General features: G+C 70.2%; 51 protein-coding genes and 1 pseudogene. 23 read left to right on the plus strand and 29 right to left on the minus strand.

Going from position 1 to position 49,157, the window contains the following annotated elements:
• Positions 1-117 precede the first annotated feature (117 nt).
• Positions 118-1,473: a cytosine permease gene (locus DEI86_RS14865; protein WP_111037435.1), complete on the minus strand. Its 1,356-nt coding sequence runs from the start codon at positions 1,471-1,473 to the stop codon at positions 118-120.
• A 244-nt stretch (positions 1,474-1,717) separates the two neighbouring features.
• Between DEI86_RS14865 and DEI86_RS14870 the strand changes: the two genes are divergently transcribed.
• Genes DEI86_RS14870 through DEI86_RS14885 form a run of 4 tightly spaced genes read left to right on the plus strand, consistent with a single transcriptional unit; the run spans position 1,718 to position 5,404 of the window.
• The gene (locus tag DEI86_RS14870) at positions 1,718-2,650 is read left to right on the plus strand and encodes an ABC transporter ATP-binding protein (RefSeq protein ID WP_111050036.1); all 933 of its coding nucleotides are present in this window, start codon (positions 1,718-1,720) and stop codon (positions 2,648-2,650) included.
• The gene (locus tag DEI86_RS14875; RefSeq protein ID WP_258370242.1) at positions 2,647-3,498 is read left to right on the plus strand and encodes an ABC transporter permease; all 852 of its coding nucleotides are present in this window, start codon (positions 2,647-2,649) and stop codon (positions 3,496-3,498) included. The genes DEI86_RS14870 and DEI86_RS14875 overlap by 4 nt, the downstream gene beginning before the upstream one ends.
• Positions 3,499-3,518: 20 nt before the next feature.
• Complete coding sequence (locus DEI86_RS14880) at positions 3,519-4,739, plus strand: sensor histidine kinase (RefSeq protein WP_111050037.1); 1,221 nt, start codon at positions 3,519-3,521, stop codon at positions 4,737-4,739.
• A gap of 38 nt (positions 4,740-4,777) precedes the next feature.
• The gene (locus DEI86_RS14885; RefSeq protein ID WP_111050066.1) at positions 4,778-5,404 is read left to right on the plus strand and encodes a response regulator transcription factor; all 627 of its coding nucleotides are present in this window, start codon (positions 4,778-4,780) and stop codon (positions 5,402-5,404) included.
• Between the two features lie 27 nt (positions 5,405-5,431).
• Here the strand turns inward: DEI86_RS14885 and DEI86_RS14890 are convergent, their stop codons facing one another.
• A complete protein-coding gene (locus tag DEI86_RS14890; RefSeq protein ID WP_181434989.1) occupies positions 5,432-6,082 on the minus strand; it encodes a LysE/ArgO family amino acid transporter in 651 nt (216 codons plus the stop codon).
• Between the two features lie 201 nt (positions 6,083-6,283).
• Between DEI86_RS14890 and DEI86_RS14895 the strand changes: the two genes are divergently transcribed.
• A complete protein-coding gene (locus tag DEI86_RS14895; protein WP_111050038.1) occupies positions 6,284-7,426 on the plus strand; it encodes a YncE family protein in 1,143 nt (380 codons plus the stop codon).
• A gap of 19 nt (positions 7,427-7,445) precedes the next feature.
• Here the strand turns inward: DEI86_RS14895 and DEI86_RS14900 are convergent, their stop codons facing one another.
• The gene (locus DEI86_RS14900) at positions 7,446-8,195 is read right to left on the minus strand and encodes an ABC transporter permease (protein ID WP_111050039.1); all 750 of its coding nucleotides are present in this window, start codon (positions 8,193-8,195) and stop codon (positions 7,446-7,448) included.
• A gap of 37 nt (positions 8,196-8,232) precedes the next feature.
• A complete protein-coding gene (locus DEI86_RS14905) occupies positions 8,233-9,006 on the minus strand; it encodes a hypothetical protein (protein WP_258368762.1) in 774 nt (257 codons plus the stop codon).
• An 89-nt stretch (positions 9,007-9,095) separates the two neighbouring features.
• Between DEI86_RS14905 and DEI86_RS14910 the strand changes: the two genes are divergently transcribed.
• Positions 9,096-9,722, plus strand: coding sequence for a DedA family protein (locus tag DEI86_RS14910; RefSeq protein WP_111014159.1), 627 nt, complete (start codon positions 9,096-9,098; stop codon positions 9,720-9,722).
• A 22-nt stretch (positions 9,723-9,744) separates the two neighbouring features.
• Positions 9,745-10,410, plus strand: coding sequence for a response regulator transcription factor (locus tag DEI86_RS14915; protein ID WP_111011414.1), 666 nt, complete (start codon positions 9,745-9,747; stop codon positions 10,408-10,410).
• A gap of 52 nt (positions 10,411-10,462) precedes the next feature.
• Here DEI86_RS14915 and DEI86_RS14920 read toward each other — a convergent pair whose 3' ends face one another.
• Both DEI86_RS14920 and DEI86_RS14925 read right to left on the minus strand, forming a co-directional pair.
• Entirely contained in the window at positions 10,463-10,645 is a 183-nt protein-coding gene (locus DEI86_RS14920; protein WP_111050040.1) for an SseB family protein, read from the minus strand.
• 14 nt (positions 10,646-10,659) lie between these two features.
• On the minus strand, positions 10,660-11,232 hold the full coding sequence (locus tag DEI86_RS14925) for a DUF2127 domain-containing protein (protein WP_111011401.1): 573 nt from the start codon (positions 11,230-11,232) through the stop codon (positions 10,660-10,662).
• Positions 11,233-11,356: 124 nt separating this feature from the next.
• Here DEI86_RS14925 and DEI86_RS14930 point away from each other — a divergent pair, with 124 nt between their 5' ends.
• Complete coding sequence (locus DEI86_RS14930; RefSeq protein WP_146244962.1) at positions 11,357-12,916, plus strand: hypothetical protein; 1,560 nt, start codon at positions 11,357-11,359, stop codon at positions 12,914-12,916.
• Here DEI86_RS14930 and DEI86_RS14935 read toward each other — a convergent pair.
• The 10 genes from DEI86_RS14935 to DEI86_RS14975 all read right to left on the minus strand — a co-directional run bounded on the left by DEI86_RS14935 (position 12,895) and on the right by DEI86_RS14975 (position 20,565).
• Positions 12,895-13,986: a sensor histidine kinase KdpD gene (locus DEI86_RS14935; protein WP_111011399.1), complete on the minus strand. Its 1,092-nt coding sequence runs from the start codon at positions 13,984-13,986 to the stop codon at positions 12,895-12,897. The genes DEI86_RS14930 and DEI86_RS14935 overlap by 22 nt on opposite strands.
• 75 nt (positions 13,987-14,061) lie before the next feature.
• Positions 14,062-14,607 (minus strand): YbhB/YbcL family Raf kinase inhibitor-like protein, encoded by a 546-nt coding sequence (locus DEI86_RS14940; RefSeq protein WP_111050042.1) that lies wholly within the window; start codon positions 14,605-14,607, stop codon positions 14,062-14,064.
• Between the two features lie 139 nt (positions 14,608-14,746).
• Positions 14,747-15,001, minus strand: a complete 255-nt coding sequence (locus DEI86_RS14945) for a hypothetical protein (protein ID WP_111027567.1) — start codon at positions 14,999-15,001, stop codon at positions 14,747-14,749.
• 2 nt (positions 15,002-15,003) lie between these two features.
• On the minus strand, positions 15,004-15,600 hold the full coding sequence (locus DEI86_RS14950; RefSeq protein WP_111011396.1) for a transcriptional regulator: 597 nt from the start codon (positions 15,598-15,600) through the stop codon (positions 15,004-15,006).
• 78 nt (positions 15,601-15,678) lie between these two features.
• Positions 15,679-16,878 (minus strand): Bcr/CflA family efflux MFS transporter, encoded by a 1,200-nt coding sequence (locus tag DEI86_RS14955; RefSeq protein WP_111050043.1) that lies wholly within the window; start codon positions 16,876-16,878, stop codon positions 15,679-15,681.
• Positions 16,879-17,025: 147 nt separating this feature from the next.
• Positions 17,026-17,331: a Dabb family protein gene (locus tag DEI86_RS14960; protein ID WP_111050044.1), complete on the minus strand. Its 306-nt coding sequence runs from the start codon at positions 17,329-17,331 to the stop codon at positions 17,026-17,028.
• Between the two features lie 107 nt (positions 17,332-17,438).
• Positions 17,439-18,020 carry a hypothetical protein gene (locus tag DEI86_RS14965; RefSeq protein WP_111011393.1) on the minus strand — a complete coding sequence of 194 codons (582 nt, stop codon included), beginning with the start codon at positions 18,018-18,020 and terminating at the stop codon, positions 17,439-17,441.
• The gene (locus DEI86_RS16640) at positions 18,017-18,169 is read right to left on the minus strand and encodes a hypothetical protein (protein ID WP_181434991.1); all 153 of its coding nucleotides are present in this window, start codon (positions 18,167-18,169) and stop codon (positions 18,017-18,019) included. Before DEI86_RS16640 ends, DEI86_RS14965 begins: the two co-directional genes overlap by 4 nt.
• Positions 18,170-18,253: 84 nt before the next feature.
• Complete coding sequence (locus DEI86_RS14970) at positions 18,254-18,877, minus strand: response regulator transcription factor (RefSeq protein WP_111050045.1); 624 nt, start codon at positions 18,875-18,877, stop codon at positions 18,254-18,256.
• Positions 18,874-20,565 carry a GAF domain-containing protein gene (locus tag DEI86_RS14975; protein WP_111050046.1) on the minus strand — a complete coding sequence of 564 codons (1,692 nt, stop codon included), beginning with the start codon at positions 20,563-20,565 and terminating at the stop codon, positions 18,874-18,876. The genes DEI86_RS14970 and DEI86_RS14975 overlap by 4 nt, the downstream gene beginning before the upstream one ends.
• A gap of 116 nt (positions 20,566-20,681) precedes the next feature.
• Between DEI86_RS14975 and DEI86_RS14980 the strand changes: the two genes are divergently transcribed.
• Genes DEI86_RS14980 through DEI86_RS14990 form a run of 3 tightly spaced genes read left to right on the plus strand, consistent with a single transcriptional unit; the run spans position 20,682 to position 24,510 of the window.
• A complete protein-coding gene (locus tag DEI86_RS14980; RefSeq protein ID WP_111050047.1) occupies positions 20,682-21,518 on the plus strand; it encodes a universal stress protein in 837 nt (278 codons plus the stop codon).
• Entirely contained in the window at positions 21,515-24,043 is a 2,529-nt protein-coding gene (locus tag DEI86_RS14985; RefSeq protein WP_111050048.1) for a phosphoketolase, read from the plus strand. Before DEI86_RS14980 ends, DEI86_RS14985 begins: the two co-directional genes overlap by 4 nt.
• Positions 24,040-24,510 carry a pyridoxamine 5'-phosphate oxidase family protein gene (locus tag DEI86_RS14990; RefSeq protein WP_111037421.1) on the plus strand — a complete coding sequence of 157 codons (471 nt, stop codon included), beginning with the start codon at positions 24,040-24,042 and terminating at the stop codon, positions 24,508-24,510. The genes DEI86_RS14985 and DEI86_RS14990 overlap by 4 nt, the downstream gene beginning before the upstream one ends.
• A 47-nt stretch (positions 24,511-24,557) precedes the next feature.
• Here DEI86_RS14990 and DEI86_RS14995 read toward each other — a convergent pair whose 3' ends face one another.
• The 4 genes from DEI86_RS14995 to DEI86_RS15010 all read right to left on the minus strand — a co-directional run bounded on the left by DEI86_RS14995 (position 24,558) and on the right by DEI86_RS15010 (position 28,811).
• Positions 24,558-25,457, minus strand: a complete 900-nt coding sequence (locus DEI86_RS14995; RefSeq protein WP_111011388.1) for a carbohydrate ABC transporter permease — start codon at positions 25,455-25,457, stop codon at positions 24,558-24,560.
• Positions 25,457-26,356, minus strand: a complete 900-nt coding sequence (locus tag DEI86_RS15000; RefSeq protein WP_111037420.1) for a carbohydrate ABC transporter permease — start codon at positions 26,354-26,356, stop codon at positions 25,457-25,459. Before DEI86_RS15000 ends, DEI86_RS14995 begins: the two co-directional genes overlap by 1 nt.
• A 2-nt stretch (positions 26,357-26,358) precedes the next feature.
• The gene (locus DEI86_RS15005) at positions 26,359-27,687 is read right to left on the minus strand and encodes an extracellular solute-binding protein (protein ID WP_111050049.1); all 1,329 of its coding nucleotides are present in this window, start codon (positions 27,685-27,687) and stop codon (positions 26,359-26,361) included.
• Positions 27,688-27,773: 86 nt separating this feature from the next.
• A complete protein-coding gene (locus DEI86_RS15010; protein WP_111050050.1) occupies positions 27,774-28,811 on the minus strand; it encodes an NAD(P)-dependent alcohol dehydrogenase in 1,038 nt (345 codons plus the stop codon).
• A 331-nt stretch (positions 28,812-29,142) separates the two neighbouring features.
• Here DEI86_RS15010 and DEI86_RS15015 point away from each other — a divergent pair, with 331 nt between their 5' ends.
• The 3 genes from DEI86_RS15015 to DEI86_RS15025 are packed head-to-tail and all read left to right on the plus strand — an operon-like array spanning position 29,143 to position 33,409.
• A complete protein-coding gene (locus tag DEI86_RS15015) occupies positions 29,143-30,189 on the plus strand; it encodes a LacI family DNA-binding transcriptional regulator (RefSeq protein WP_111011384.1) in 1,047 nt (348 codons plus the stop codon).
• Between the two features lie 21 nt (positions 30,190-30,210).
• Positions 30,211-32,334 (plus strand): hypothetical protein, encoded by a 2,124-nt coding sequence (locus DEI86_RS15020; RefSeq protein WP_181439805.1) that lies wholly within the window; start codon positions 30,211-30,213, stop codon positions 32,332-32,334.
• Complete coding sequence (locus DEI86_RS15025; RefSeq protein WP_111050052.1) at positions 32,327-33,409, plus strand: class I mannose-6-phosphate isomerase; 1,083 nt, start codon at positions 32,327-32,329, stop codon at positions 33,407-33,409. Before DEI86_RS15020 ends, DEI86_RS15025 begins: the two co-directional genes overlap by 8 nt.
• 31 nt (positions 33,410-33,440) lie before the next feature.
• On the opposite strand, the gene DEI86_RS15030 is transcribed toward DEI86_RS15025, so the two are convergent.
• Positions 33,441-33,926, minus strand: a complete 486-nt coding sequence (locus tag DEI86_RS15030) for an NAD(P)/FAD-dependent oxidoreductase (protein ID WP_181439806.1) — start codon at positions 33,924-33,926, stop codon at positions 33,441-33,443.
• Between the two features lie 485 nt (positions 33,927-34,411).
• Here DEI86_RS15030 and DEI86_RS15035 point away from each other — a divergent pair, with 485 nt between their 5' ends.
• On the plus strand, positions 34,412-34,666 hold the full coding sequence (locus DEI86_RS15035) for a hypothetical protein (RefSeq protein ID WP_111027578.1): 255 nt from the start codon (positions 34,412-34,414) through the stop codon (positions 34,664-34,666).
• A gap of 790 nt (positions 34,667-35,456) precedes the next feature.
• Here the strand turns inward: DEI86_RS15035 and DEI86_RS15045 are convergent.
• From DEI86_RS15045 to DEI86_RS15080, 7 genes and pseudogenes are all read right to left on the minus strand, one after another.
• The gene (locus DEI86_RS15045) at positions 35,457-38,027 is read right to left on the minus strand and encodes a hypothetical protein (RefSeq protein ID WP_146244963.1); all 2,571 of its coding nucleotides are present in this window, start codon (positions 38,025-38,027) and stop codon (positions 35,457-35,459) included.
• A gap of 150 nt (positions 38,028-38,177) precedes the next feature.
• Positions 38,178-38,621, minus strand: coding sequence for a GNAT family N-acetyltransferase (locus tag DEI86_RS15055; RefSeq protein ID WP_146244964.1), 444 nt, complete (start codon positions 38,619-38,621; stop codon positions 38,178-38,180).
• Positions 38,622-38,700: 79 nt separating this feature from the next.
• Positions 38,701-39,537 carry an IS3 family transposase gene (locus DEI86_RS15060; protein ID WP_181439807.1) on the minus strand — a complete coding sequence of 279 codons (837 nt, stop codon included), beginning with the start codon at positions 39,535-39,537 and terminating at the stop codon, positions 38,701-38,703.
• 35 nt (positions 39,538-39,572) lie between these two features.
• Positions 39,573-39,860, minus strand: coding sequence for a transposase (locus DEI86_RS15065; RefSeq protein ID WP_181439808.1), 288 nt, complete (start codon positions 39,858-39,860; stop codon positions 39,573-39,575).
• A 69-nt stretch (positions 39,861-39,929) separates the two neighbouring features.
• A pseudogene (locus DEI86_RS15070) lies at positions 39,930-40,439 on the minus strand (aldo/keto reductase); the annotation flags it as partial.
• Positions 40,440-40,529: 90 nt separating this feature from the next.
• The gene (locus DEI86_RS15075) at positions 40,530-41,726 is read right to left on the minus strand and encodes an MFS transporter (RefSeq protein WP_258376574.1); all 1,197 of its coding nucleotides are present in this window, start codon (positions 41,724-41,726) and stop codon (positions 40,530-40,532) included.
• Between the two features lie 121 nt (positions 41,727-41,847).
• Positions 41,848-42,735, minus strand: coding sequence for a helix-turn-helix transcriptional regulator (locus DEI86_RS15080; protein WP_111026234.1), 888 nt, complete (start codon positions 42,733-42,735; stop codon positions 41,848-41,850).
• A 138-nt stretch (positions 42,736-42,873) separates the two neighbouring features.
• On the opposite strand from DEI86_RS15080, the gene DEI86_RS15085 reads away from it, so the two are divergent.
• The 7 genes from DEI86_RS15085 to DEI86_RS15115 all read left to right on the plus strand — a co-directional run bounded on the left by DEI86_RS15085 (position 42,874) and on the right by DEI86_RS15115 (position 47,488).
• Positions 42,874-43,890: a zinc-dependent alcohol dehydrogenase family protein gene (locus tag DEI86_RS15085; protein WP_111050057.1), complete on the plus strand. Its 1,017-nt coding sequence runs from the start codon at positions 42,874-42,876 to the stop codon at positions 43,888-43,890.
• 80 nt (positions 43,891-43,970) lie between these two features.
• Positions 43,971-44,636: an SDR family NAD(P)-dependent oxidoreductase gene (locus tag DEI86_RS15090; protein WP_111050058.1), complete on the plus strand. Its 666-nt coding sequence runs from the start codon at positions 43,971-43,973 to the stop codon at positions 44,634-44,636.
• Between the two features lie 19 nt (positions 44,637-44,655).
• Positions 44,656-45,429 carry an SDR family oxidoreductase gene (locus tag DEI86_RS15095; RefSeq protein WP_111050059.1) on the plus strand — a complete coding sequence of 258 codons (774 nt, stop codon included), beginning with the start codon at positions 44,656-44,658 and terminating at the stop codon, positions 45,427-45,429.
• A gap of 174 nt (positions 45,430-45,603) precedes the next feature.
• Positions 45,604-45,843 (plus strand): cyclophilin-like fold protein, encoded by a 240-nt coding sequence (locus DEI86_RS16645; RefSeq protein WP_258376575.1) that lies wholly within the window; start codon positions 45,604-45,606, stop codon positions 45,841-45,843.
• 63 nt (positions 45,844-45,906) lie between these two features.
• Positions 45,907-46,758 carry an SDR family oxidoreductase gene (locus DEI86_RS15105; protein ID WP_111050061.1) on the plus strand — a complete coding sequence of 284 codons (852 nt, stop codon included), beginning with the start codon at positions 45,907-45,909 and terminating at the stop codon, positions 46,756-46,758.
• Positions 46,755-47,090 (plus strand): carboxymuconolactone decarboxylase family protein, encoded by a 336-nt coding sequence (locus tag DEI86_RS15110; RefSeq protein WP_111050062.1) that lies wholly within the window; start codon positions 46,755-46,757, stop codon positions 47,088-47,090. The genes DEI86_RS15105 and DEI86_RS15110 overlap by 4 nt, the downstream gene beginning before the upstream one ends.
• Positions 47,087-47,488 carry a cupin domain-containing protein gene (locus DEI86_RS15115; protein ID WP_111050063.1) on the plus strand — a complete coding sequence of 134 codons (402 nt, stop codon included), beginning with the start codon at positions 47,087-47,089 and terminating at the stop codon, positions 47,486-47,488. Before DEI86_RS15110 ends, DEI86_RS15115 begins: the two co-directional genes overlap by 4 nt.
• 90 nt (positions 47,489-47,578) lie before the next feature.
• Here the strand turns inward: DEI86_RS15115 and DEI86_RS15120 are convergent, their stop codons facing one another.
• A complete protein-coding gene (locus DEI86_RS15120; protein ID WP_309146572.1) occupies positions 47,579-48,079 on the minus strand; it encodes an AAA family ATPase in 501 nt (166 codons plus the stop codon).
• Between the two features lie 457 nt (positions 48,080-48,536).
• Between DEI86_RS15120 and DEI86_RS15125 the strand changes: the two genes are divergently transcribed.
• Complete coding sequence (locus DEI86_RS15125; RefSeq protein WP_111050065.1) at positions 48,537-48,995, plus strand: hypothetical protein; 459 nt, start codon at positions 48,537-48,539, stop codon at positions 48,993-48,995.
• The last annotated feature ends 162 nt before the right edge of the window (positions 48,996-49,157 follow it).

The following is a 49,157-nucleotide window of genomic DNA, read 5'->3' on the forward strand; positions in this document are numbered from 1 at the left end:
CGTCCTCTACGTGATCGCCGGCACGCCCGGCCTGGTCCGCCGCGTCGGGGTCAGCCACACGGACACGCACCGGTCCCCGCCCGCTGAGCCCGGGCCTCCCGGCCGGGAGGCCCGGGCTCAGCGGGCCGGGACCGGTGCGGTCTCCGTGTGGCTGACCCCGACGCCGCGGACCAGGCCGGCCTTGCCGGCGATCACGTAGAGGACGAACGCGATGACGACCGAGTTGATCGAGGGGATGCCGATCGTGACGAAGTAGCCGATCAGGGCCGCGATGGCCCACACGACGAGCGTCATCGGCACCCACGTCGGCGAGGTCGGCGGGACGTCGGCGGCGGCGCTCAGCTCGCGACGCCAGGTCTTCACCACGAAGTACTCGGCGACCATGATCCCGGCGATCGGGGGGAACACGACGCCGAGGACGGTGAGGAACGGCGTGAACGCGCCCAGGAACCCGACCGCCGCGAGCACCGAGCCGACGACGCCCATGACGAGCGTGACCACGCCGCGGTTGACCTGCCGACCGAACACGGCGTCGATGAAGTTCGTGACGCCGAGGCTCGAGCTGTAGATGTTCCAGTCGTTGATCTTGAACGTGCCGAGCAGGATCACGAGCACGCCGACCCAGCCGACCGACGACGTGATGACGCGCGTGATGTCCGAGGACCCGACCGCGTGGGCGAGCAGGACGCCCGCCAGGCCGATCACGTACTCGCCGAGCGTCACGCCGAGGAGCGTCTGCTTGACGACGTCGCCGGTGCTCTTGTTGAACCGGGTCATGTCGGGGGTGATCACGGCCCCGACGATGAACCCGCCGGCGACGAGCGTCGTGCCCGCCACGAAGCCCATGTGCGGACCGGCCGGGGCCTTGGCGGCGAGCTCCGCGATCGAGTGCTTGCTCAGCTCGACGGTGATCGCCCACCCGACGAGGACCAGGAACAGCGGCACGGTGATGTTCGCCAGCCACTGCATCGAGTGGAACCCGCGGAGCACGATCGCCGTGACGAGCAGGCCGAACACGAGCGACCACGCCCACGCCGGCAGGATCGGCAGGATCGCGACGAGCCCGGACGCCGAGACGCCCGACTGGATCCCGAACCACCCGATGAGGCTCATGCCGATCGCGAGCCCGACGAGCGCGGAGCCGCCCTTGCCGAACCCGGTCCACCGCGCGATCACGGAGGTGTTGAGGCCTTCGCGGACCCCGATCACGCCGACGAAGACCGACACGATCTCGAGGATCACCGCGCCGAGCGTGATCGCCCAGAACGCGGCCCAGAAGCTCATCCCGAAGCCGAGCGTCGCCCCGAGCAGGAACTGCGACAGGGCCGAGATCTGCCCGAACCGCTGCACGGCCACCTGGAACCACCCGTAGCGGGCGGACTGCGGCACACGGCGGAGGGAGTAGTCGTCGACGGCGACCGTCGCCGACGATGACGAGACGGGTGGTGCCGAAGCTGCGGTGTCGCTGGCCATCTGTGGCTCCTCGGGTCGGACGGGCCCGGAACGCGGAGTGCGTCGCCGGCGCGGGGTTGCGCCAACGCTAGGAGTCCGGACACCGGCCGACCATGTGCAACATGTCGTTACCGGGGTGTGAACCGGTGCGAGATGCACACCGCCCCGACCTCGACCCGACCGCCTCCGCACCATGACGAATGTCACGCCGGATCCATGACGGACCGCAGACGTCCCGCGCCCGCGGTTCCGCCACGCTGGCCGCATGAACGAAACGCCGATCATCCAGCTGGCCGGACTGCACAAGCGGTTCGGTGCGGTGACCGCGGTCGACGGTGTCGACCTGACGATCCACCGGGGCGAGGTCGTCGCCCTCCTCGGCCCGAACGGGGCCGGCAAGACGACCACGGTGGACCTCGCGCTCGGGCTCGCCACCCCGACGGCGGGCAGCGTGCGGCTCTTCGGCGGCGCGGCGCGTGACGCGATCGTCGACGGCCGCGTCGGTGCCATGCTCCAGGGCGGTGCGCTCCTGCCCGACCTCACCGTCCGGGACTCCGTCGCCCTGGTCGCGAGCGCCCACCGGGCCCCGATGTCCGTCGACGAGGCACTCCGCCGCGCGCGCTGCACCGAGATCGCGGGCCGCCGCGTGAACAAGCTGTCCGGCGGGCAGCTCCAGCGCGCCCGGTTCGCGGTGACCGTGGTGTCCGACCCGGACCTGCTCGTGCTCGACGAGCCGACCGCGGCGATGGACGTCGAGGCCCGGCACACCTTCTGGTCCTCCATGCGCGAGTTCACGGACACCGGCCGCACGGTCGTGTTCGCGACGCACTACCTCGACGAGGCCGACACGTTCGCCGACCGGATCGTGATCATGCGCGACGGACGGATCGTCGCCGACGGCACCCCCGCCGAGATCAAGGCGATCGCCGCCGCCCGGACGATCCGGTTCACCGGGGTCGGCCCCGCGGACCACGACGCGCTCCGCGGTCTGCCCGGCGTCAGCGGTCTGGAGGAACGGCACGGCACCGTCACGCTCGTCACCGACCGATCCGACACGACCCTGCGCGCCCTGCTCGCGGCGTTCCCCGCCGCGCACGACATCGAGGTGGTGCCGTCCACGATGGACGACGCCTTCCTCGCCCTCACCCGCACCACGGACGAGCCGTCGTCCGCCGAGACGACCGGAGCCCGATCATGAGCACGTCCATCCCCTCCACGCCGGTTCGGGTCACCGACACCGCGGCGACCTCGCCCACCGACGACGCCCTGACCGCTCCCGTCCCGCTCCGGACCCGGGGTCGCCTGCCGATCCGGTACGTCGCCCTCGAGGCCAAGCGGCAGCTCCGCAACGTCCGGTCGCTCGTGTTCACGATCGCGGTGCCCGTGGTGATGCTCCTGGCGTTCGGGTCCGCCTACGGGTCGAGCGGTCAGGTCGACCCCGCGACGAAGCTGCCGTGGCTCGTCGTCACCACGCTGCAGATGGCGTCGTACGGCGCCATGATGGCGGCACTCGGGCAGGCGTTCACGATCGTCACGGAACGGTCCATCGGATGGAACCGGCAGCTGCGGATCACCCCGCTGTCCGGGGTCGGGTTCCTCGTGTCGAAGGTCATCGCCGCGATGGCGGTCGCCGCGCTCGGCATCGTCGTCGTGACGCTCGTGTCCGTGTTCGCGCTGCACGCCGACCTCGCACCCGGCCGCTGGCTCGTCGCCGGCGTCGGCGTGTGGGCCGGGGTGGTGCCGTTCGCCCTCATCGCGATCCTCATCGGGCAGTTCGCCCGCCCCTCGTTCGCACAGCCGCTGTTCATGGTCGTGTTCATGGGGCTCGCGATCCTCGGCGGCCTGTGGGTCCCGCTGTCGATCATGCCGTCGTGGATGAGCACCCTCGCGCACGGGGTCCCGTCGTACTGGCTCGACCGGATGGGCCAGATGGGCGCCGGCGCGGACGGGAGCATGCTCGAACCCGCCCTGGTGCTGGCGGCCTGGGCGTTCGGTCTCGCCGCGGTCGTCGTCTGGCGCTACCGCCGCGACGCCGCACGGCAGTGACCGGACCTACGCTGGATCGCGTGACGGACGCGACCCAGACGATCGAGGCGCGGCGCGCGGAGGACGTGCACCGCACCTCGCGGTCGTTCCCGTGGTCCGGCGCGCCGGGCATGGCGGAGGGCGACCTCCGGACGGCCCGTCGTCGCTGGTACCCGGGGGCGTTCTTCGGGCTGGCGTGGCAGGTGCTCCTCGTCCTCGCGGTGTTCACGGACGGCGGCTCGGTACGCAAGCACGTGGTCGACAGCGTCGTGCTCGCCGTGGTCTACGTGGCGTACCTCGTCGCGCCGGAGCTCATGTGGCGACGACGGCTGCCCGGCCGCATCGTCGTCCTCAGCACGTTCGCCCTGCTGAGCGTCCTGCCCCTCGTGCCGCTCGGCGCCGTCGCCATGTGGACGTGGTTCCTGCTCGCGTCCCTGGTCGGGTTCGTCGCGGTGCGGATGTGGGTGGCCGCGGTGGCCATCCTGGCGATCGCTGCCGCGCAGGTCGTGATCTGCGGCATCGCCGGATGGGACGTGAGCTCGAACGACGGCCTGCTGTTCGCGCCGCTCGTGACCGTGTCCATCGGCGCGTCGATGACCTTCTTCGGGCGCCAGCGGGCCGCCGAGCAGGAACTCGGCGTCGCGCAGGACGAGATCACCCGTCTCGCCGTCGTCGAGGAACGGGCCCGGTTCTCGCGGGACCTCCACGACGTGCTCGGCCACTCCCTCACCGTGGTCGCGATCAAGTCGGAGCTGGCCGGGAGGCTCGTGGACCGCGACCCCGCCGCCGCGCGCGCCGAGATGGCCGACGTCGAACGGCTCGCCCGCGAGGCCCTGCAGGGTCTCCGGCAGGCGGTGAGCGGGTACCGCGAGGCCGACCTCGACGCCGAGCTCGTGTCCGCCCGGGCAGCGCTCCAGGCCGCCGGGATCGACGCCGACCTCCCAACGAACGCCGACGCCGTCGTGGCCGACAGCAGGTCGCTGTTCGCGTGGGTGCTCCGCGAGGGCGTGACGAACGTCGTCCGGCACGCCGCCGCCACGCGCGCTCGGGTCACCCTGACCCGCAGCGCGATCACCGTCGAGGACGACGGCGCCGGTGCGTCGGACGACCTGGCCGACGGGGTCGCGCCCGTCGGTGCACCGCTCGGCGGCAACGGGCTTCGTGGACTCCGCGAGCGTGCGGACGCGGTCGGTGCGACCATGACCACCGGGACGAGCGACCTCGGCGGGTTCCTCCTCCGGGTCGGGCGGGGGCGTCGGTGAGCGCCGCGGAGACGCCCGGCGTGACGGCGTCGGCGGCGATGCCCGGCTCGTCGACGATCCGGGTCCTCCTCGCCGACGACCAGGCCCTGGTCCGCGGCGCGCTCGCGTCCCTGCTGTCGCTCGAGTCGGACATCAGCGTCGTCGCCCAGGTCGGCCGCGGGGACGAGGTCGTCGACGCGGCGCGGGCGTCGGGCGCGGACGTCGCCCTGCTCGACGTCGAGATGCCGGGCGCCGACGGGCTGCGGGCGGCACGCGACCTGGCCACGGCCCTCCCGTCCTGCCGCTCGCTCATCGTCACCACGTTCGGCCGACCGGGCTACCTGCGCCGCGCGCTCGAGGCCGGCGCGTCGGGGTTCGTCGTCAAGGACACGCCCGCGGAACAGCTCGCCGACGCCGTCCGCCGGGTGGCCGCCGGGTTCCGCGTCGTCGATCCGGTGCTCGCGGCGGAGTCGCTCGCCGCCGGCCCCTCGCCGTTGACCGCACGCGAGACGGAGGTCCTCATCGCCTTCCGCACGGCGCCGACCGTCGCGGGCGTGGCCGCGCAGCTGCACCTGTCCGAGGGCACGGTGCGGAACCACCTCAGCGCTGCGATCGGCAAGACCGCGGCGCGGAACGCCACCGAGGCGCTGCGGATCGCGGCGGACAACGGGTGGCTGCTCGGCTGAGCCGTCGTCCGACGCCCGCGCGCCGGATCACGCCCCGAGCAGCAACCGCACCCCGAACGCGACCATCACGACCGCGATGCACGCGTCGAACACGCGCCACGCCCCCGGTCGGGCGAACACCGGGCGGAGCATCCGGGACCCGAACCCGAGCGCCGAGAACCAGCAGCAGCTCGCGGCCACCGCGCCGCCGACCCACCACCACCGTTCGTCGACGCCCTGCTCGTTCGCGACGGACCCGAGGAACACGAGTGTGTCGAGGTACACGTGGGGGTTGAGCCACGTGAACGCCAGCATCGTCAGGACCGCGCGCCGAGCGGTCCCCGCGGTGGTCCCGTCGTCGGTGCCGACCGCGCGGACGTCGAGGGCGTCCCCCGCCGGCCGGATCGCCCGGCGTGCCGCCAGCACCCCGTAGGTCAGGAGGAACGCCGCGCCGACGAACCGCACCACGACGAGAGCGACCGGCGCCCGCTCGACGACCGCGCCGACGCCGAGCACCCCCGCCAGGATGAGGACGGCGTCGGACCCCGCGCAGATCCCCACGGCTGCTGCGACGACGCGTCGGGGTGCGGTCACGGCCAGGCGGAGCAGGAACGCGTTCTGCGCGCCGATGGCGACGATGAGCGCGAGTCCGGTGCCCAACCCGTTCAGCGCCGGGAGGACCGTGGTCGCGATCGTCATGCCCCTCACGGTAGGAGCGGGACCGCCCCGAGTACAGCGCGCTCCGGTGCCCGGGTGCGTCTGGCCCCGTCGGGCTCCCGGCGTGGGCCGCGTGGTCAGACGTGGGCGGGGTCGACGAGCGGTCGTGCGGCCGGCGTGGGACGGCGGTGGCCCGCCGCCCTCGTTCGGCGGACGTGCGGCCGAGGCGGGCAGGGTGGACCGATGGACACCGCGAGCGCCGCCTCGAGCCGACCGTCCGGGCGAACACCGGGGCCCTCGCGCGACCGGCGTCCGCGACGCCGTGGTCGTCGACCCGGCGCCGCGCTGGCCGTGCTCGTCTCGTGCGGACTCGTCGCCGTGCTCGCCGCCTGTTCGGGGCCGACCGCTCCGTCCGCGTCCGCCACGCACGCACGCACCGGCTACCGGGGCCACGTGGTCACGAAGGCGGCGGAACCGGGGGACGCGCCGCCGCCGCCCGTCACGCCGGCCGGCCGGGTCGTCCGACTCCCCGCCACCGCCCATCCCTGGGGCGTCGCGGTGGCCGACTCCGTGCACACCGTGTACCTGGCCGAGCGGAAGCAGGACCGCCTCATCCGCTACGACATGGACACCGGCGCGGTCACGACCAAGGCCGTGCCCGGCTCCGCTCGGATGATCGACCTCGCCGATCCCGACGGCCCCCTGTTGCTCCCCGCGGAGGACCGCGATCGTCTCTACACGCTGGCGCTGCCGTCACTCCACCTCGTCAGCTCGGCGTCGACGGGCCGGCACCCGCACCAGGCGGTGCGGGTGAACAGCACCACGTTCTTGACCGAGGAGTTCGGGCATGGCGTCCGGGCCCTGCGGAACGGACGGACGGTCGCGCACTTCACGCAGCCCGTCCAACCCGGTGGCATCACAGCCGTCGGGAACCGGGTCGCGGTGGTCGACGTCGCGGCGAACCTGCTGTTCGTCTACGACGCGACGACGCTGCGGCTCGTCGCCGCCCTGCCCGCCGGCGCGGGCCCGAGCCACGTCGTGCCGATCGGCGGGGACCGGGTGGCCGTCTGCGACGTGCGCGGCAACGCGGTGCTCACGTACGACATCGGTGGGACACCCCGGGCGCTCGGTCGCGCGGCCGTCCCCGGCCGCGCCTTCTGGATCCGCGCCGACGCCGCGACGGGGACGATCTACACCGCGCTCGCGAACACCGACACGATCGCGCAGCTCCGCGTCCGTGCCGACGGCGCACCGCAGCTCGTGCGGACGGTGCCGACGGTCCGCCAGCCGGTGTCGTTCGATCGGGACCCGGCGACCGGCGACCTGTACGTCGGCGGGTACGCGGACTCGCAGCTGCAGGTCATCCCCGCGTCGGCATTCCGCTGACCCGCGCCGGGCGACCGCGTCAGCGCGGCGCCGTCGGGCGCGTCCGCACGGTCCCGAGCCACCGCACGACGATCGCCGCGGTCACGGCCCCGGTCGCGATGATCGCCGCGAGGACGACGATCTGGAACCGGCCGGCCTCGACCGGCGAGACCCCGCCGAAGATCGCCCCGACGAACGCGCCGGGCAGCGTCACGAGTCCGGTCGTCCGCGTCTGGTCCGTCGACGGGATGAGCGCCGCGTGCACCGCCCGACGGGCGAGGTCCCGGGTGGCCGTCCGGGGCGGTGCACCGAGCGCGAGCCAGCCCTCGACCTCCTCCCACCGGTCGTCGACGAGCTCGAGGAACCGGCGTCCGGCGAGCGTGGCGACGGTCATCGCGTTGCCGACCACGATCCCGCCGATCGCCAGGGCGTACCGCGCGTCGAACGCGATCGCGCCCGTCACGAACACGACGGCGAGGGACAGCAGGATCCCGGCACCCATCGCGGACGCCACCATCGGCGCCGTCCGTCGCAGCGGGCCGAGCCGTCGGGAGGCCGTGCTCACCGCGACCGTGAACATCACGACCAGGGCGGCCGCGACCCACCGGACGTCGTGGATGACCCCGCTCAGGACGACGCTGATGACGGCGAGCTGGAGCGCGCCACGCAGGACGGCGAGCGCCGGCGCGACGGGACTCGGGGCCCGGACGAGGAGCAGCACGACGGTCGCGACGACCACGAGCACCCCGACGCCGAGGAGGCTCGGGCCGATGTCCGAGGACCAGGTCATGACCTGGGACCGTAGCCTGCGTGGTTGCCGACGTGGGTCACGGCGCGAGGCTGTCGGCCGGCCACTCCCGGGTGTCGAGGTCGGCCCGTCGGCTCTGACGCACGCTGAGCACCGCGACGCACACGACGATGAGCACGGCGAGCACCGCGCTGATGGGTCCGGTGCCGAACCCGAGACCGCCGCGCGCGGACGACACGGCGCCCCAGTCGGCGAAGGACGCCCCGACGGGCCGGGTCAGGACGTACGCGACCCAGAAGGCGGGCACGGCGGCGAGCGCCCGCCCGAGGTACAGCGCGATCGGCACGCACATCGCCGCGACGAACACCGCCCCGCCGAGCAGGTACCCGAGGTGGAACCGTGACGCGACGAGGTCGCCAGCGGCGGTCCCGAGGGCGAACGTGGCGACGACCGCCGCCCAGTAGAAGGCCTCGCGGCGGCGGGTGTCGATCGCGTGGACGTCGACGGTGCCCTCGACGACCCGCCACGTGACGAACACGGCGACGAGGAGCACGAGGAACACCGACGTCGACACCAGGTACGGGACGCCGGCGACGACGTGGGTGAAGTCGGCGATCATCGTCCCGAGCACGCCGACGAGCACGACGACGAGCCAGTACAGCCACGGCACGTACCGGCGGACGGTGAACTGGGCCACGATCGCGGCGGCGAACAGGACGGCGGTCGCGAGCACGGCGCCGACGGGGTCGACGTGTCCGACGAGGAAGTCCGACAGGGTCTCCCCCATGCCGGTCGTCAGGATCTTCGTCACCCAGAACAGCAGGGTGATCTCGGGCACCTTGTTCCGCAGCATGCCGTGACGATCACACGCCCGGTCCAAGAAGCCACCAAGGGAGCGTCGGTCTTGGCCGTTCCTGGGAGCCGCACCCGGAGGATGGGCCGGTGCCCCTCGCGATCCACCTGTTCGACGCCGCCTCCATCCTGCACGCGTTCGGGCCGTGGGTGCTCGTCGGCCTCGCGGTGCTCGTGTTCGTGGAGTCGGGGGTGCTGTTCCCGTTCCTCCCGGGCGACTCGCTCATCCTGACCGCGACCATCCTGGCATCGGCGCTCGGCATCACCCCGTGGCAGGTCGCGGTCGTCGGGTCCCTCGCCGCGATCGCGGGCGACCAGGTCGGCTACGTCCTCGGGCGCCGGTTCGGGCGTCGGCTGTTCCGCGAGGACGCGCGGGTGCTCAAGCGTGCGCGCCTGCGCGAGGCCGAGGCGTTCTTCGTCCGGTACGGCGGCCTGTCGCTCGTGCTCGGGCGGTTCGTCCCCGTGGTCCGGACGTACGTGCCGCTCGCCGCCGGCGCCGCGGCCATGCACTACCGACGGTTCATCGTCTGGAACACCATCGGCGGCGTGGGCTGGGTGGCGGTGTTGACGGTCGTCGGGGTGCTCCTCGGCGGCATCCCGTTCGTGGCGCACAACATCGACGCGCTCATGGTCGTGGTGGTGGTCGTCTCGGTCCTCCCCGTCGTCATCGGGGTGCTCCGGAAGCGGAGTGCGGCGCGGCGTGCGGTGCGCCGGTGACGCCGACGGCCAGGATCGGGGCATGACGGAGCCGGCACCGCGCCTCCTGCTCGTGGAGGACGACGCGCGCCTCGGTCCGATCGTCGCCGACGTGCTCGGTGCGGACTGGGACGTCACCCTCGTGACCGACGGCGAGCAGGCGGTCACGGCCGCCGTCGAGCGGTACTTCGACGTCATGGTCGTGGACCGCAGGTTGCCGGGCATGGACGGCGTGGCCGTGGTCGGGGAGATCCGCCGACGCCGCATCAGCACGCCGATCCTCATGCTCACCGCGCTCGGTTCGCTCGACGACCGCGTGTCCGGCCTCGACGCCGGGGCGAACGACTACCTCGTCAAGCCGTTCGAGTTCGCGGAACTCGGAGCCCGGCTCCGCGCCCTCACGCGCGACTACGCGCCCGAGGGCGAGGCGATCGCGATCGGCGGGTGGACCCTCCACCCGGAGACCGGCACCATCACCTCGCCGTACGCCGGGAGGATCGGGCTCACCGAACGCGAGACCGCGCTCGTCCGCCTGCTGGCCCGGGAGCCGACGCGCACGTTCTCGCGGGCGCACATCCTGACGGCCGTGTTCGACAAGGGCGAGCAGCTCGGCACGGTCGACACGTACGTCCACTACGTGCGCCGGAAGACCGACCGGGACCTCATCGCCACCGTTCGTGGGGTGGGGTACCGCATCGGCACACCCTGAGCGTCACCGGGCGGAGCCGGGACCGACAGCCCGGCCGGTCCGAGGGCGGACCTCAGGACAGGGGGAAGCGATCGGCGAAGGCCTGCAGCCGGAGCGGCGCGGGGTCGCCGGCGGGGTTGAGGACGACACCGGCGTGCCCGTCCTCCTGCGCCACGCGCGCGACGTTCGCGAACCCGGTCGGTCGGGCGTCGAGGTCAGGCGCCCAGGCCCAGACCTCCGCCGGCGAGGTGAACACCCGATGGAGCGACGCTAGCGCGCCCGCACCATGGGTTCCACCCCGCTTGCACGGCGACGGGTGCGACGGCGTGCGAGTGCGGGCACGGCTCCGTACAGGGCGTCGCGGAGGGTCCGGTGCTGCCGCCACTCGCGCCAGGTGAGCACGATGATCGCCGCGTCGAACGCCGAGAGCACCCCGACCCCGAGTGACGGGTGCACGACCATCTCGACGAGCTGGGCGACCAGGAACGCGGCGAGCGCAGCGATCGCCCAGGGGTGCACGCGCTCGGAGCCGCGGACCAGCGCGATGACGACGACCACCTTCACGAGGCCGTGCACGACGAGGTAGACGGCGGCGTAGAGGGCAGCGTCGGCGCCGAGTGCCGCGGCACCGTGCAGGATCAGGTGCGCGATGAGGTCGTGCGGGTCCTGTGCGAGCTCGTGCGCGGTGAGCAGGTGGGCGACGGCACTGATCTGTGCCGGGCGGAGGAACAGCAGCGGCAGGCCCAGGAGCAGCTCGGCCGCTCCGTCGATGCCCTTGAGGGCGATCCCGACGAGGAACACCACGTCGAGGATCCGGCCTCGTCCCGTTCGCGTGCTGTCCATGACTCCAGCATCGAGACCCGCTGCCCAGAAAGCGCCAAGAGGGCTCAGGGAACTCCCAGCAGGCGTCCGGCTTGCTGGGTCCTTCCTTGGAGGGCGCGGCGCAGCCTGACGTCCGGAGGTCTTCATGTCCACAGTGCCGCTCCGTGGCGGGTCCATCGACGCCCGCACGATCCGACTCGACCCTCGCCACCGCGCCTGGCTGCCGCCGGTCGTGGTCGGGCTCACCGCCACGGTGATCGCCGTCGCGTTCGACTGGGTCCCGTCCGTCTGGTACGACGAAGCCGCGACCGTGGTGTCCGCGACCCGTCCCTGGCCGGCGCTCGCGCGCGAGGTCCAGCACGTCGACGTCGTGCACGCCACCTTCTACGGCCTCATGCACCTGTGGTTCCTCGTCGCGGGATACGCTCCGTTCACGCTCCGGCTGCCGTCCGCGGTCGCGGTCGGTGCGGCGGCGGCGCTCCTCGTCGTGCTCGGCCGGATGCTCGTCGACCTCAGGACCGGCGTGGTTGCGGGCGCCCTCTTCGCACTCCTCCCGCGGGTCACGTGGATGGGCACCGAGGGGCGCTCGTTCGCCCTCGGCACGCTGCTCGCGGTGGCGGCGACCATCCTGTTCCTCGCCGCGCACCGGCGGAACGTCACGGGCCTCCGTTCCTGGCCGTGGTGGGTCGGGTACGTCGCGGTGTCGCTGCTCGGCGGGGCGGTGTTCCTCTATCTCGTGCTCGTGACCGTCGGGCACGGCGTCACGGCGGCGGTCCCACTGGCGCGTCGGGCCGCCCGGACCCGCGGGGCGCAGCGGGCGCTGCGCTGCTGGCTCCTCGCCGCTGCGGTGACGGTCGTGGCCCTCGTGCCGCTGGCCCGGGCCTCCGCGACGCAGTCGGCGCAGATCGACTGGATCCAGCACATCAGCCGCCACACGGTCGAGGAGGTCGTGGTCACCCAGTGGTTCACACTCAACCCCGCGTTCACGGTGTTCGGCTGGCTGCTGGCGGTGGCCGGCGTCGCGGTCGGGCTGACCTGCGCGCGCGGCCGATCCCTGCTCGCGGTCGCGCTGCCGTGGGCGGCGGTGCCGACGGTCGGGCTCATCGCCGCGTCACTCGTGACGAACCCGCTGTACTCCCCGCGCTACGTGTCCTTCGGCGCTCCGGCGGTGGCGCTGTGCATGGCGCTCCCGGTCGCCGCGCTCCCGGACCGGTTCTTCGCCCGGGTCACCGCGGGCGTCCTCCTCCTCGCGGTCGCGCTGACCGCCCCGACGTGGGTCCAGCAGCGGACGGTCACCGCGAAGGACGACTCGGCGTGGAACCAGGTCGCCCGGCTCGTCCGCTCGGAGCGGGCCCACGAACCGGCCGGGCAGGTCGACGCCGTCGTCTACGGGCCGGTCGATCGACACCCCCTCGCGACGTCGCGGATCATCGCCGAGACGTACCCGAGGGCGTTCCGCGGCCTCCGGGACCCGTTGCTCGTCCGCCCGGCCTCCGCGTCGGCGGGGCTGTGGGAGACGCAGCGTCCGATCAGCGACATCGGCCGGACCGCGGACGGCGCACGGGTGGTCTGGTTGCTGACGGGCACGGCCCACGATGAGCGGAGCACCGTCTCGGCGGCCCTGGCCCCCGAGGGCTACCGCGTCGACGGCACCTGGGTCCGGGCGAGCACCGAGGTCGTCCGCTACGTCCGCGCCGTGCGCTGAGCCAGCGGCAACCGCAGGAGGAACACCGTGCCGTCCGCGCCCGTGTGCTCCACCCGCACCTCGCCGCCCGCCCGGACCGCGATGTCCCGCACGAGCGCGAGGCCGATGCCGTAGCCCGACCGGGTCGTACCCGTCGGCCGCGAGCCGGCCGCACGGGCCGCGTTGCCGTGGGCGAACCGGTCGAAGACCCGCCGCGGGGCGATCCCCGTGATCCCCGGGCCCTCGTCACGGACCCGGATGGCGACCCAGCGCTCGGCGCGCTCCGTCGTGACGGTCACGGTCCCGCCCGTCGGCGTGTGCCCGATCGCGTTGTCGACGAGCGCGACGATGCAGCGCCGGAGCTGCGTCGACGGGAGGGACACGACCGCGTCGCTGTCGCCGACGTCGAGGCGCACACCCCGCGCGTCGGCGAGCACGCCCATGTCGTTCGCGGCACCGGCCAACTCGGGTCCGAGCGGTGTCATCGGGTGTTCCCCGGGCCTCCCGGCCGCGACCTCGAGCAGGTCGTTGACGATGTCGATGAGCACGCGGGTGTCCGCCTGGAGCTCCTCGACGATCCCGTGACGCGGATCGTCCGCGTCCATGCGGAGCTCGAGCTGCTGCACGCGCGCGTTGAGCACGGTCAACGGCGTGCGGAGCTCGTGGCTCGCGTCGGCGACGAACGTGCGCTGCATCCGCGACGCCTCCGTGATGGGACGGACCGCCCGCCGGGCGATGATCCACGTCGCGATCCCGGCGAGCACGACCGCGAACCCGCCGACGCCGACCACCGCGATCGTCAGGTCGATCGTGTCGAGGTAGACGTGCACGTCCTCGGGGCCGTGGTACTCGTGCTGCTGCTGCGGGGTCAGCTGCCAGACCACGTACACGACGACGAGCAGGATGATGGACGCCACGAGCGCCGCCGACACGACGGCGACCTGGAGCCCGATGCGGACGGCGGACCGCCGCGAGGCGAGGCGATCCGGGTCCTGGTCGCGTCGGCCGGACACCCGGCCCCGGACCCCGTCGGTGCCGAGCGTGAGCCGATCGACCAGCACCTCGTGCACCGACGACCACCACACGCCCACGGGACCGCTCCTTCCGTCACCTCGACGGTCGACCCGCCGCCCCCAGGATCCACCAAGACGGCGGCGGGGTCGTGCCTACGCCTCGCCCGGCGTCTCCGCGCTCGCCACGAGCGTCGCCCGGCCGAGGATGTGCGACGACATGGTGAACCCGAGGTAGGCGGGCGTGGCGTCGGCCGGCACTCCGATGTCCGCGACGTCGAGCGCGTGCACGACGATGAAGTACCGGTGCGGACCGTGGCCCGCGGGCGGCGCCGCCCCGACGAACTGGGGCGCCCGGGTGTCATTCTGCAGTTGGATCGCGCCGTCCGGGAGGCCCGCCCCGCCCGCAGCCCCCGCTCCGGTCGGCAACGTGGTCACGTCGGCCGGGATGTTCGCCACGGCCCAGTGCCAGAAGCCGGACATCGTCGGGGCGTCCGGGTCGTACATGGTCACCGCGAAGCTCTTCGTGCCCTCGGGAGCGCCACTCCACGTGAGCTGGGGCGAGACGTCCTCGCCACCGGGGACGCCCATCATCCCCGACCACTGCGGGGGCCGGAACTCCTGGCCGTCCTGCACGTCGTCACTCGTGACGGTGAACGCGGGCACCTCGGGCAGGCGTCGGAACGGGTGGTTGTCGGTCATGCTCGTCCTCCTCGGTGGGCGGTCGGCCCGCCCCGTGATCGATCATGCCGCGCGGGCCCGAGCCGCGTCCGCGTCCGCGGTCGCATCCGCGGTGCCGTCCTGGTCCGCGTGCCGGTCCGCGTCGGCGTCCCGTCCGCGGTCAGCGCAGCCGGGGCTGCGCCGAGGCGAGCCGCTCCCAGGACCGCTCCCGGGCCTCCCGGTCGAGCGACGCGTGGTGCAGGACGGCGGCGCGTTCGTGGAGGACCCGAGGTGCGGGGGTCGTCACGGCGACGCGTGCGAGACGGCGTGCGCGGCGATCCGCGCGGGCGGTGCTCCAGTGGACGAGCCCGAGCCCGATGCGGTGGGCGGCTCGTTCGACCGGGTGGACGGACGTGACGGGCACGGTCGCGTTCATGGTCACTCCTTGGGGACGTCGAGGACGGGGAACAGGTTGTAGTTGACGAACACCCGACGCGCAGCCGGGTCGGGGTGGCGCGAGGCCGGGTCGTTCGCGCGGAGGTACCGACCGATGAGGTCGTTGATCCCCCGGTCGAGCTCGGCGAGTTCGTCCGGGGTCATGAGGAGCCAGGCGGTCGAGAAGTCACTGACCTCGCGCCAGGCCTCGGGCAGGTCGTCCGACGAGGCGAGGGCGTCGCGGATGAACTCGGCCGTCGTGTCCTGGAAGCTCATGCTCGCGAGCACCGTGGCCGTGCGCTCCGCCCGGCTCTGGTCGGTTCCGTGGTCGCCGAACTCGAGCGGGCCGGCGTAGCGCCGCCACCAGCGGTCACGGCCGCTGCCGAGTTCGGGTGCCTCCTCGACGATGCCGTGCTTGGCGAGCTGGCGCAGGTGATAGCTCGTGGACCCGGAGGACTCGCCGATCCGGGCACCGAGCGCGGTGGCCGTGGCCGGGCCGTGCGAGGCGAGCTCGTTGAGCAGCCGGGTCCGCACGGGGTGCGCGAGGGCCTTGAGGGCCTCGACCCGCAGGACGCGGGGCTCGGGGGTGTTCGTCGCCATGACTCCGAAGATACCTTTGCAAAGTGCTCTTTGCAATGGTTTCTTTGCAGTGGCTCCTTTGCGGTGGTGTCGTTGCGGTCAGCCCAGTCGGGTTCCGGATGCTCCGGCACGGGCCGATGCAGCCACCTGCACGACCGCGGCGATGACGATCCCCGTCGCCATCACGGCCCCCATCGCGACCGCCGTCCCCCCGAACCACCCGGCCAGCGGTGTGCCGAGGCCGCCGAGCCCGAAGCTGATGCCACCCTGCAGCGCCGCGGCGGTACCGGGCAAGGCCGCGCCGAGGGCCTGCGTCCGCGTCGTGGACCCGGTGATCACGAAGCCCCAGGCACCCGTCACCACCGCCAGGCAGACCCAGACCGCGATCGGCCCGAGGCCTGCGAGTGCACTGACGAGCACACCGACCGCGCCGAGGGCACCGACCACGAGTCCCGTCGTCAGGAGCGCGTCCTCGCTGCAGCGTCGGACGAGCCGCCGGAACGCCAGGGTGGTGAGGATCATGCAGCTGGCGTCGACGGCGAAGACGACGGTGTACCCGGTCTCGCTGAACCCGAACTCGGACTGGAACACGAACGAGCTCGTGGAGATGTAGGCGAAGAAGCCGATCGTCGCGACGCACGAGGACACGAGGTACCAGTCGAAGCGCGGGATGGCCAGCAACGTCCCCATCCGGCGGAGGTTCGCGCCGAGACCGATTCCCGACGACCGGTCCTGCGGCGCGAGGGTCTCGGGGATGCGGACGAGCACGATCGCGAAGAGGACGAGGCCGAGCACCCCGAGCGCGACGAACATGATCCGCCAGTCACCGACGAGCAGGAGTGCGCCACCGGCCAGGGGCGCGACGACCGGTCCCACGGCGTTGATCGCGGCGAGCGCCGCGTAGATGCGTGGACGGTCGGCAGGAGACGCGGCGTCGGTGACCACCGCGCGCCCCGCGACCGCGCCGGCGGCACCACCCAGGCCCTCGACCACGCGCGCGATCACGAACACGGCGTTGTCCGGGGCGACGGCGCAGGCGAACGACGCCACCGCGAACAGGGCGGTCCCGCCCAGGAGGATGGACCGGCGCCCCACTGAGTCGCTGAGCGGTCCCACGAGGATCTGACCGACCGCGAACGCGACCAGGAACGCCGTGAGCGACACCTGCACGGCACTCGTGGAGGTCCCGAAGTCCCTCGCGAGCGCAGGCAGCGCGGGGATGTACATGTCCGTCGCGAACGGCGAGATGCCGACGATGACGGCCAGGGGCACGATCGGCGGGAGGGGACGGGAAACCATACGGCGGATGGTATTCCGTCGGTGGGGTGCGGTCCGGGCGAGCGGGGCGCGATGGGGACCGGGTCCGCGGCGGGTGCGGCGCGGTCCCGGTGTGTGGCGGGTGCGGCGCGGTCCCGGTATGCGGCGGGTGCGGTGCTCCGGCCGGGGTCAGGACCCCGCTTCGATGTCGAACACGACCAGGTCGGCGCTCGCCCCGCCGAGGAACGCGGCGACCGGCTGGTGGTCGGGGTGCGGCAGGTAGCCGTCGAGCGCGGCGCGGTCCCGGAACCGGACGACGAGCATCCAGTCGAACCGCCCCTCGAGCCCTTCGCTGCTCACGCTGGGCCCGGCATCGACCGACGTCACCCCGTCGATGCCGGGGAGGTGCTGCCGGACGAGCTCCGCGGCGCGCTGTTCGGAGGACGCGTGGTCCCCGCTCCACTGGACGAGGACGACGTGGACGATCTCAGACATGGGTCGAGGCTACGGCGTCGGGGCTCCGACGCCCGGCCGGCACCGCAGCATCCTGTTGTGTGCGAACAGGGGTGTTCGATGCGGCACGCAGCGGAGCCAGCAACCGCTCAGACGGCCGCAGCCCGGCCCTCGGCCGATGGGCGCCTCGCCGCGGCGTCGGCGTACCGGCGGGCGTGACGGAGTCCGAGCAGTGCCAGCACCGCCATCACGACGGCGCCGGCGTACGCGACGACCGCGCCGATGAGCGCGAGCGTGGCCATGGTGTCGAACGCGTACGCGTTGAGGAGCAGGCCGCGGAGGGTCTCGCCGCGGAACACCGTGTCGACCTCGGCGGCGAGTGCGGCGTCCTTCGGGTGCGCCTGCGCCTCGGCGGACAGTTCGGAGTACGTCTTCCCGCCGGTCATCTCCCGCAGGTGGACCGCGATGTAGTGGTCGGCCCAGGCTTTCGCCTGTGCGCCGGTCTCGAGCTGCTGTCCGGCGTAGCGGTTGAGGTACGGACCGATGTCCTTGCTCTTCAGCGCGTCGCTGCCCTTCGCCGGGAACTGGATCTTCTCGGCGACGAGCTGGTCCCGCACCTGGTCGTGCACGTACACGTGCGCCCAGGTCATGAGGACACCCGCCAGGAGCAGGACGAGGGCGATGACCGCGCCGCTCGCGGAGAGGAGTCGGTCGAGTACGGTGCGGTTCACGGTTCTTGCCTTCCGTCGGTGTGCTGCCCGCTGTCACTGCCGCCGCGGCGCTGGGCCGCCAGCCGGTGCTCCGCGCGCTCGCGCGCGTCGCGCTTCAGGCGCTCCCACTCGTCGGTGGGGAGTCGTCGGACCTCGTCGCGCTCGGGCATGGAACCAGGGTCCCGCCAGGACCGGCTGGTGCAGGAGGGCATTTGGTCCCGACCGCGTCGGGACGACCGGGAGGCCCGGGACGGTCAGCCGCGCCGGACGCCGTAGACGGCCGCTTGCGTCCGACTCTCGAGATGCAGCTTGCCGAGCAGGACGGTCACGTTGTTCTTCACGGTCTTCTCGGCGATGTGGAGTCGTTCGCCGATCTGCCGGTTCGTCAGGCCCTCGACGATGAGGTCGAGGATCTGCTGCTCACGCCGGGTGAGTCCCGCGTCGGAGCCGGGGCTCGCGGGGACGACCGCGGAGCGCACGCGCCGTCCCGCGTCGGCCGGGAAGAGGGTCTCACCCGAGGCGGCACGGCGGATCGCCTCGACGAGTTTGTTCCCACGGATGTCCTTGAGAACGGACCCGCTCGCTCCGGCGAGGACCGCGGCCGTCGTCGCCTCGTCGTCGTCGTAGGCGGTGAGCATGAGGCACGGGAGGTCCGGATTGGCCGAGCGCACCGTCCGGCACAGGTCGATGCCGCTGCCGTCCGGCAGGCGGACGTCGAGCACGGCGATGTCCGGCCGGGTCGCGGCGATACGCGGGACGGCCCGGCCGATGCTCTCGGCCTCGCCCACCACCTCGAGGTCGGGCTGCGCGTCGATGATCCGCGCCACGCCCTGCCGGACGAGTTCGTGGTCGTCGACGAGGAACACGCGGATCGTCATGCTGCCTCCCCCTCGATCACCGGGACCCGCCAGGTCATCGTGGTGCCGCCTCCGTCGCGGCCGTCGAGCGCGTAGTGGCCGCCGCGGGCGGCAGCCCGTGCGGCGAGGTTCGCGGTGCCGCTCGCCCGGCCCGGGCGGCCGAGCCCGCGGCCGTCGTCCTCGACGAGCACGGTCAGGTGGTCGTCCTCGAGCAGCACGCGGACGTCGGTCGTGGAGGCGCGCGCGTGGCGCCCGACGTTCGTCAGCGATTCCCGGACGACCGCGACGACGTCGTCGGCGAGTTCGTCCGGGACGAGCGCGTCCACCGGCCCACCGAAGGTGACGCTCGGCGGCCCGGCGAGCATGGGCGTGACCTCGGCGATCGTGTCGAGGACGCGGTGCCGGATGGTGGTCGGGGCCGTGCGGGGCGGTGTCTTCAGCGCGAACACCGCCGTGCGGATCTCGGCGATCGCGGTGTCGATGGCGTCGATCTGGTCCGCGAACTCCTGACGGACGGTCGCGGGGACCGCGGGCTCGAGGCTCTGGAGCGTCAGGCCCGCCGCGAACAGCCGCTGGATGACGTGGTCGTGGAGGTCACGCGCGATCCGACTCCGGTCCTCGATGCGCTGGAGCTCCTGCCGGTCGAGCCGTCCGCGGGCGAGCTCGAGCGCCACGCTGGCCTGCGCCGCGAACTCCGACGCCAGGTCGAGTTCGGAGCTGGCGAACGGCGGGCGTCCTGCTCGACGCGCGAGCAGGAGCGTTCCGTGCGGGGCGGCCGTCGCGGCGAACGGCACCGCGGCGGCCCATCGGAGTCCGTCCGGCCAGTCGACGGAGTCCTCGCGGAGGTCGCCCGTGGTGACGTGCCCGCTCTCGATGGACCGGCCGGCGATCGTGTCGTCGGCGTCCTCGATCACCGCTCCGAGATCGTGTGCGTCGACCCCGCGGGCGCCGTCGACGCGGAAGCCCGTGTTGTCCGGGACCAGCACGCAGGCGAGATCGGCGTCGACCAGCGGGGCGACGCGGTCCACGACGACGCCGAGGCCGTCGACGGCATCGGACGACAGCAGCGCGGTCGTCACGTCGGCGAGCGCCACCGACCACCGCTGGCGGCGTCGGGACTCGTCGAAGAGGCGCGCGTGGTCGATGGCCGCGCCGGCGGTGGCGGCCAGGGAGGCCACGAGTTCCTCGTCCTCCTCGCTGAACACGCCGGACTCCCGCGTCAGGTACAGGTTGCCGAACAGCTCGTCCCGCACGCGGATCGGCACCCCGAGGAACGCCTCCATCGGCGGGTGGTGCTCGGGGAACCCGGCTGCTCGGGGATCCGCTGCGAGGTGCTCGAGCCGGGTCGGGGTCGTGGTGGTCAGGATCGCGCCGAGCAGCCCCCGGCCGCGGGGGAGGTCCCCGATCGCGGCGACCTCCGCGTCGGACATCCCGACGTGGACGAACTGCTCGAGGGTGCCGTCGGGGGCGATCACCCCGAGCGCGCCGTAGCGGGCGCCGGCGAGTTCGACCGCGGCCTCGACGATGCGCCGGAGCACGACGGGCAGGTCGAGCTCCTCGACCACGAGCCGGTTCGCGCGGAGGAGCTGCCGGAGACGCCCCTGGGTCGCGAGGACCTCGTTCGCGCGATCGACGAGGTCGCCGATGGTGCGCTCGAGTGCCGTCCGCGGCGCGTTCGGGAACTCGAGTCGGTCCTGCTCCTGCCCCACGCCGGTCCTCTCGCTCGCCCCCCCTCACCCTACGGGGCGGCGCAGCCGCGGGAGCCGGGACCTTGGTCTCTGGGTCCGGTCCGCCACAGCATGGACCATCGAGGAGGAGGCGGCACATGGGTGAGCGGTACATCGTCGGGTTCGACGACTCGCGGCCGAGTCGACGCGCATTGGACTGGGCGCTCGACCGCGCCGAGCGAGACCACGGGTCCGTCGTGCTCGCCCACGTCCGCACGGTTCCGGACGGCCCACCCTCCGACCCGGACCTGGAGGCCGCGGTCACCCGTGCTCGCACCCGCCGTCGCGACGTCGGGGTGTCGCTGCTGCGGATCGACGGGGACGACGTCGTGGCCGCCCTGCTCGGGGTAGCCGAGGACGAGGACCTCCTCGTGGTGGGCACGCACAAGACGGGTCACCTGCACGGCCGGGCGCTCGGCACGCGGGCGCTCGCCCTCGCGGCTGGCGCGCGCTGTTCGGTCGTCGTCGTCCCGGACACGGACCTGCGGTTCCGTCGCGGTGTCGTCGCGGGCGTCGGCGGCGGTGCAGGGGCGGCGCACGTGTGCGAGACCGCGGCCAGGGAGGCCGAACACCGTGAGGAGGAACTCGTGCTCGTCCGGGCGCTCGAACCCGACGGCTCCGGCGACGACGGCACCCCGCTCGGCACCACCGGCGGACGCGTCCAGGACGCCCACCCGCTCCTCGAGGTGTCCGCGCGCACCGCTTCCCGTCCAGCGGCGCCCATGCTGCTCGATGTCGCGCTGGGGCACGCGCTCCTCGTCATCGGCGCGCGCCATCCGGCCCAGGCGCGGGCCGGGTACGTCGGCGCGGTGCTCCACGACGTGCTCATCAACCTGACCGCACCCGTGCTCGTGACCCGCCACCGCGACCTCGTCGCGACCGCGGCAGCGAGTGGTGCGGCCACTCGACCGGACCCCATCGAGGAGAACGCATGACCGACACGACCATCAGCAGGACCGACACCACGGCGACCGAGGTCGCCTTCCGGCGCGGCAACGGAGCGGAGGTGGACGAGCCCACGATCGACCGCCTCGACGCGTGGTGGCGGACCGCCAACTACCTCTCCGTCGGGCAGATCTACCTGCTCGACAACCCGCTGCTCCGACGGCCGCTCACCCGTGACGACGTCAAACCGCGCCTCCTCGGTCACTGGGGAACCACCCCCGGACTCAACTTCGTCTACGCCCACCTGAACCGGGCCATCCAGGAACGCGATCTCGACACGCTGTACGTCACGGGGCCGGGGCACGGCGGCCCGGGCATGGTGGCGAACGCATACCTCGACGGCACCTACACCGAGGTCTACCCACGGATCGGGCAGGACGAGGACGGCGTCCGGCGCCTGTTCCGTCAGTTCTCCTTCCCCGGCGGCATCCCGAGCCACGCGGCACCCGAGACCCCGGGCTCGATCCACGAGGGCGGGGAACTCGGCTACGCCCTGTCACACGCGTACGGCGCCGCCTTCGACAACCCGGACCTCCTCGTCGCCGCGGTCGTCGGCGACGGCGAGGCCGAGACCGGCCCCCTGGCGACCAGCTGGCACTCCAACAAGTTCATCGACCCGCTGCACGACGGCGTCGTGCTCCCGATCCTGCACCTCAACGGGTACAAGATCGCGAATCCGACCGTGCTCGCCCGGATCCCCGAGGAGGAGCTGCTGTCGCTCATGCGCGGGTACGGCCACACCCCCTACGTCGTGTCCGGCGGGTTCGACGGCGAGGACCCGCGGGCGGTCCACCGCCGGATGGCGGAGACCCTCGACCGGGTCCTCGACCACGTCGCCGAGATCAAGGCCGCAGCCGCCGCGGGCACCCTGGAGGGCCGCCCCGCCTGGCCGATGATCGTCCTGCGCACACCGAAGGGCTGGACGTGCCCCGCCGAGATCGACGGCAAGCCCGCCGAGGGCAGCTGGCGTGCCCACCAGGTGCCGCTCGCGAGCGCCCGGGACACCGAGGAACACCTGCAGGTGCTCGAGGGCTGGCTCCGCTCCTACCGACCCGAGGAGCTGTTCGACGACGAGGGCCGGCCCGTCGCACTCGCGACGGCGCTCGCCCCGACCGGCGACCGGCGGATGAGCGCCAACCCCGTCGCGAACGGCGGGCTGCTCAAGCGGGACCTCGTGTTGCCCGACTTCCGCGACTACGCGGTCGACGTCCCCGCGCACGGCGGCTCCATCGACGAGTCCACCCGGGTCCTCGGTCGGTGGCTCGCCGACGTCGTCCTCGCGAATCCGGACACGTTCCGGATCTTCGGCCCCGACGAGACCGCGTCGAACCGCCTGAACGCCGTGCTCGACGTGACCGACAAGCAGTGGGACGCCGAGGTGGTGCCGTCGGACGAGCACCTGGCGCGCGCGGGCCGCGTCATGGAGATGCTGAGCGAGCACCAGTGCCAGGGGTGGCTCGAGGGCTACCTGCTGACCGGACGGCACGGACTGTTCACCAGCTACGAGGCCTTCATCCACATCGTCGACTCGATGCTCAACCAGCACGCGAAGTGGCTCAAGGTGAGCAAGACCATCCCGTGGCGGCGGCCGATCGCGTCGCTCAACTATCTGCTGTCGTCGCACGTGTGGCGCCAGGACCACAACGGGCTGTCGCACCAGGACCCGGGTTTCATCGACCACGTCGTCAACAAGAAGCCAGACATCGTTCGGGTGTACCTGCCGTTCGACGCCAACACGTTGCTCTCGACGTACGACCACTGCCTCCGGAGCGTCGACTACGTCAACGTCGTCGTGGCGGGCAAGCAGCCGACGTTCAACTGGCTCCCCATGGACGAGGCGATCGCGCACATGACCCGCGGCCTCGGCATCTTCGACTGGGCCGGCACCGAGGTCGACGGCGAGGAGCCCGACGTGGTCCTCGCGTGCGCCGGCGACGTCCCGACGCTCGAGACCCTGGCGGCCGCGTCGATCCTCCGCCGCGAGGTCCCGTCGCTCCGGGTCCGGGTCGTCAACGTCGTCGACCTCATGCGGTTGGTGAGCGAGGGCGAGCACCCGCACGGGTTGTCCGACGCCGAGTTCGACGCCGTGTTCACCCCCGACAAGCCGGTCGTCTTCGCCTACCACGGGTACCCGTGGCTCATCCACCGACTGACGTACCGCCGACACGGCAGCGGCAACCTGCACGTCCGCGGCTACACGGAGGAGGGCACGACGACGACGCCCTTCGACATGGTCATGCTCAACGACATGGACCGGTACCACCTCGTCATCGACGTGCTCGACCGCGTTCCCGGGCTCGCGTCCCGCTCAGCCGGACTCCGTCAGCGCATGCAGGACGCCCGCATGGCTGCCCGCGCCTGGACCCGGGAGCACGGGGAGGACATCCCCGAGGTCGCCGACTGGACCTGGACCGACGACGGTGACGCGCACCACGACGCCGCCGCGGTCCGTTCGGCGAACGTCGGTGTCGACACCGTCTCGGCCACTGCTGCCACGGGTGGTGACAACGAGTGAGCGAGCACCGGAACGACCCCGAGCCCGTCCCGACCCGCACCTCCGACCGGCCCGGCGCCCACGCGTCGACCGCACCGGTCGAGGAGCTCGTCCTGGTCCTCGATCCGGACCAGTGCTGGACCCGACTGCGCGACGCGAGCACCGGGCGGGTGGCGTTCCGCACCGACGAGAGCATCGAGATCCTGCCCGTCAACCACCTCTCCGACGACCGCCAGATCGTCTTCGCGACCTCGAGCCACGCGATCCTCGCCGCCGTGGCCGACCGACGTGAACTCGTCTTCGAGGTCGACCACCACGACGGGTGGACCGCCTGGAGCGTCGTCGTCCGCGGGCCAGCCCACACGACCCAGGCGAACGACGGCACGGCGGGGCGACTCCGGTCGATGCTGCCCACGCCGAAGATCGCGACGGTGGTCATCGAACCGACGACCGTCACCGGGCGCCTGTTCGACCGGGCCGCGCCCTGACGCGGACGCTGCGGTCAGCGCGCGCGGCCACTGCGGTCAGCGCGCGCTCATTTGCCCGCGCCCATGGTGAGCCCGGCGACGAGCTGCCGCCGCGCGAGAAGGTACAGCACCAGGATCGGCAGCGCCGAGAGCACGACCGCCGCGAGCGTCGCCGGCACGTTGATGCTGAACTGCCCCTGGAAGTTCCACAGCGCGAGCGGCAGGACGCGCTTGTCGTCGCTCTGCGTCAGCACGAGGGGCAGCAGGAACCCGTTCCAGACCTGGAGCGCGTCGTAGATCGCGACCGTCGCGATGGACGACCGCGAGAGCGGGAGCACGAGGCGCCACAGGATGGCCCACTGCCCCGCACCGTCGACCCGCATCGCCTCGAACAGCTCCCCCGGGATGTCGCGGATGAAGTTGACGAGGATGAGGACCGTGATCGGGATCGCGAAGGCGATCGACGGCAGGATCACCGCGGCGAGCGTGTCGTACAGGCCGACGCGGCCGAGTACGAAGAACAGCGGGATGACGGTCGCCTGCAGCGGGATCGCCAGGCCCAGGAGGAACAGCGAGTAGGTGCTCCGGACGATCCACCGCCGCGAGCGCACGATCGCGTAGGCCGCGAGCAGGCAGACGGCGGTCGTCACGACGACGGTGACGAGCGAGACGATCACGCTGTTCGCGAAGTAGACGCCGAAGCCGGACTGCAGCACGAGCGCGTAGCTCGCCAGGGTCGGGTGCGTCGGCGGCGCGAGGGGGTTCCGCGTGTAGTACGAGCCCTGCGCGGTGATGCTCGTGATCACGACGTAGTAGATCGGCAGGAGCACGACGGCGAGCCAGACCCAGGCCGCGACCGCGCCGACGACGTTCCGGTTGGCCCGTGTGCGCCGTGGCCGACCGGCGCCGTTCGTGCGGGTCGTGGTGGATCCGCCCACGGCGGTGTCCCGGACGCTTGCGATCGCCATCAGGCGCCTTCCTGCTCGCTGGTCATGCGGTTGAACCCGCTGAACCGGGTGAGTGCGAGCGCGATGACCAATCCGATGACGACGAGGATGACGGCGAGCACGCTCGCGTCGCCGAGGTCGCTGGCGGAGAAGCCGGTCAGGTACATGTCGAGTGGGAGGATCCGGGTCGCGTACCCGGGGCCGCCCTGCGTGAGGACGTACACGATGTCGAAGTAGGTCAGGGACCCGACGATCATGAGCGTCGAGGACGTGATGATCGTGTTCCGGAGCTGCGGCAGCGTGATGCTGAAGAACTGGCGGACCCGTCCGGCCCCGTCGATCTGCGACGCCTCGTAGAGGGACGCCGGGATCTGGCGCGCGCCGGCTTGGTACAGCAGCGAGTGGAACGGGATGAACTGCCACGCGATGACGAAGATCACCACGTACAGCGCCGTGGCGGGGCTGCCGAGCCAGTCCTTCGACAGCGCGGGCAACCCGAACGCGTGACCGACGCCGTAGTTCGGGTCGAGCAGCGCCTTGAACGCGATCGCGATCGCGGCCGACGACAGGATCAGGGGCAGGAAGTACAGCGCGGCGAGGACGGCGCGGTACCGCTGCTTGCCCGACACGAAGACCCCGACGAGGATGCTCATCGGCGTCTGGATCACCCACGAGATCACGATCACCTGCAGCGTGAGCCACAGCGCGTGGTAGGTCAGTGGATCGCCGAGCTGGCTGATCCAGTTGCGGATCCCGTTGAACACGGGAGCGGTGAGGCCGTCCCAACTCGTGAAGCTGAGTCCCAGCGCGATCACCAGCGGGATGATCGCGAACGCCAGGAACATCGCGAGTGCGGGGATGACGAACCAACTGCTCGGGGCCGATCCGTCGATGACGGCCCCACCGTTCCGTGTGCGCATGCCTACTTGCCGATGGTCGTGTTCATGTGGTCGGAGAACTGCTTCGGCGTCTCCGACTGGTTGAAGAGCAGGTCGAGCTGGGTCCAGAACTCCGTCGAGGCGGCGGGGCTGAGCGCGAGGTCCCAGGACTGCTGGAAGTGCGGCGCGTCCGTGATCATCTGCTCCGCCTGCTTGGCGAAGTCGCCCTTGAGCTTCGACGACACCCCGGTGACCGGCGGGATCTGCCCCTGCCCGATCATCGTGTTCACGTACGAGTCGCTCCAGACGCTCTTGGTCACGTACTGCAGCGCGGCCTTCGTCTGGGCGGCGGACGCCTTGGACGACACCGACCAGTAGACCGAGGGGTTGCCCGCGATGTCCTCCGGGTCGCCCTTGCCGCCGGAGACCGCGGGGAACGGTGCGACCTCGAGCTTGCCGCTCTTGACGAAGTTCGGGTCGATCGACGAGATACCCGAGTAGGCCCACGTGCCCTGGAGGAGGAAGCCCGCGCGGCCCGTCACCATGAGCGCGAGGTCGGCGTTCGTGTCGGCGGACACCGACGCGAACCCGTCCGCGAAGCCCCCGGCCTTGATGAGCTGCTGGATCATCGTCGTGGCCTGGATCACGGCGGGGTCGGACCAGGCGTTCGGCTTGTTGTCGAGGATCGCCTGGAACGGAGCAGGGCCGCCGATCCGGTCCACGAGGTACTCGATGTACATGAGGTACGGCCACTTGCTCTGACCACCGAGCGAGATCGGGGCCACCCCGGCCGCGCGGAGCTTCTTGACGTCCTTGAGCAGGTCGTCCCAGGTGGCCGGAGCCTCGCTGATGCCGGCCTTCTGCAGCACGTCCTTGTTCATGTACAGGACCACGGGCGCGGTGGAACTCGCGGGGATCGCGTAGGTCTTGCCGTTCACCTTGCCGGTGTCCGCGATCGAGGGGACGATCTTGTGGGTGAAGGACGTGTCCGACTTGAGGTCGCTGCTGAGGTCCTTGACGAGCCCGGCCTTGACGTACGACTTGAGCGTGCCGCCGCCCCAGTTGTAGACGAGCGTGGGTGCCTGCGGCGAGTTGATCGCGGTGCGGATCTTGTCCTTGAAGTCGTTCGTGCCGAAGTACGAGTCGGTGATCTTCTGGTCGGGGTGCGCCTTGTTCCACGTCGCGATGGACGGCTGGATGTTCGGCTTGTCGGCGGTGGTGCTCCAGGCCGTGATGGCGCTGCTGGACGAGCCGCTGCCGCCGGCGCTGCACGCGGCGAGGGAGATCGCGACGGCTGCCGCGGCGACGGTGGCGGCGGTCCGGCGGATCAGTCGTCCGCGGGTGATCGGCCGCGACGATGCGGGGATCTTCATGGGGGTACTCCTCAGGAGTCTCGGGATGGTGTGTTGCGGGGACGTCCGGATGGACGGGCCGAGGCCACGAAACGGGCGACGGGAGATCAGGGGACGACGACGGCCTTGAGCGTGTCGGGGCGCGTCGCCGCGTCGAGCGCGGCCTCGACCTCGTCGAGGCCGAACCGACCGGTGACGAGTGCGTCCACGTCGACGAGCCCGGCTGCGATGAGCCGGATGGCGATCGGCCACGTGTTCGCGTACCGGAACACCCCGGTGACGACGAGCTCGCGGTTCTGGATGCGGGACACGGGGAGCCGGATCTCGTCGGCGCCCATGCCGACGAGGACGACACGACCTGCGGGAGCGACGGCGTGGATGCCGGCGCGGACGGCGGGTTCGGCGCCGGACGCATCGATGAAGGCGTCGACCTCGTAGTCGGCGGTCGCGACGTCGACGACCATCGGGTCGACGACCTCCGTCGCGCCGAAGCGGAGTGCGACCTCCCGGCGTTCGGCCACCGGGTCGCTGACGATGATCCGCGTCGCGCCGAACGCGCGGGCGACCTGCGCGGCGATGACACCGATCGGCCCGGCCCCGGCGATGAACACCGAGCTCCCGGGCGCGGTCTGCGCCTTCTGGTTGGCCCAGATGCCGACGCTGAGCGGCTCGCAGAGCGCCGCGGCCTCGATCGACATCGTGTCCGGGATCGGATGGGCGTAATCGGTCTGGATGGCGGCGTACTCCGCGAACGCGCCGTCGATCGGCGGCGTCGCGTAGAACTCCATCGAGGTGCAGAGGTTGTAGCGGCCGTGCTTGCACTGGTCGCAGTGTCGGCAGGCGCGCTGCGGCTCGATCGACACGCGCTCGCCGACGCGGTCCGGTGAGACCGCGGCCCCGACGGCGACGATCGTGCCCGCCGACTCGTGCCCGAGGATCATCGGCTGCTCGACGACGAACGAGCCGATGCGGCCCTCGTGGAAGTAGTGGACATCCGAGCCGCAGACGCCGACGGCGGCGATCCGGACCAGGACCTGGTCGGGATCGAGTCGGGGCACCGGCACGGTGTCGACACGGACGTCGCCGGGGGCGTGCAGGACGCTCGCCCGCATGTGCTCCGCGACGGAGGCGGATGGTGCAGTCATGTGGACCTCTCCGGCCGCGCCATCGCGGCTCCTCGGACCCTCACAGCATCGATGCTGAGTGGTAACGGTTCCAACAATGCGCACGCGCGTCGAGGGTTGTCAACTCCTCTGGCCAAGAAATATGGCGGAATCGGGCCTCCGAGCCCGCCACCATTGACAGCGCCAGCGCGTTCCTCCTACTGTTCGATGTGGAAACGGTTCCACTTTCTGTTGCCTGCCCGAGGAGGGACGCGATGCCACGCAACGCCGCTGCCCCCGCTCGGGACGTCGTCCCTGTCGCTCTGCGCTATGCAGGGCACGCGGCGAGCGCCGCGTCAGGGAGGAGCGACGGATGACCGACAGCACGCAACGCCCCAAGCGGGGCCAGGTCACGATGCGCGAGGTCGCCGAGGCGGCCGGCGTCGGCATGGGCACGGTGTCGCGGGTCTTCTCGAACGTCGGAGCGGTCGCCCCGGCCACGCGCCAGCGGGTGGAGGCGGCGGCCAAGGACCTGCATTACCGTCCGAGCGCGCTCGGTCGGGACCTGAAACGACGGACGACGAACAACATCGGCCTCATCGTCACCGACATCTCGAACAACTTCTACGGGGAGTTCGCCCAGGGGGTCCTCGCGAGCGCCAAGGAGCTCGGACGCCACGTGATCCTCTGCGCGAGCGGCGAGGACCCGGCGACCGAGCGGGAGTACATCGACCTGCTCGTCGAGCAACGCGTGGACGGGATCATCGCCTTCCCCACGGGGAGCAACCTCGACGCGTGGGAGACCGCGCGGGCGATCGGCATCAACGTGCTGTTCGCCGACCGGACGATGGCCGACCTCGACGTGCCGTCCATCCTGGCGGACAACCTCGGGGGCGCCCGCCGACTGACGGAGTACCTCCTCGCCCTGGGGCACGAGCGGATCGGGTACCTCGGTGGGCCTTCCCAACTCACGACGGGCAGCCAGCGCGAGGCGGGGTACCGGCTCGCCCACGAGCAGGCGGGCGTCCCCGTGATCGACGAACTCGTCGTGCGCACCCGGTTCACCCGGGACACCGCCTACGCGAGCGCGATCCGCCTCCTCGACTCGGCGGTGCCGCCGACCGCGCTCCTCGCCTCGAACAACATCCTCGGCGAGGCGGTGCTGGCCGCGGTCCGCGACCGCGGTCTCCGCGTGCCCGAGGACCTCTCGCTGGTCATGTTCGACGACGTGCCGTGGGCGCGCCTCGTCGACCCGGCGATCACCGTCGCGGCGCAGCCGGCCTGGGGCATGGGCCAGTCGGCGGCGCGGATGGTGCTCACACTCGACGACGACACGCGGTCCCAGGTGGTCCCGGTCGACGTGGTCATCCGGCGCAGCGCCGCTGCCCGGTTCATGGACACTCCCGTCATCGGGAGCTGACCGACGGGTCGGACCCGTCACGTGCCCACGACGCTGTGGGAGGAAGAGCGACACATGGAACGCGGTATCTACTTCGACGGCTGGTACCCGAACGAGCACTGCTACCACCCGAGCATGCCCCCGCGGCGGCTCACGATGGCGGACGACGTCGTCGAGATGGGTGGGACGATGCTCGTCTGGGCCGGCCTCGGCGGCGGCGTGATCAGCCTCCCGTACCTGGAGGACGAGGCGTTCGGGCCGATCCCGCAGCGGTTCCGCCAGCACGGCTACGTCAACGAGTCGGAGTTCATCGCGTACACGAAGGAGCGCGGCGTCGACCTGTTCGGCATCGTGTTCGAGGCGCAGGCGTGGGAGTTCCCCGCCGAGGTCGAGGACGGTCGCGTGCTGGCCCAGAACCAGCTGCGGGACGTCGGCACGCGCACGACGATGGGCCTCCGCGAGTTCTCGACCGACACCGGACCGGCCGACTGGAAGCCGTTCCGCCACTACTTCCCCGACGGCCTCGTCAACAGCGACGGCGACCAGGTCACCGACCTGTGGGAGGAGGTCGTGTCCCGCGACCTCGAGGGCCGCCCCCTGCACGCCCACTGGGTGGAGGTCGACGGCACGGGCCAGTCCTGCTACCTCGCCGACCGGAACAACCCGGTCTGGCGCGAGTACCTCAAGGCGGTCGTCCGCATCCAGATCGACGCCGGGGCGCCCGGGGTCCAGCTCGACGAGACCGACGTGCCGCTGCTCGCCCTGCGCTACGGCGGCTGCTTCTGCAAGGACTGCGTCAAGGGGTTCCGGGCGTACCTGCAGACCCTCGACACACCCCCGACGGAACTCGCCGGGGTCGACCTCGCCACGTTCGACTACCGGCAGTGGCTGCTCGACCAGGGGTACCGGACGGGCACCGCCCCGCAGACGTACCCGCTGTACGCCGAGTACTGCCGCTTCCTGCAGATCGCGATCACCGAGACGTTCCACGAGGTCGCCTCGTACGTGAAGGAGTACGCGGCGTCGCAGGGCAAGCAGGTCCGCGTCGCCGGCAACTTCTACGACTGCGCGCCGTTCTACGAGGCGATGGTCGACGACGTCGACGTGCTCGTCACCGAGATGCGCGAGACGAAGTACCAGCAGCCCTGGTACTTCCGCCACGGCGTCGGGATGAGCCGCGGACGTCCGCTCGTCGCGGTCGAGAACCCGTACGGCGGCATCACCGAGGACCTGCTCCGCCGCATCCAGCGAGGACGCGCCCACGACCTGTTCCGCCTGTCGATCTTTGAGGCGAACGCGATGGGCGCGAACATGTCCCTGCCGTACGGCTCGTGGCTCGGGACCGAGGTGAAGGACTCCTACTGGGTGCCGAAGGACCTGGCGGTCGAGACCGGTCAGGCGCTCGTCGGTCTCGACGCCGTCACGTCGAACGTCTCCGTGCACAGCACCGCCGTCGTGTACTCCGTCCCCAGTGTCATGCGGGCGATGATGGACTCGGACATGTTCAGCGACGACGGCCGCTGGTTCGAGCCCGTCGAGGCGGTCGACGCGCGCGCCTCCTCGTACTGGGAGACCATCGAGTGCCTGAGCCGGTCCGGCCGCACCTTCGACGCGATCGTCCTGCCGGACGAGGGCCTCCGCCAGGACGACACGGTGGCAGCGACCTTCGCCCCGTACGCGACCGTGGTCGTACCGGACGCGTGGAACATGAGCGCCCGCCAGCACGAGGCGCTCCTCGGCTATCTCGACCAGGGTGGACGCGTCGTGGTCAACGGCGCCTACGGCACCGAGTTGCCGGCGGTCGACCGGGAGGCCCTGCTCACCCACGCCGGGACGAACCACCTCGACGACGTGCGCGCGATCCCCGACCTGGTACCGCAGGACGTCCTCGGCGAGTTCGATGAGGCGATGGCCGTCAACGTCCACCATCTGCCCGACGACACGCTCGCCGTCCACGTCGTCAACTTCGACTACCAGGAGGCCGACGACGCCGTCCAGTGCCGGCTCGACTTCGAGATCGGCGTCCGCACGGATCGCGCGATCACGACCGCGACCGTCCACCGGCCGGGCCTCGACCCCGAGACCGCGCCCGTGCACCTCGCCGACGGCGTCGCGCGTGTGACCATCCCGACCCTCGACCTCTACGCGGTGGTGCACCTTGCCTGACCGACCCGAGCCGCACGACGCAGCGGACGACGCTGCACGAGCCGAATGGTCCGCTGCCCCCATCCGCCTCGCCGCGAACCAGCCGCCTGCCCGGCCCTACCGGGGCGGCGCCGGCATCGCGCGCTTCCGAGGCCTCCCCGAGTCCGAGGTGGACCCGTACACGCCCGAAGACTTCGTGGCTTCGGTCACGACCGTGCACGGGTCCGACCACGTGGGCCTCACCGAGCTCGCGCCGGGACTGACGCTCCGCGACGCCGTCCGGGCCGACCCCCAGGGGTTCCTCGGCTCGGAGCACGTCGCCCGGTTCGGTGCCGAGACCATGCTCCTCGTGAAGCTGCTCGACACGGCGGAGCGCCTGTTCGTGCACTTCCACCCGGACGACGACCACGCCCGCACCCACCTCGGCGAGCCCCGCGGCAAGACCGAGGCGTGGATCGTGCTCGCCGTGGCGGACGGCGTCGACGGCTACGCGTCCCTCGGGTTCACGCGCGAGGTCTCCGTGGCCGACGCCGCAGCCTGGTTCGCGGAGCAGGACGCCGGCGCGATGCTCGCCGCGATGCACCGCGTGCCGCTGCGCCCCGGGTCCGTGTTGCTCGTGCCCGCGGGGGTGCCGCACGCGATCGGCCCCGGCATCACGCTCGTGGAGCTGCAGCAGCCGGCGGACCTGTCGATCCTGCTCGAGTACGACGGCTACGCGGGCCTCGACGCTGCCACGGCGCTCATGGGGAACGAGCTGCACGAGTCGCTCCGGGCACTCGACCGACGCGCCTGGACCGCGGAGGACGTCGCCCGGCTCGTCGGCGACCCGACGGCACCCGACAGCACCACCGCCTCCGTGTTCCCGCCCGCCGCGGACCCGTTCTTCCGCGCCGAACGGATCCGCACGACGGAACCCGTGCGCCTGCCGGCGGCGTTCGCGGTCGTCGTGGTCGTCGGCGGCAGCGGGACGATGGGGTCCGGGTCGGGCACGCTCCCGCTCGCCGCGGGTGACACGGTGCTCGTGCCGTTCGCCGTGGGCGACGTCGAGCTCTCCCCCGGGCTCGACGTCATCCGGGCGCTCCCGCCGCGGCCGTGAGTCCGGGCGCCGATGGGGGCGCCGTGACGCTTCACCGCGACTGCGTCACGTCGTCACCGACCGGGTCGCCGCCAGCGAACAGCGATGCCAGTGCGTGGGGAGCCCCGGTGCCGAACACCAGATCCACGGTCTCATGTGCGGCGGCGGCCTCGGCTTCGCTGCGCTCGAACATGACGGCCTCGTACGAGGCCAGCGCTGCCTCCAGATCGTCCGGCTGTGCGGCGATGGCCTCGTCGAGCTCCGCCCCGTCGAGCATGGCGATGTTCGCGCCCTCGCCACCGGGCACCGTGACGTGCGCGGCGTCACCGAGGAGTGTCACGCCCGGGACCCGGACCCAACGGTGCCGGTCGGGGAGCTCGTGGATGCTGCGGAGGACGGGCGCCGTGTCGCTGTCCGTGACGAGCGCGGTGAGTTCCGGTGCCCATCCATCGAACTCGGCAGCGATGCGGGCGCGAGTGACGTCGGCGTCGGCGAAGTCGATGCCGTCGAACCATGCCAGCGGGTGGGACAAGATCACGTAGGTGTGGATGACGTTCCCGGCCTCCCGGTGTGCGAGGAAGCCCGTTCCGGGCTCGAGTGCGTAGAGGGCGCTTCGTCAGGAACGAGACGTTCCTGTTCGAGTGACGTTGCGGCGACCCAGCTTGGGTCGTACTTGTTGCTGTCTGACGCACGGCAGCTCGGGGACGCCCCCGCCGACGTCGAGCGCCGCGGCGAGTGGACCCGTCTCGCTGCGGAGGTGGACACCTTCCGGGCTCGGTACCGCGTGGACGCGGCCGAGACCCAGGCGATCCCCGCAGCCTTCCGTGAGCAGAAGATCGGCAGCTCGCCGCCCGGGTCACGGCTACGGGGAAGGCCGCGAAGCTGACGACGCGGCCACCGGCCACGGTAGAGGACCGGCAGCGCGAGGCCCAGCGGGCCTCGCAGGCAGCCGCTGACGTTCGCGCCGCAAAGCAGGGCATGACGACTGCCGCGAGCCCGCGGGTCACACAGGGAGGAGCCGCGATGAGCGACGCAGGGGAAGAGGCGTTCGGTCACGTCGGCCGGGCGATCGGTCGTGTGGCGAAGGCGGCCACCAACGAGGTCACGAAGGCGGCCGACCGGACGCGTGCCGAGCGGGAGCGCGACACGATACGCGCCGCCGGTGTCGACCCGGACGCCGGCGTGTCTCCTGAGGCGAAGGAGCGCGCAGCCGGGCAGCGCGAGCAGCAGCAGGACGACCGTGGCCGCGATCGCGGCGATGAGGGCCGCGAGCGGTGACACCGGGCCGTACGGCATTCAGATGGTGCGAAACGGTGCCGCGCTGGCCCGCTTGTGGCCCCAGCCGTGCTCACCGACCGACATCGGCGGCTGCGCGTTGCACAATGACCTGCAGGAACGGCAGGTAGGAGCTTTTGGTCGGATCTACAAGGCCTCTTTCGGAATCGTCGGGCGCTCGGATCGAACCGCAAAATACGCTAACCGAGCCTCCGCCGCTGCCTTGGCGCCTCGTAGTGGTCGCCACAGCAAGTGGCTCTATGCTACGTGCATGAACCAGGAACCGGGCTGGTACGACGATCCGGACCCGTGGTATGTGCGGTACTGGGACGGGTCAGCCTGGGCGGGTCGCAGACCAAGGTATCCGGCGGACTTTCAGGCGGAGTCTTCCGCGCACCAGTCGGTCCCAGTCCCTCACGCTGCCACCAAGGCAACTTGGGCACTCGCAGTCTCCGCACTCTTTGCGCTGAACGATGTCGCCGTTCTCCCGATTGGTTATTCGCCGCTGAGCGACACGAACTGGGCTTTGATTTCAGCTATAGCAGTCCCAGTAGGAACAATTGCCGCGTTACTCCTGCTCATTCTATATGTCCGCGGGCTACGGCTAGAGTGGGCGAATGGGCTTGCAATATGCATCGGTCTAGTCATGGTGCTATCTTTCCCGATTGGAATGCTCGTCACAAGCGGATTGCATTCCTTTGGAGTGACCGGTCCGTGACGCCTAACAATTAGTGAGGGTGTGCCCGGCGTTTTGATGCCGCGCACACCCTCACTAATATGTTATTCCATGCAGTTATGAGGCGTACCTACAAGTGTAAGACGCGTCTTCCGGTGACAGCGAGACCGTCGGCGGCGCTCCGCGATTGACCCATGCCCCGGTATTCTCGTCGATCTGATACCAGTCTCCGTCCGTCGCGACAAAGTCCAGGAAGTCCACCCGAGTACCCGCCATGTCGGGCGCAGCGAGGGATCCCGAGTTTCCGTCCGTGAGATCCTCGGGGGCCCCCCAGGCGGTCATCAGGGTCCCCTGATGGGCGGTGATGGTGCCGATGCTGCGATCCATGCTGAGGCTCGTGATGCCGTCGAGAGTGGTGTCGGCGCTCGCATCGTTGTCGGCCGCGTCCCAGAGGTCGTCGTCGAAGGACCAGATAGTGTCCCCGGTGAGTCCCCAGGCGTAGCCCGCGCTCTGAGCGACCTGGTCAAACTTCACGCCGCCCGTGTCGTACTGCTGCCAGGTGTAGTGGTAGTAGTGGCCGTCGTTCGGCGGATTATCGGGGTCGTTCACCCGACGCCAGACGTTGCCGTCACTGTCCAGACCGATGATGGTGCCTTGGTCTATCGCGACCTGCGTGAAGTTGATGCCGGAACTGATCGGCGTCGGGCTCTGAATGTAGGACGGGTCGGCGCTATACGATCTGTTGACGAAGTCTGGATTGCGACCCCACACCTGAATGTCGCCGCTACCGGCGATCCCGACCGCGGTACTGCCATCAAGATCGAAACTTCTCCACGTTCCCGGGATCGTCTCGGGCCCGTTGCCATTCGTCCAGGTGATCAACGAACCGTCCCCATTCAGGACGTACCCGGTCTGCTGTGCGTGCAGCGCGGGGTCATTCACCCCGTGGATCTTATAAGGGTTCACGAAATCGTTGACCGTACAGGAGCTGCTGCCGTTCGCATAGGCCCCGAGGAGTGATGCGTTGCCCGAGCCCCACAACTTGCCGCTTTTGGTGAGGCCGAACTGGCCGGCGACCGTAACCCACTCGTCCGTAGAACGATTCACCTGGGCGGAGATGACTTGCGCGCACACTGTCGGGTTGGTGCTCGGCGGGTCACCCTTGAGAATCACGATGGGTAGGTCGTAAATGCCGGCAAGCAGGCAGTAGAGGTGGGTGGCAGTGCTGTGGAAGAGGTTTGTCCAGGTGGTGGCACCATTCCAGCTCACCCACGCTTCGTGAGAGGGCATCGTGAATTGCCAACCGCTGATTCGTGTCAGGCCCGTCGCGTACATGTCCAAAGCTGCCTTGTAGGTGATGGAACCAACCTCCTTCAAGTGGGGGCAGAACGGATCGTTAGCTACATGGTTGATGAGAACCCGGGCATAACCGTTACTGAAGTCAGTGTCCTTTGCGAACGTGATACCAGTGATGGGTGCCTGTCGCTGGGCGAGAACTGAGCCGTCGTCGGTGCTGAGGATGCGGGTGTAGCCGGTGTCTGCCCCGGTGTCGACGGTCTGATCGTTCCAGTCAACGTTGACGACGGCTTCGGTGCGGTAGGGGTGGTCGTCAGAGGCGGCGGGCTGCTGAAAGCCCCGGCCGTCGCCCTTGAACGTCTCGGCCGCCGCACTCGCGAGGGCGACAAGTGGCGCTTCGTGTAAGTCGAGCACGTTGTACTCGGCGATACAGCCGTCAGCGATGGTTTGGTCGCTGGCGTCGCCGCCGTCCGCAATTGTGGTCCAGGGGATGAACGTCCGATAGTTCACCGCGGTCGACGCGACCGTCGCCGGCACCGCGGCCGTTGCTGCAAGCCGTCGAGCCCTCAGCGACTGCGTGACCGGCGCTGCCGGCGTCTTCACGGAGAGATTCTGGGTCGTCGAAAACGCTGGCGCCGTCGCCCCGGTCGTGGTGCTGTCGAAATCATCGGCAGGAGCCGGCGTTGGGGTGTCGGTCGGAGCCGGCGTCGCCGTGTCGGTCGGAGCCGGCGTTGGGGTGTCGGTCGGAGCCGGCGTCGCCGTGTCGGTCGGAGCCGGCGTCGGGGCTGGGGTGTCGCTGGGTGATGGGGACGATCCGTTGTCGGCAGCATCGGCGTCGAGTGCTTGGTTGAGATCGGCCTTCCACTTGTCGAGGTCAAAAACAGTTGCCTGCGTCTCCTTCGACGGCGACGTGGCAATCATCTGAAGTGCGTAGGACGTGCCGGGCGTGAGTCCCGTGGCGACGAACGAACCGGTCGGCTGTGTTCCGAGGGAGTCGCCGTCGACAAGAAGCTGGAACTGGTCGGCATCGGCCTGCGCCTTCCATGCCACGGAAACGGTGGTCGGAGTCGCAGCGACGATGGTCTGGACGGACTTGTCGCCCGAGGTGGGAGGAGTCCCCGATTCGGTCACATCCAAGCCGGAGTAGATCGTCTCATCGAAGGGATCGCCGCCGACCGTTGTTCCGGTAACAACGCGGGCGTCATCGGTGGACCCCGAGTCGGACGAAACCGTGAGCGGGTTTCCGTCTGTGTCGACGAAGGTCCCTGGGTGATCGATGTCGACCTTCACCGCTGGGTGCAGGTCATCTGCATGCGCGGCTGTGGTCGCAGAAAGTGAACCGGCTACCAGCAGCAGGGTTAGCGCGCCCTTGAGCGCATTGATACGTCGCACAGGTCCCCCCAAGGTGATGAATCCTTGGAACCTAGCGGTTGGCTTCTCCGCCCTGATACCCCCCAAACGAGGTGTAGCGTGAGCGCCGATAATATAAATTATGTCAGTTCGAGACGCTGTACCAGGAACCCCGGCGCGAGGTCTTAGGGATCAAGCGTGCAGCGTGAAGAACGGCACGATCGATCGGTCACCGTCTGCGCGGTTGTACCGCATCCAGCCGGTCCGCTCATAGAAGCCCGCTGCATCTCCGTGCACCCAGAGGTCTTGGCCGCTGTAGCGCTCGACCATGAGTTCGACGGCGCGGCGACCAATTCCCTGGCCCTGCCGATGAGCGGCTACTTCAAATCGCGCTAGCTCCATTGGATGCACGAGGCGTCCCAGGCCGACATGAGCTGCTTGTGGTGCATGCGGCAGCAGCATCGCCCTGGCAACCTCCTCACCGCTATCGAAAAACGACAGCGCATCCGCCTCGTCCCGACCGCTTTCGCGCCAAGTACGAATCCACCAGCCGTCGTTGAAGCCCGGCAGCCTCGGCTCGAACGGTGAAGCCCACGCCGACGTCGGCGGAAGCTGTTGCAGGATCAAGCCGGGCATGGCGCCATCGTAGGGACCCACCTGGCGCATACGCGCTAGTGACCTGTCCCGGGTTTCCCGGACGCTCTCTTTGTGTTGATCATGCCGCGGTTTCGGCGGCGGTGTAGAGGTTCTCGAATTCGATGGGCGAGTAGTAGGCGAGCGCGGAGTGGCGTCGGGTGGGGTTGTAGAACGCTTCGATCCACTCGAACATCGCCGACGCGAGCTCGGCGCGGGTGGGCCAGTCGCAGCGGTCGAGCAGCTCGATCTGCATCGAGCCGAAGAACGATTCCATCAGCGCGTTGTCATACGCGGACGCGACCTGTCCCATTGAGCCGAGGAGCCCGGCTTCGCGGAGCCGGCTGCCGAATAACCATGACGTGAATTGCGCTCCACGATCCGAGTGGACGATGGTTCCCGTGGGCTGGCGGCGCCAGGTGGCCATCTGGATCGCGTCGACCACGAGCTCGGTGCGGAGGTGGTCCGCGATCGACCAGCCCACGCAGCGGCGGGAGAACACATCGATCACCGCCGCGCAGTACACCCACCCCTCGCCGGTGCGGTGCTGGGTGATGTCGGTGACCCACAGCTTCTCCGGCGCGTCTGCGGCGAACACCCGCTTCACCCGGTCTTCGAACACGGCCGGCAGCCGGCCCGAGCCGCTGGTGCGCCATCTCCGGTGATGGACTCCCTGCAGCCCGGCAAGGCGCATGAGCTTTTCGACCCGGCCGTGCCCGATCCGGCGCCACTGCCCGAGAACCAGCTCCGCGTGCACCCGACGGACACCATAGGTGCCGCGAGAGCGAACATGTATCTCCCGAATCTGGTCGATCAGGTACGCGTCGTCTATGTCGCGGTCCGAGGCACGGCGGGATCGCCACTCGTAGTAGCTCGACGGCGAGACTTGCAGGACCCGGCACGTCACCGCGACGGGCACCCCGTCATCGGCGAGCTCGCGGCCGAGCCGGAACCCTATTTTGGGAGCACGTTCTCCCGCGCGAAGTATGCGCTGGCCCGCTTCAGGATCTCGATCTCCATCGCTTGCACCCGGTTCTCCCGACGCAACCGAACCAGCTCGGCCCGTTCGTCACGGGTCATCCCTTCGGCGCGGCCCTCTTCGACGGCCGCTTCGCTCATCCAGCGGCGCAGGCCCGACTCGCTGATCCCGAGGTCCTTCGCGATCTCACGGACCGGTTTCTCACCCTGCCGGGCAAGCGCCACAGCGCGGCGACGGAACTCCTCAGGCTTCACAGCAGGCATCACGGACTCCTTCTCCGGGACGATCATCGCCCCAACCCAGGTGTCCGGGAAACCCGGGACAGGTCAGGGCTGGGTGAAGTAGGGGTGCAGTTCGATCTGGTTGACGGCGGGCACGACGGCGGTGTGCTGCATGAGCTTCGTGAGGTGGTGGGGCATGAAGTTGCTGACGCCGATCGCGCGGACCTTCCCGTCCGTGAGTAAGCGCTCAAGGGCCCGGTACGCGTCGACGGTCGCGTCGAACCGCTGCGGCATCGGCTGGTGGAGGATCAGCAGGTCGATCATGTCGATCCCGAGCTTCCCGACACCTTTGTCGAACGCGTGGAGGGTCTGGTCGTAGCCGAAGTCGACGGGCCAGATCTTCGTCTCGATGAACACGTCGGACCGGTCCAGATCGGACCGGCGAATCCCCTCGCCGACTTCGCGTTCGTTCTGGTACGCGGCGGCGGTGTCGATGTGGCGGTATCCGACAGCGAGGGCCGTCTCGACGGCGGCGGCCGTCTCGTCGGGCGGGCTCTGGTACACGCCGAGGCCGATGGCGGGCATTTGGACGCCGTTGTTCAGGGTGAGTGTTGCGCTCATGAGAGCGACGGTAGCCGCGTCGATGGCGCCGAGAGAGGGGCTGTTGGACCCCCTTATCGCCCTCACATGGCGGGGCCGGCGTCCTTCTGTTCAGAGCTTCGCGGGGAACGCGGAGCGGCGGCCGACCATGGTCAGAAATACCGCGATGGTCCCGAAGACGATCATCACGACGGCGAGCACGAGCCCGTCGAAGGCGGTCAGGAGCGCGGCACCGAAGATGCCGGCGGCGAAGATGGCGATGTTGAACGCGACAGGGAGGAACGCGCTGGCAACGTCGGCGTTCTCGCCCCCAGCGGTGGTGAGTGCCGCCTGTAGCTGTGTGGATGCGCCGCCGAAGCTGACTCCCCACAGCACCGCTGCGACGAGGATCGCGATCGTCGAGGTATGAGCGACGAGGAGGATCACGCCGGTGATGACGAACAGGCCAGCACTGAGGTGCAGCAGCGGACGCGGGTGGCGGTCCAGGAGCGCGCCGGTGATGATGACTCCGGCGATCGCGGCGATGCCGTAGACGAGGAGCATCAGGCCGGCGCTGATGCCGGTGTCGGTGGCCCGCAGGTACGGGGAAATGTACGTGTAGATGGTGTTGTGGGCGAGCATCCACGTCGCGATGACGGCGAGGATGATGGCGATCCCGCGGATCCGGAAGACCTTCGCGACGGAGAGTTTCACGGCGCTGGTCTGGCCGGGGGCGTCCGGGACGAACAGGGCAATCAACGCCAGGACGATGAGCCCGATGATGCTCAGGCCCCCGAAGGACCACCGCCACGTCAGCGCGTGACCAAGGAAGGAACCCAGGGGGGTTCCGAGCGCGAACCCGACGGGAGCGCCGGTGGACACGATCGCGAGTGAGACACCAGCGAAGCGGGGCGGGCTGATGCGGCGGGCGTAGGTGGCGAACATGCCCCAGATCGTTCCCGACATCGCACCGGCGATGAAGCGGGATATCAGCGACACGGCGACGTCCGGCGAGAATGCGGTGACGGTGTTCGCCAGCAGCAGGACCCCGATTGCGGTCATGATCAGCGGCTTCCGGCGCAGGCTCCGGGTGAGGGCGATTGCAGGGACGGTGGCGATGACGGTGCCGATGGCGTATGCGCTGACGAAGAGGCCGACGGTGCCTTCGCTCGTGTGCATGCTGTCCGCGATGACGGGCAGGAGGCCAGCGGGCATCGTCTCCATCGCAACGAGGACGAACCCGATCGCAGCAAGCAGCGTGAGAGGAAACCACGGCAGTCGGCCCTCGGCGACGTCTTCGGTCTGTGGTTGGTCAGTGGTGGAGGTCACGAGAGCGCTTTCGTCGAAGGTGTAGGCGCGGCGGGGCACCAGTGCGAGCAGGGTGCCCACTCACCGCGTCGGCGGCGGCCGCAGCGGCAGAAAGGTGCCGGCTTGCCGGCGAGAAGAGCCGTCAGGCGCGTGAGGTGGCGGCGGCTTTGTCGGTGATGCGCTCGGTCGCCGCCCAAGACGCGAGGAGTTTCAGCGCGTCAGCAGATGGGGTGCCGGGTGCTGCGGGGTAGACGGTGAGGCTGTGCCCGGGCACGTCTTCGAGCTCCATGACCTGGTAGGTGAGTTCCAGCATGCCGACGGCGGAGTGGTTGAAGCTCTTCGCGCCGGAGTAGTGCCGGCGGACGTTGTGTGCAGCCCAGCGGATGCGGAACTCATCACTGCGCACCGAGAGCTCGCCGACGAGCGCGGCGATTCCGGGATCGTGGGGGTTCCTGCCGGCGTCGCGGCGGAGGATCGCGACGTTGACGTTCGCGGCTCGTTCCCAGTCGGGGTAGAAGTCGTAGGCGCGGGGGTCGAGGAAGATGAATCGGGAGTGGTTCGCTGGCCGCGCCGTCCCCCGGTACATGTCGGAATAGAGCGCGTAACCAAGCGTGTTCGCGGCGACGATGTCCATTCGGTTGTTGCCGATGAAAGCCGGCGCTTCCGTGATGGTGTCAAGCATGAACTGCACTGCGGGGGGCAGACCGGCCGGGGCTGGCGCCTTGGCCCGCGCACGGACGGTCGTGGCGTTGGCGTCGCGGGCGAGGTCGAAGAGGTGGTCATGCTCGGCACGGTCAAGGCTGAGCGCGGAAGCGATGGCGTCAAGGACGCTGTCGGAAGCGCCGGTGAGGTTCCCGCGCTCGATGCGGGTGTAGTAGTCGACGCTGACTCCGGCGAGGCGGGCGACTTCTTCGCGGCGGAGGCCGGCGACGCGGCGACGGCCGCCGAACTGCTCGACGCCTGCCTGCTCGGGCGTGATGCGTGCACGGCGTGACGACAAGAACTCACGCACCTCAGCTCGGTTGTCCATGACAGCCACGGTAGGCGGTTCCGTCGACTCGAAGACAGGTTCTGCTGGACCCCGTTTACGCAGAGCCTCACTACCGTGTGAAGACAGCCGTTTGATGGTGATGACCACGAATCACCCGAACGATTGGATCCGCATCTGATGCGCGCCACGATCATGCATGCCGCCCGCGACGTCCGCGTCGACGAGCGTGAGAAGCCGACCATTCAGCAGCCCACCGACGCGATCATCAAGCTCGTCGCGGCCTGCGTCTGCGGATCGGACCTTTGGCCGTACCGCGGTGACGACGCGATCGATGAGCCCGTCCCGATGGGTCACGAGTACGTCGGCATCGTCGAGGAAGTCGGCGCCGACGTGCAGAACGTCACGCCCGGTCAGTTCGTTGTCGGCTCGTTCTTCGCCTCCGACAACACGTGCGAGATCTGCCAGTCCGGCTACCAGTCGGGCTGCGTCCACCGTGAGGGTGTCGGCGGAGCGCAGGCCGAGTACATGCGGGTCCCGCTCGCCGACGGTACCCTCGTCGCAACCCCCGGCATGCCCGACGAGGACAAGATCCCGTCCCTCCTTGCCGCATCCGACGTCCTCGGTACCGGCTGGTTCGGCGCGAAGGCAGCCGAAGTCGGTCCGGGTAAGACCGTCGCCGTCGTCGGTGACGGCGCTGTGGGCCTGCTCGCAATCCTCGCGGCGAAGCAGATGGGCGCCGAGCGCATCATCGCGATGTCCCGCCACGAGTCCCGGCAGAAGCTCGCCCGCGAGTTCGGCGCCACCGACATCGTCGAGGAGCGCGGCGAAGCCGGCATCGCGAAGATCAAGGAACTCACCGACGGCCTCGGCGCGCACTCGATCATCGAGGCGGTCGGCACGCAGGAATCGATGATGCAGGCCATCCACTCCACCCGCGCCGGCGGCCACGTCGGCTACGTCGGCGTCTCCCACGACGTCGACCTGCCGGGCCTGGAACTGTTCTTCTCCCACGTGCACCTGCACGGCGGCCCCGCCCCGGTCCGCGGCTACCTGCCCGAGCTGATCGACCTGATCCTCAGCGGTGCGATCGAGCCGGGCAAGGTCTTCGACATGGAGCTGCCCCTCGAGGACGCCGCCGAGGGCTACAAGGCGATGGACGAACGCCGCGCCATCAAGGTCCTCCTCCGCCCATAACCCACAGACCGGGCCTCGGCAGCTCCCCCCGGTTGCCGAGGCCCTTCACTCCTGCTCACAAACTGCGAACGGGAAGCATCATGACCACACTTGCCATCATCGGAGCGGGCCCCGGACTCGGCGCCGCCGTCGCGCGCCGCTTCGGCCAGGAGGGCTTCTCCGTCGCGCTCATCGCCCGGAACCGGACCCGCGTCGACGAGCTCGCCGCGACGCTCACCGCGGAGGGCATCACCGCCGCCGGGTTCACCGCGAACGTCCGCGACCAGGACTCGCTCCGCACCGCCCTCGAGCAGGCCAGCGAGCAGCTCGGCCCGATCGAGGTCGTGCAGTACAGCCCCCTGCCGGCGAAGGAGTTCATGCGGCCCGTCCTCGAGACAGTCGCTGCGGACCTCGTCGGCCCGGTCGAGTTCTCCATCTACGGCCCCGTCACCGTCGCGCACCAGGTCATCCCCGGCATGCGCACGCTCGGCGGCGGGACCATCGTCTTCATCAACGGCGCCAGCGCGGTCCGCCCCGGCGCCCGCGTCACCGGAACCTCGATCGCGTTCGCAGGTGAGAGCGCCTACGCGCAGCTGCTCCACGACGCCCTCGCCCCCGAAGGCATCCACGTCGGCCAGCTCATCATCCCGCGCCGCATCGGCGGCGGAGAGCCCTCCCACGAGCCCACCGTGCTCGCAGACACGATCTGGCGCATCCACACCGAACGCGGCGACTTCCGCACATACGCCGCGGACCTCGACAACTGAATACCATCAGGAGGACAGCATGACCAGCACCAGCACCGACCGGTTCACCGGCAAGGTCGCGTTCATCACCGGCGCCGGCAGCGGCATCGGCCGCGCCACCGCGCAGGCGTTCGCTGCGGAAGGCGCACGAGTCGCCCTCGCCGACACGTCCGCTGACAGGCTGAACGAGACAGCGCAGCTCATCCGCGACAACGGCGGAGAAGCCCTCACCCTCACCGTCGACGTCACCAACGCCGACGACGTGCAGCAAGCGATCGCGGACACCGTCAGCGCGTTCGGTCGCCTCGACATCGCGTTCAACAACGCCGGCATCGAGCAGGAGCAGACGCCGACCGCGGACCTCCCGGTCGAGGACTGGGACCGGATCATCGCGACCGATCTGCGAGGAGTGTTCCTCTGCATGCAGCAGGAGATCCCTGCCATCATCGCCGCCGGCGGCGGCTCCATCGTTAACACTTCTTCCGGGGCAGGCGTCATCGGAATCGCGGGGCAGGCCGCTTACGCTGCTGCCAAGCACGGGCTGATCGGCCTGACGAAGTCCGCGGCGCTGGAGTACATCGACCAGGGCGTCCGGATCAACGCTGTCGCGCCCGGCGTCATCGACACCGCGATGATGGGCCGCGTCACCGGTGGCACCGACGAAGGCCGGCAGACGATGACCGCGCAGGAACCCATCGGCCGGATGGGTCGACCGGAGGAGATCGCGTCGGCGGTGCTGTGGCTGTGCTCAGAAGGTGGTGCGTTCACCGTCGGCCACACGCTCGTCGTCGACGGCGGGCAGACCGTTGGGTAACCGCCTGCACCGCGCAGCACTCGCACTCCCCGTCATCACCCTCCTTGGCGTCCTCGCCGCGGGCTGTTCCAGCCAGGACTCTGCCACGTCGTCCGACACCGACACCGCAGGGGCCGCACCGAGTACGGCATCCGCCACCGCGAGCAGCGCAGTGACCACTCCGATCCAGAGGACCTGAACGGCGAAGAGAAGATCGGGCACCTCGACCAGGAGCTGCCCATGACCGGCATGCCGGCCAGCGACGACCCGTTCCCCGGCGATATCGGCTACTACGCCCCCTGGGGCAACGTCGTCTTCTACTACGGCGACGTCAGCCGCTACGACGGCATCGCCCGCATCGGCACCCTCGAGAAGACAGCCCCGATCCAACGCCACGACGGCGATTTCTCCGCCACTATCCAACGCGGGAACTGACATCGCGCCGCACTCGCTCCGGAGAACGATCTCATCTCCCCACAGAACAGAAAGCGTCACCTCATGACTCACCCCCAGGTCTGGTTCATCACCGGAGCAAGCCGCGGCATGGGCACCGAGTTCGCTCGCGCAGCCCTCACCGCCGGCCACCACGTCGTCGCCACTGGCCGCGACGCACAGCGAGTCCTCGATGCGGTCGGCGAGCACGACAACCTCCTCGCCGTTGCGCTCGACGTCACGGATGGGACCGCTGCCACCACCGCGGTCGCCGCCGCGACCGAGCGGTTCGGACGCATCGATGTCCTCGTGAACAACGCTGGCAGCTTCCAGGCCGGCTTCTTCGAGGAGCTCAGCGCGGAGCAGTTCCGCACGCAGATGGACACCAACTTCTTCGGCGCCCTCAACGTGACCCGTGCCGTCCTGCCAGTCATGCGACAGCAGCGTTCCGGTCGGATCATCAGCATCAGCTCGACCGCTGGCGTCGTCGCCAACGCTGGCGGCAGTGCGTACTCGGCGTCCAAGTTCGCGCTCGAAGGTTGGATGGAAGCACTCCGCGGTGAGGTCGAGCCGTTTGGGATCTACACCACCGTCGTCGAGCCCGGCTTCTTCCGCACCGACCTCCTCGCCGAAGGAAACTCGACATTCTGGGGCGACGTGCACGTCGACGACTACGCACCCCTGTCCGACCAGGCCAAGGGGTTCTTCCGCAGCATGGAAGGCCAGCAGACCGGGGACCCCGCGAAGCTCGCCCAGACCATCATCAAGCTCGCCGCCATGCCCGAGCCGCCGCTGCGACTCCCGGCAGGCGAGGACAGTGTCGACGGGATCGTACAGAAGGGTGCCCAGCTCGCCGAGCAGGCCCGCGCGTTCCCCGAGCTCTCCAACGACCTCAACCACGAAGGAGCAGCGGCATGACTGATCAGCAGAAGCAGATCGGCGGCGGCCGGAACCTGTTCGGCGACTTCGCTCCGAAGCTTGCAGAACTCACCGATGACGTCCTCTTCGCCGACGTCTGGAACCGACCAGAACTCTCCGCGCGAGACCGAAGCCTCATCACGGTCGCGGTCCTCACTGCCGGCGGGAACACTGAACAGCTCCGCTTCCACCTCGGCCGCGCCGTCGAGAACGGCGTCACCCAGGATGAACTCATCGAAGCCATCACCCATGTGACGCTCTACGCCGGCTGGCCCAACGGCATGGCAGCGATGGGCGTCGCGAAGCAACTCTTCACGGAGGACGAACAGTGAACATCGAACCCGCAACACCGACCTCGAAGAACCCGCCCGAGCAGTTCGCCGGAGACGTCTGGCTCGACCCGATCGCGCTTCCCCACGAAGACGGCCAGCACATGGTCGTCGCGACGGTTCGCTTCGCCCCCGGCGCCCGCACAGCGTGGCACTCCCACGAGAAGGGCCAGTACCTCCGCGTCACCGCCGGTGTCGGCCGCTTCGGAACACGCGACGGTCAGATCATCGACGTGCACCCCGGCCAGACGATCTACACCCCGCCCGGCCAGGAACACTTCCACGCCGCAGCCCCCGGAGTGTTCATGGAGCACATCGCGATGCTCGAGAACGGTGACGATCCCGCCACCACCACAACGTGGCTCGAACACATCACCGACGACGAGTTCAACGGGCGCTAACCCACACCACCACAACGAGCGAGACCTCTGCACAATGCCGAGGTCTCGCTCGTCTCATTTGACGATCCTCCAACGGACGGCGGTTACGACCTACAGCTCGTTCGGACCGTCCGACAGAATCCGCTCCGCTATCTGATCGGCGGACTCGTCCCCGCCAATCGGACGCTCTCGCACGAAGGACAGTGGCTGCCACCCGTGGTACCAGCCACGCATCTCCTCGACCCCGAATTCGAGCGCCTTGGGCCGAGACGCATGCCGCTGAACCGTCTCCTCGAAGGTCAGGTCAAAGGCGTAGAAGCGAGCGTCGTCGGCTCGACCTGCGATCCGAGCGAGGACGTCCTCGTACTGGCGCGCGTTGAAGATGCCATCCATCACCACGTGCTGGCCCGCGCCAAGACAGTGGGCAGCAGCGGACTCTAGCAGATCCGCGTGTGCCATGCCCGCTGTTCCCTGCTCGCGGAAGATGACCCGGTAAAAGTAATCCTGGTGCAAGACCGCGGCGGGTCCAGCGAGCTTCGCTTGAAGCAGCTGCGCCACGGTCGATTTGCCAGAACCCGAGTTCCCGCGAAGAACTATCAGCACCCAAAACACCCTAGCCAAGTGACAGGCTCGAGGCGTCTCGGTAGCTGATCCTGCACCGGTCGCTCAGACCGGTAAAGGATCCTTGGCCGGGCGGTGTCGGAGTTTGCGTCACCAAGCCGACCGCACCGCGCTTGACTGCTACGGGTTCCGATTCAGGGGTGCGTCGCAGCGGGCCGGGTCAAGGCTCAACTTTCAGATCCGGCTGAGGGTGCCTCGGCTGGTAGCTCACGTAACTCCTGGGCCCCTCCGTCTTCCAGCGCTTGATAAGCCAGAAGAACGTCTCGATGCCCGCCTAGCGCTCGGGGTCTACCCCTCGGAGGCCGAACGCCTTGTCAAGCGGCGGCGTGCGGTCCGTGCCGGCGCTGATGCTGCCCGCCCCTCGCGATCGCTGATCCCGCCGGCACGATGCGCGTGCTTATCGTTACCATGCCTCATGCCCAAGCCAGGTCCGGTATCTCCGAGCCCGATGCGCACGTACATTGCGGCAAGCGCGCTCGTGAGCTCTGCCGCGTCCGCGGTGTTCGTCGTTCACGAACTCCCGATCCAACTGCGACCTCAGGCCAACGACATGTTCGCCCCGAGTGGTCGGCTCTTCGTCGCGGGGGTGATCGACGCGGGCGTCGCCCTGGTCATCGCTGGAGGCATTGTCGGGGAGGCAGGGCTCGCTCTCGTCGCACGCAACTTGTCCGGATCACAGCGTCCACGGCAGCGCGCTGCACTGGCTGCGCTCGGCGGGACTGCGGGTGGAGCCGTGATCGCCGCGCTCCTCGCCATCGGCACCTTTGGCGCGCCGCATGCACGGCAGACGTATCTCCCCCTCGAGGTGCTCTGTATCGCGGGCGGTGGTGTCCTCGGTTGGGCTTACGAAGCCGTTTTCCAGCTCAGAGAACGCCGCGCGAGCGCGGGCACCTGCGACGACGACTAGCCGGTTGCAATCGGCCGAAGGTCATGAGGCCACCACGCGCGATGTGCGCGGTGTTCCGCCCCGGGTCTGATGGAGGCTCTCAATCCACGGGAGGATGAGAGTCATGGGAGCACCGAGGAAGTACCCGGAGGAGCTTCGGGAGCGGGCGGTCCGGCTCGCGGT

This window comes from Curtobacterium sp. MCBD17_028, from assembly GCF_003234875.1.
Lineage (GTDB): Bacteria > Actinomycetota > Actinomycetes > Actinomycetales > Microbacteriaceae > Curtobacterium.

Coding starts and splice junctions, on each gene's coding strand:
- DEI86_RS15080 (WP_111026234.1), bottom strand. CDS start 42,735: ATGGACAACCGAGCTGAGGTGCGTGAGTTCTTGTCGTCACGCCGTGCA.
- DEI86_RS16640 (WP_181434991.1), bottom strand. CDS start 18,169: ATGCCCGAGCGCGACGAGGTCCGACGACTCCCCACCGACGAGTGGGAG.
- DEI86_RS14995 (WP_111011388.1), bottom strand. CDS start 25,457: ATGGCGATCGCAAGCGTCCGGGACACCGCCGTGGGCGGATCCACCACG.
- DEI86_RS14890 (WP_181434989.1), bottom strand. CDS start 6,082: ATGACGATCGCGACCACGGTCCTCCCGGCGCTGAACGGGTTGGGCACC.
- DEI86_RS14870 (WP_111050036.1), top strand. CDS start 1,718: ATGAACGAAACGCCGATCATCCAGCTGGCCGGACTGCACAAGCGGTTC.
- DEI86_RS15000 (WP_111037420.1), bottom strand. CDS start 26,356: ATGCGCACACGGAACGGTGGGGCCGTCATCGACGGATCGGCCCCGAGC.
- DEI86_RS14885 (WP_111050066.1), top strand. CDS start 4,778: ATGCCCGGCTCGTCGACGATCCGGGTCCTCCTCGCCGACGACCAGGCC.
- DEI86_RS14945 (WP_111027567.1), bottom strand. CDS start 15,001: ATGAACGCGACCGTGCCCGTCACGTCCGTCCACCCGGTCGAACGAGCC.
- DEI86_RS15090 (WP_111050058.1), top strand. CDS start 43,971: ATGACCACACTTGCCATCATCGGAGCGGGCCCCGGACTCGGCGCCGCC.
- DEI86_RS15095 (WP_111050059.1), top strand. CDS start 44,656: ATGACCAGCACCAGCACCGACCGGTTCACCGGCAAGGTCGCGTTCATC.
- DEI86_RS15010 (WP_111050050.1), bottom strand. CDS start 28,811: ATGACTGCACCATCCGCCTCCGTCGCGGAGCACATGCGGGCGAGCGTC.
- DEI86_RS14930 (WP_146244962.1), top strand. CDS start 11,357: ATGTCCACAGTGCCGCTCCGTGGCGGGTCCATCGACGCCCGCACGATC.
- DEI86_RS14900 (WP_111050039.1), bottom strand. CDS start 8,195: ATGACCTGGTCCTCGGACATCGGCCCGAGCCTCCTCGGCGTCGGGGTG.
- DEI86_RS14895 (WP_111050038.1), top strand. CDS start 6,284: ATGGACACCGCGAGCGCCGCCTCGAGCCGACCGTCCGGGCGAACACCG.
- DEI86_RS15015 (WP_111011384.1), top strand. CDS start 29,143: ATGACCGACAGCACGCAACGCCCCAAGCGGGGCCAGGTCACGATGCGC.
- DEI86_RS15035 (WP_111027578.1), top strand. CDS start 34,412: ATGAGCGACGCAGGGGAAGAGGCGTTCGGTCACGTCGGCCGGGCGATC.
- DEI86_RS14875 (WP_258370242.1), top strand. CDS start 2,647: ATGAGCACGTCCATCCCCTCCACGCCGGTTCGGGTCACCGACACCGCG.
- DEI86_RS14960 (WP_111050044.1), bottom strand. CDS start 17,331: ATGTCTGAGATCGTCCACGTCGTCCTCGTCCAGTGGAGCGGGGACCAC.
- DEI86_RS15005 (WP_111050049.1), bottom strand. CDS start 27,687: ATGAAGATCCCCGCATCGTCGCGGCCGATCACCCGCGGACGACTGATC.
- DEI86_RS14985 (WP_111050048.1), top strand. CDS start 21,515: ATGACCGACACGACCATCAGCAGGACCGACACCACGGCGACCGAGGTC.
- DEI86_RS14955 (WP_111050043.1), bottom strand. CDS start 16,878: ATGGTTTCCCGTCCCCTCCCGCCGATCGTGCCCCTGGCCGTCATCGTC.
- DEI86_RS15065 (WP_181439808.1), bottom strand. CDS start 39,860: ATGCCTGCTGTGAAGCCTGAGGAGTTCCGTCGCCGCGCTGTGGCGCTT.
- DEI86_RS15085 (WP_111050057.1), top strand. CDS start 42,874: ATGCGCGCCACGATCATGCATGCCGCCCGCGACGTCCGCGTCGACGAG.
- DEI86_RS14940 (WP_111050042.1), bottom strand. CDS start 14,607: ATGACCGACAACCACCCGTTCCGACGCCTGCCCGAGGTGCCCGCGTTC.
- DEI86_RS15125 (WP_111050065.1), top strand. CDS start 48,537: ATGCGCACGTACATTGCGGCAAGCGCGCTCGTGAGCTCTGCCGCGTCC.
- DEI86_RS14980 (WP_111050047.1), top strand. CDS start 20,682: ATGGGTGAGCGGTACATCGTCGGGTTCGACGACTCGCGGCCGAGTCGA.
- DEI86_RS15105 (WP_111050061.1), top strand. CDS start 45,907: ATGACTCACCCCCAGGTCTGGTTCATCACCGGAGCAAGCCGCGGCATG.
- DEI86_RS14865 (WP_111037435.1), bottom strand. CDS start 1,473: ATGGCCAGCGACACCGCAGCTTCGGCACCACCCGTCTCGTCATCGTCG.
- DEI86_RS14905 (WP_258368762.1), bottom strand. CDS start 9,006: ATGCTGCGGAACAAGGTGCCCGAGATCACCCTGCTGTTCTGGGTGACG.
- DEI86_RS15055 (WP_146244964.1), bottom strand. CDS start 38,621: ATGCCCGGCTTGATCCTGCAACAGCTTCCGCCGACGTCGGCGTGGGCT.
- DEI86_RS15110 (WP_111050062.1), top strand. CDS start 46,755: ATGACTGATCAGCAGAAGCAGATCGGCGGCGGCCGGAACCTGTTCGGC.
- DEI86_RS14950 (WP_111011396.1), bottom strand. CDS start 15,600: ATGGCGACGAACACCCCCGAGCCCCGCGTCCTGCGGGTCGAGGCCCTC.
- DEI86_RS14970 (WP_111050045.1), bottom strand. CDS start 18,877: ATGACGATCCGCGTGTTCCTCGTCGACGACCACGAACTCGTCCGGCAG.
- DEI86_RS14915 (WP_111011414.1), top strand. CDS start 9,745: ATGACGGAGCCGGCACCGCGCCTCCTGCTCGTGGAGGACGACGCGCGC.
- DEI86_RS14925 (WP_111011401.1), bottom strand. CDS start 11,232: ATGGACAGCACGCGAACGGGACGAGGCCGGATCCTCGACGTGGTGTTC.